General features: G+C 69.0%; 53 protein-coding genes and 2 pseudogenes (2 of these 55 cut by a window edge). 27 read left to right on the top strand and 28 right to left on the bottom strand.

Going from position 1 to position 55,455, the window contains the following annotated elements:
- The 3 genes in view from AB0H88_RS37385 to AB0H88_RS37375 are tightly spaced (at most 33 nt apart) and all read left to right on the top strand, a layout consistent with a single transcriptional unit that may run on beyond the window.
- Positions 1 to 385, top strand: the 3' portion of a protein-coding gene (locus tag AB0H88_RS37385; RefSeq protein WP_357652997.1) for a MarR family transcriptional regulator. Its footprint begins 74 nt before the window's first position; only the last 385 of its 459 coding nucleotides appear in the window; its start codon lies off the left edge, out of view; it ends in the stop codon at positions 383 to 385.
- Positions 382 to 1,815 carry an MFS transporter gene (locus AB0H88_RS37380; protein ID WP_357652996.1) on the top strand — a complete coding sequence of 478 codons (1,434 nt, stop codon included), beginning with the start codon at positions 382 to 384 and terminating at the stop codon, positions 1,813 to 1,815. Before AB0H88_RS37385 ends, AB0H88_RS37380 begins: the two co-directional genes overlap by 4 nt.
- A gap of 33 nt (positions 1,816 to 1,848) precedes the next feature.
- Positions 1,849 to 2,142 carry a DUF1330 domain-containing protein gene (locus tag AB0H88_RS37375; RefSeq protein WP_357652994.1) on the top strand — a complete coding sequence of 98 codons (294 nt, stop codon included), beginning with the start codon at positions 1,849 to 1,851 and terminating at the stop codon, positions 2,140 to 2,142.
- Positions 2,143 to 2,455: 313 nt separating this feature from the next.
- Here the strand turns inward: AB0H88_RS37375 and AB0H88_RS37370 are convergent, their stop codons facing one another.
- Together AB0H88_RS37370 and AB0H88_RS37365 are read right to left on the bottom strand one after the other, a co-directional pair.
- Entirely contained in the window at positions 2,456 to 3,619 is a 1,164-nt protein-coding gene (locus AB0H88_RS37370) for an FAD-dependent monooxygenase (RefSeq protein ID WP_357652992.1), read from the bottom strand.
- Positions 3,616 to 4,071 (bottom strand): transcriptional regulator, encoded by a 456-nt coding sequence (locus tag AB0H88_RS37365; RefSeq protein WP_357652990.1) that lies wholly within the window; start codon positions 4,069 to 4,071, stop codon positions 3,616 to 3,618. The genes AB0H88_RS37370 and AB0H88_RS37365 overlap by 4 nt, the downstream gene beginning before the upstream one ends.
- 152 nt (positions 4,072 to 4,223) lie before the next feature.
- Between AB0H88_RS37365 and AB0H88_RS37360 the strand changes: the two genes are divergently transcribed.
- Positions 4,224 to 4,934, top strand: coding sequence for a DUF998 domain-containing protein (locus AB0H88_RS37360; RefSeq protein ID WP_357652988.1), 711 nt, complete (start codon positions 4,224 to 4,226; stop codon positions 4,932 to 4,934).
- Here AB0H88_RS37360 and AB0H88_RS37355 read toward each other — a convergent pair.
- Positions 4,922 to 5,092: a hypothetical protein gene (locus AB0H88_RS37355; RefSeq protein ID WP_357652986.1), complete on the bottom strand. Its 171-nt coding sequence runs from the start codon at positions 5,090 to 5,092 to the stop codon at positions 4,922 to 4,924. The two genes, AB0H88_RS37360 and AB0H88_RS37355, sit on opposite strands and share 13 nt — an antisense overlap.
- A 363-nt stretch (positions 5,093 to 5,455) precedes the next feature.
- On the opposite strand from AB0H88_RS37355, the gene AB0H88_RS37350 reads away from it, so the two are divergent.
- From AB0H88_RS37350 to AB0H88_RS37330, 5 genes are all read left to right on the top strand, one after another.
- Positions 5,456 to 5,791, top strand: a complete 336-nt coding sequence (locus tag AB0H88_RS37350; protein ID WP_357652984.1) for a metalloregulator ArsR/SmtB family transcription factor — start codon at positions 5,456 to 5,458, stop codon at positions 5,789 to 5,791.
- A gap of 10 nt (positions 5,792 to 5,801) precedes the next feature.
- The gene (locus AB0H88_RS37345) at positions 5,802 to 7,031 is read left to right on the top strand and encodes a GNAT family N-acetyltransferase (protein ID WP_357652982.1); all 1,230 of its coding nucleotides are present in this window, start codon (positions 5,802 to 5,804) and stop codon (positions 7,029 to 7,031) included.
- A gap of 430 nt (positions 7,032 to 7,461) precedes the next feature.
- Positions 7,462 to 7,803, top strand: a complete 342-nt coding sequence (locus tag AB0H88_RS37340; protein WP_357652980.1) for a metalloregulator ArsR/SmtB family transcription factor — start codon at positions 7,462 to 7,464, stop codon at positions 7,801 to 7,803.
- A 10-nt stretch (positions 7,804 to 7,813) separates the two neighbouring features.
- Positions 7,814 to 8,896 carry an ACR3 family arsenite efflux transporter gene (arsB, locus tag AB0H88_RS37335; RefSeq protein ID WP_357652978.1) on the top strand — a complete coding sequence of 361 codons (1,083 nt, stop codon included), beginning with the start codon at positions 7,814 to 7,816 and terminating at the stop codon, positions 8,894 to 8,896.
- The gene (locus tag AB0H88_RS37330) at positions 8,889 to 9,362 is read left to right on the top strand and encodes an arsenate reductase ArsC (protein WP_357652976.1); all 474 of its coding nucleotides are present in this window, start codon (positions 8,889 to 8,891) and stop codon (positions 9,360 to 9,362) included. The genes arsB and AB0H88_RS37330 overlap by 8 nt, the downstream gene beginning before the upstream one ends.
- Here AB0H88_RS37330 and AB0H88_RS37325 read toward each other — a convergent pair.
- From AB0H88_RS37325 to AB0H88_RS37285, 9 genes and pseudogenes are all read right to left on the bottom strand, one after another.
- Positions 9,311 to 9,421: pseudogene (locus AB0H88_RS37325) on the bottom strand (hypothetical protein); the annotation flags it as partial. The gene AB0H88_RS37330 and the pseudogene AB0H88_RS37325 overlap by 52 nt on opposite strands.
- Before the next feature lies 1 nt (position 9,422).
- The gene (locus AB0H88_RS37320; protein ID WP_357652974.1) at positions 9,423 to 11,021 is read right to left on the bottom strand and encodes an ABC transporter permease; all 1,599 of its coding nucleotides are present in this window, start codon (positions 11,019 to 11,021) and stop codon (positions 9,423 to 9,425) included.
- A complete protein-coding gene (locus tag AB0H88_RS37315; protein ID WP_357652972.1) occupies positions 11,018 to 11,914 on the bottom strand; it encodes an ABC transporter ATP-binding protein in 897 nt (298 codons plus the stop codon). Before AB0H88_RS37315 ends, AB0H88_RS37320 begins: the two co-directional genes overlap by 4 nt.
- Positions 11,915 to 12,096: 182 nt before the next feature.
- The gene (locus tag AB0H88_RS37310) at positions 12,097 to 12,759 is read right to left on the bottom strand and encodes a TrkA family potassium uptake protein (protein WP_357652970.1); all 663 of its coding nucleotides are present in this window, start codon (positions 12,757 to 12,759) and stop codon (positions 12,097 to 12,099) included.
- Positions 12,752 to 14,101 carry a potassium transporter TrkG gene (locus AB0H88_RS37305; protein WP_357652968.1) on the bottom strand — a complete coding sequence of 450 codons (1,350 nt, stop codon included), beginning with the start codon at positions 14,099 to 14,101 and terminating at the stop codon, positions 12,752 to 12,754. Before AB0H88_RS37305 ends, AB0H88_RS37310 begins: the two co-directional genes overlap by 8 nt.
- Positions 14,098 to 15,309, bottom strand: a complete 1,212-nt coding sequence (locus tag AB0H88_RS37300) for a cation:proton antiporter (protein ID WP_357652966.1) — start codon at positions 15,307 to 15,309, stop codon at positions 14,098 to 14,100. Before AB0H88_RS37300 ends, AB0H88_RS37305 begins: the two co-directional genes overlap by 4 nt.
- 229 nt (positions 15,310 to 15,538) lie before the next feature.
- Positions 15,539 to 15,700, bottom strand: a pseudogene (locus AB0H88_RS37295) (FAD-dependent oxidoreductase); the annotation flags it as partial.
- Positions 15,697 to 16,074 (bottom strand): metalloregulator ArsR/SmtB family transcription factor, encoded by a 378-nt coding sequence (locus AB0H88_RS37290; RefSeq protein ID WP_357652964.1) that lies wholly within the window; start codon positions 16,072 to 16,074, stop codon positions 15,697 to 15,699. The gene AB0H88_RS37290 and the pseudogene AB0H88_RS37295, both read right to left, overlap by 4 nt.
- Before the next feature lie 293 nt (positions 16,075 to 16,367).
- Entirely contained in the window at positions 16,368 to 17,858 is a 1,491-nt protein-coding gene (locus AB0H88_RS37285) for an aromatic amino acid ammonia-lyase (RefSeq protein WP_357652962.1), read from the bottom strand.
- Positions 17,859 to 17,920: 62 nt separating this feature from the next.
- Between AB0H88_RS37285 and AB0H88_RS37280 the strand changes: the two genes are divergently transcribed.
- From AB0H88_RS37280 to AB0H88_RS37265, 4 genes are all read left to right on the top strand, one after another.
- Positions 17,921 to 19,474, top strand: coding sequence for an NAD(P)-binding domain-containing protein (locus AB0H88_RS37280; RefSeq protein ID WP_357652960.1), 1,554 nt, complete (start codon positions 17,921 to 17,923; stop codon positions 19,472 to 19,474).
- A complete protein-coding gene (locus AB0H88_RS37275) occupies positions 19,458 to 20,957 on the top strand; it encodes a fatty acid--CoA ligase family protein (protein ID WP_357652958.1) in 1,500 nt (499 codons plus the stop codon). Before AB0H88_RS37280 ends, AB0H88_RS37275 begins: the two co-directional genes overlap by 17 nt.
- 28 nt (positions 20,958 to 20,985) lie before the next feature.
- Entirely contained in the window at positions 20,986 to 22,581 is a 1,596-nt protein-coding gene (locus AB0H88_RS37270; RefSeq protein ID WP_357652956.1) for an MFS transporter, read from the top strand.
- Positions 22,582 to 22,864: 283 nt separating this feature from the next.
- Positions 22,865 to 23,467 carry a superoxide dismutase gene (locus AB0H88_RS37265; RefSeq protein WP_357652954.1) on the top strand — a complete coding sequence of 201 codons (603 nt, stop codon included), beginning with the start codon at positions 22,865 to 22,867 and terminating at the stop codon, positions 23,465 to 23,467.
- Between the two features lie 146 nt (positions 23,468 to 23,613).
- Here the strand turns inward: AB0H88_RS37265 and AB0H88_RS37260 are convergent, their stop codons facing one another.
- Positions 23,614 to 24,183 (bottom strand): hypothetical protein, encoded by a 570-nt coding sequence (locus AB0H88_RS37260; protein WP_357652953.1) that lies wholly within the window; start codon positions 24,181 to 24,183, stop codon positions 23,614 to 23,616.
- 457 nt (positions 24,184 to 24,640) lie between these two features.
- Between AB0H88_RS37260 and AB0H88_RS37255 the strand changes: the two genes are divergently transcribed.
- The 5 genes from AB0H88_RS37255 to AB0H88_RS37235 all read left to right on the top strand — a co-directional run bounded on the left by AB0H88_RS37255 (position 24,641) and on the right by AB0H88_RS37235 (position 31,067).
- Complete coding sequence (locus AB0H88_RS37255) at positions 24,641 to 25,714, top strand: hypothetical protein (protein WP_357652951.1); 1,074 nt, start codon at positions 24,641 to 24,643, stop codon at positions 25,712 to 25,714.
- 353 nt (positions 25,715 to 26,067) lie between these two features.
- Positions 26,068 to 27,621 (top strand): DUF11 domain-containing protein, encoded by a 1,554-nt coding sequence (locus AB0H88_RS37250; RefSeq protein WP_357652949.1) that lies wholly within the window; start codon positions 26,068 to 26,070, stop codon positions 27,619 to 27,621.
- Positions 27,622 to 28,018: 397 nt separating this feature from the next.
- Positions 28,019 to 28,975, top strand: a complete 957-nt coding sequence (locus tag AB0H88_RS37245) for a D-alanine--D-alanine ligase family protein (RefSeq protein ID WP_357652947.1) — start codon at positions 28,019 to 28,021, stop codon at positions 28,973 to 28,975.
- Complete coding sequence (gene murF / locus AB0H88_RS37240) at positions 28,972 to 30,348, top strand: UDP-N-acetylmuramoyl-tripeptide--D-alanyl-D-alanine ligase (RefSeq protein WP_357652945.1); 1,377 nt, start codon at positions 28,972 to 28,974, stop codon at positions 30,346 to 30,348. Before AB0H88_RS37245 ends, murF begins: the two co-directional genes overlap by 4 nt.
- A 23-nt stretch (positions 30,349 to 30,371) precedes the next feature.
- Complete coding sequence (locus AB0H88_RS37235; protein ID WP_357652943.1) at positions 30,372 to 31,067, top strand: aspartate/glutamate racemase family protein; 696 nt, start codon at positions 30,372 to 30,374, stop codon at positions 31,065 to 31,067.
- Here the strand turns inward: AB0H88_RS37235 and AB0H88_RS37230 are convergent.
- Positions 31,064 to 33,103, bottom strand: a complete 2,040-nt coding sequence (locus AB0H88_RS37230; protein WP_357652941.1) for an ATP-binding protein — start codon at positions 33,101 to 33,103, stop codon at positions 31,064 to 31,066. The two genes, AB0H88_RS37235 and AB0H88_RS37230, sit on opposite strands and share 4 nt — an antisense overlap.
- A gap of 532 nt (positions 33,104 to 33,635) precedes the next feature.
- Here AB0H88_RS37230 and AB0H88_RS37225 point away from each other — a divergent pair.
- Both AB0H88_RS37225 and AB0H88_RS37220 read left to right on the top strand, forming a co-directional pair.
- Positions 33,636 to 34,310: a DUF4142 domain-containing protein gene (locus AB0H88_RS37225; protein WP_357652939.1), complete on the top strand. Its 675-nt coding sequence runs from the start codon at positions 33,636 to 33,638 to the stop codon at positions 34,308 to 34,310.
- Between the two features lie 144 nt (positions 34,311 to 34,454).
- On the top strand, positions 34,455 to 35,477 hold the full coding sequence (locus AB0H88_RS37220; protein WP_357652938.1) for a hypothetical protein: 1,023 nt from the start codon (positions 34,455 to 34,457) through the stop codon (positions 35,475 to 35,477).
- A gap of 12 nt (positions 35,478 to 35,489) precedes the next feature.
- Here AB0H88_RS37220 and AB0H88_RS37215 read toward each other — a convergent pair whose 3' ends face one another.
- The 6 genes from AB0H88_RS37215 to AB0H88_RS37190 all read right to left on the bottom strand — a co-directional run bounded on the left by AB0H88_RS37215 (position 35,490) and on the right by AB0H88_RS37190 (position 41,682).
- Positions 35,490 to 35,705 (bottom strand): hypothetical protein, encoded by a 216-nt coding sequence (locus AB0H88_RS37215; protein ID WP_357652936.1) that lies wholly within the window; start codon positions 35,703 to 35,705, stop codon positions 35,490 to 35,492.
- A 211-nt stretch (positions 35,706 to 35,916) separates the two neighbouring features.
- Positions 35,917 to 37,338: an MFS transporter gene (locus AB0H88_RS37210; RefSeq protein WP_357652934.1), complete on the bottom strand. Its 1,422-nt coding sequence runs from the start codon at positions 37,336 to 37,338 to the stop codon at positions 35,917 to 35,919.
- Positions 37,339 to 37,447: 109 nt separating this feature from the next.
- On the bottom strand, positions 37,448 to 38,044 hold the full coding sequence (locus AB0H88_RS37205; RefSeq protein ID WP_357652932.1) for a TetR family transcriptional regulator: 597 nt from the start codon (positions 38,042 to 38,044) through the stop codon (positions 37,448 to 37,450).
- Positions 38,045 to 38,266: 222 nt separating this feature from the next.
- Complete coding sequence (locus tag AB0H88_RS37200; RefSeq protein WP_357652931.1) at positions 38,267 to 40,477, bottom strand: heavy metal translocating P-type ATPase; 2,211 nt, start codon at positions 40,475 to 40,477, stop codon at positions 38,267 to 38,269.
- A 16-nt stretch (positions 40,478 to 40,493) separates the two neighbouring features.
- Positions 40,494 to 41,408, bottom strand: a complete 915-nt coding sequence (locus AB0H88_RS37195; protein WP_357652930.1) for a hypothetical protein — start codon at positions 41,406 to 41,408, stop codon at positions 40,494 to 40,496.
- 79 nt (positions 41,409 to 41,487) lie between these two features.
- Positions 41,488 to 41,682, bottom strand: coding sequence for a hypothetical protein (locus AB0H88_RS37190; protein ID WP_357652928.1), 195 nt, complete (start codon positions 41,680 to 41,682; stop codon positions 41,488 to 41,490).
- Between the two features lie 329 nt (positions 41,683 to 42,011).
- Here AB0H88_RS37190 and cseB point away from each other — a divergent pair, with 329 nt between their 5' ends.
- Together cseB and AB0H88_RS37180 are read left to right on the top strand one after the other, a co-directional pair.
- Positions 42,012 to 42,725, top strand: coding sequence for a two-component system response regulator CseB (gene cseB, locus AB0H88_RS37185; RefSeq protein ID WP_357652926.1), 714 nt, complete (start codon positions 42,012 to 42,014; stop codon positions 42,723 to 42,725).
- Position 42,726: 1 nt separating this feature from the next.
- The gene (locus AB0H88_RS37180; protein WP_357652925.1) at positions 42,727 to 44,034 is read left to right on the top strand and encodes a HAMP domain-containing sensor histidine kinase; all 1,308 of its coding nucleotides are present in this window, start codon (positions 42,727 to 42,729) and stop codon (positions 44,032 to 44,034) included.
- Here AB0H88_RS37180 and AB0H88_RS37175 read toward each other — a convergent pair.
- Positions 44,002 to 44,355, bottom strand: a complete 354-nt coding sequence (locus AB0H88_RS37175) for a DoxX family protein (RefSeq protein ID WP_357652923.1) — start codon at positions 44,353 to 44,355, stop codon at positions 44,002 to 44,004. The genes AB0H88_RS37180 and AB0H88_RS37175 overlap by 33 nt on opposite strands.
- 260 nt (positions 44,356 to 44,615) lie before the next feature.
- Here AB0H88_RS37175 and sigJ point away from each other — a divergent pair, with 260 nt between their 5' ends.
- A complete protein-coding gene (gene sigJ, locus AB0H88_RS37170) occupies positions 44,616 to 45,563 on the top strand; it encodes an RNA polymerase sigma factor SigJ (RefSeq protein WP_357652921.1) in 948 nt (315 codons plus the stop codon).
- 32 nt (positions 45,564 to 45,595) lie between these two features.
- A complete protein-coding gene (locus AB0H88_RS37165; RefSeq protein ID WP_357652919.1) occupies positions 45,596 to 45,829 on the top strand; it encodes a DUF4177 domain-containing protein in 234 nt (77 codons plus the stop codon).
- Between the two features lie 73 nt (positions 45,830 to 45,902).
- On the opposite strand, the gene AB0H88_RS37160 is transcribed toward AB0H88_RS37165, so the two are convergent.
- The 3 genes from AB0H88_RS37160 to AB0H88_RS37150 form a co-directional block, all read right to left on the bottom strand.
- Positions 45,903 to 46,520, bottom strand: a complete 618-nt coding sequence (locus tag AB0H88_RS37160) for a hypothetical protein (protein WP_357652917.1) — start codon at positions 46,518 to 46,520, stop codon at positions 45,903 to 45,905.
- A gap of 217 nt (positions 46,521 to 46,737) precedes the next feature.
- Complete coding sequence (locus tag AB0H88_RS37155; protein WP_357652915.1) at positions 46,738 to 49,593, bottom strand: AAA family ATPase; 2,856 nt, start codon at positions 49,591 to 49,593, stop codon at positions 46,738 to 46,740.
- Between the two features lie 148 nt (positions 49,594 to 49,741).
- Positions 49,742 to 50,566, bottom strand: a complete 825-nt coding sequence (locus AB0H88_RS37150; RefSeq protein ID WP_357652913.1) for an NAD(P)H-binding protein — start codon at positions 50,564 to 50,566, stop codon at positions 49,742 to 49,744.
- A gap of 100 nt (positions 50,567 to 50,666) precedes the next feature.
- On the opposite strand from AB0H88_RS37150, the gene AB0H88_RS37145 reads away from it, so the two are divergent.
- A complete protein-coding gene (locus AB0H88_RS37145; protein ID WP_357652911.1) occupies positions 50,667 to 51,131 on the top strand; it encodes a helix-turn-helix domain-containing protein in 465 nt (154 codons plus the stop codon).
- A gap of 7 nt (positions 51,132 to 51,138) precedes the next feature.
- Here AB0H88_RS37145 and AB0H88_RS37140 read toward each other — a convergent pair whose 3' ends face one another.
- Positions 51,139 to 51,705, bottom strand: a complete 567-nt coding sequence (locus AB0H88_RS37140) for a nucleoside deaminase (RefSeq protein ID WP_357653009.1) — start codon at positions 51,703 to 51,705, stop codon at positions 51,139 to 51,141.
- A gap of 122 nt (positions 51,706 to 51,827) precedes the next feature.
- Here AB0H88_RS37140 and AB0H88_RS37135 point away from each other — a divergent pair, with 122 nt between their 5' ends.
- The gene (locus AB0H88_RS37135) at positions 51,828 to 52,796 is read left to right on the top strand and encodes an antibiotic biosynthesis monooxygenase (protein ID WP_357652909.1); all 969 of its coding nucleotides are present in this window, start codon (positions 51,828 to 51,830) and stop codon (positions 52,794 to 52,796) included.
- A gap of 161 nt (positions 52,797 to 52,957) precedes the next feature.
- A complete protein-coding gene (locus tag AB0H88_RS37130; protein ID WP_357652907.1) occupies positions 52,958 to 53,758 on the top strand; it encodes an IclR family transcriptional regulator C-terminal domain-containing protein in 801 nt (266 codons plus the stop codon).
- Between the two features lie 4 nt (positions 53,759 to 53,762).
- Here AB0H88_RS37130 and AB0H88_RS37125 read toward each other — a convergent pair whose 3' ends face one another.
- The 3 genes in view from AB0H88_RS37125 to AB0H88_RS37115 are tightly spaced (each overlapping or abutting the next) and all read right to left on the bottom strand, a layout consistent with a single transcriptional unit that may run on beyond the window.
- The gene (locus tag AB0H88_RS37125) at positions 53,763 to 54,122 is read right to left on the bottom strand and encodes a hypothetical protein (RefSeq protein WP_357652905.1); all 360 of its coding nucleotides are present in this window, start codon (positions 54,120 to 54,122) and stop codon (positions 53,763 to 53,765) included.
- Complete coding sequence (locus tag AB0H88_RS37120) at positions 54,119 to 54,982, bottom strand: extradiol ring-cleavage dioxygenase (RefSeq protein WP_357652903.1); 864 nt, start codon at positions 54,980 to 54,982, stop codon at positions 54,119 to 54,121. The genes AB0H88_RS37125 and AB0H88_RS37120 overlap by 4 nt, the downstream gene beginning before the upstream one ends.
- A protein-coding gene (locus AB0H88_RS37115; protein WP_357652901.1) for a citryl-CoA lyase crosses the window boundary here: on the bottom strand, positions 54,975 to 55,455 show its 3' portion. It continues 314 nt past the right edge of the window; 481 of the gene's 795 nt are visible here — the last part of the coding sequence; its start codon lies off the right edge, out of view; its stop codon occupies positions 54,975 to 54,977. The genes AB0H88_RS37120 and AB0H88_RS37115 overlap by 8 nt, the downstream gene beginning before the upstream one ends.

Genomic DNA, 55,455 nt, shown 5'->3' with positions numbered 1-55,455 from the left:
CGCGAGACGCCTGCCCCGGGACATGAGCCTGACGTCCGCCGCCACCCTGGCCACCCTGGACCGGACCGGCCCGCGGCGCATCACCGATCTGGCCGCGGTCGAGGGCGTCACCCAGCCCGCGATGACCGCCCTGGTCCGGGTGATGGAGGAGTCCGGCCTGGTCGAGCGGCGGGGCGACGCGTCCGACAAGCGGGTCACGCTGGTGTGCCTGACCGAGGCAGGCGCCTCCTATGTCCGGACGCGGCGCCAGGCGGGCGTCCACGCGTTCGAGCGGTTGATCGGCGAGCTCACCGGCGACGAGGTCGAGGCGCTGGTGGCGGCCCTTCCGGCGCTGAAGCATCTGGCAGAGCTCGAAAGCCAGGACCGCGAAGGGCCGAGGCAGTGACCGGGCAGCCGGTCGGCGGGGACGCGGTGAAGGCGTTCCCGGTGGCGCGTTCCGAGGCGCGGCTGCTGGTCCCCTCCCTGATGTTCATCGCTCTGGTCGTGGCGGTGGTCGCCAGCCTTGGGACGCCGCTCATCACCAGCGTGGCGACCTCGTTCCGCGTCTCGCTCGGCAGCGCGCAGTGGACGCTGACCGTCGCGCTGCTGAGCGGCGCCGTCGCCACGCCGGTCCTGGGCCGGCTCGGAGCCGGCCCGCACCGGCGGGCCACGATTCTCGCCACGCTGGCGGTCGTCGTCGCCGGCAGTGCGCTCACCGTGCTGCCGCTGCCGTTCGCGTGGCTGCTGGCCGGCAGGGCGGCCCAGGGCGTCGGGCTCGGTCTGACGGCGCTGATGATGGGCGTGGCCCGTGACCACCTCCCCGAGGAGCGCAGCGCGGCCACGATCGCCCTGATCTCGGTCGTATCGATCATCGGGGCCGGCGCCGGCTACCCGCTGGCCGCACTGCTCGCCGAGCTCGGCGGGGTACGGGCCGCCTACGGCCTCGGCCTGGTCGTCACCGCCGCCGCTCTCCTGACCGCGTGGCGCTCCATGCCCGAAGCCCCCGAAGGCCGCTCCGCCCCCGTGGACGTGGCAGGCGCGGTCGTCCTGGCCGCTGCGCTGCTCCTGGTGCTGTTTCTCGCCGGCGAACGGAATCTATGGAGCCGGCACCTCGCCGTGGCGGCGGGCCTCGCCGTCGTCGCAGTGGTGCTGCTCTGCGTCTGGGCCGTCATCGAGCTGCGCAGTAAGACGCCCCTGGTCGATGTGCGGGCGGTGCGGCACCCGGCGGTCGCCGGGGCGAATATCGCCATGTTCGTCGGCGGGATCGGCATGTACCTCCTGCTCACGCTCATCACCCGGTACGCGCAGACGCCGCACGGCGCCGGCTACGGCTTCGGGCTGACCACCTTCGTCGCCGGGCTGGTCCTTATCCCGTTCTCGGTGCTGGGGTTCGTCGCCGGCAAGCTCACGCCGCGGATCCGGACGCGGATCGCCGACCCCCTGCTCCTGGCCGGCAGCGCCGTCGTGGTCGGCGGCGGGTTCGCCCTGTTCGCGGCGTCCCGGTCGGACCTGGCCGAACTGTTCGCGGCGATGGGCGTGCTCGGCTTCGGTGTCGGCGGCTTCTCGGCCGCGATGCCCGGCATCATCCTGGCCGTCACCCCCAAGAGCGAGACGTCGAGCGCCATGAGCTTCAACTACGTCGTCCGCAGCGTCGGGTACTCCCTGGGCAGCGCCATCGGCGGCCTGATCCTCGCCGCGGGCACCGGCCCCGACCACCTCTTCCCCGACGACAGCGCCTACACCACCGCGGCGCTGGTCGGCATCGGCGCCATGGCGATCACAACGCTGACAAGCCTCGCTCTCGCCCGCCGACGCTCGTCCGAGACCAACCCGTAAGTCAGATGCACTCATCCCAACACTGGAGGTTCCATGCCCAAGGGCTACTGGGTCAGCGTCTACCGCACCATTTCAGACCCTGAGAAGCTGGCTGCCTACAACAAGCTGGCCCGTCCGGCCGTCGCGGCCGGGGGCGGTCGGGTCCTCGTCCGTGGCGGTCGGGTCGTGGCGCATGACGCCGGAATCGCCGAGCGCACCGTCCTGATCGAGTTCGACAGCTTCGAGCAGGCCGTCGCGGCGCACGAGAGTGCGGCCTATCAGGAGGCGCTGGTCGCCCTCTCCGACGGCGTCGAGCGCGACTTCCGCATCGTCGAAGGCATCGACTGACCGAGGTCCAGTCGGATCTTCACTGAAGATCCACCATCTTGGTTTTCGCTGGTGCGGCTGCTGGTGTGGCGGGACCGGCCCCACAACAAGGGGGCGGATGACGAGATCGTGATGTGCATCGGTGAATAGGGCGTGGCGCTGACATTAAGTCGGCGCTGTCACTGACATCTTCTCCGCGCCCAACATTCGCCGCGGCCGCCGCGCTGCTGGCCATGGTGATCTTGCGGCTGCGCGCCCGCCTCTACCGGCGCATCCACGAGGCTGAGATCGCCGATTCCGACGCTGACGGCATCCCTGACCTGTACCAGAACCCCTAGCTTCTCAAGAGCCCTCGGCCGGGTGCCGGCAAGTGGGGCGGCTGCCAGCGCCAGGTGGCGTTGCCGTCGGCGGCGATGCCCTTGCGCCACAACGCAGCGGGCACCAGGCGCAGCATGGTCACCATCGCCCGGTGGGCGGCCTCGGAGGTGAGCCGTCGCCCATCCTTGGCGGCGCCGTGGGCGGTGGCTTGGGTACGCGGGCGGCGTTCGGCGTCGTAGCGGCCCAGCGCGTCCTCGATCGTGGGCTCGCCGGCGAGCGCGGCGGCGAGCACGACCGCGTCTTCGATCGACTGGCCCGCGCCCTGGCCGCGATCGGGGCTCATCGCGTGCGCGGCATCGCCGAGCAGCGCCATCCGCCCGCGGACGTAGGTGGGCAGCGCCCGCACCTGGTGGATATCGATGTGGATGACGGCGTCATTCGGGGTGGCCTCGACCAGCGCTGGGATCGGGTCGTGCCAGTCGCCGATCCGGCCTGCCACCTCGGCCTTCTCACGCTCGTAGCGGACGCCCGGCGCGTCGGCGGTGGTCACGTAGGCCCAGTACGCGCGGCCGCGGGTGATCGGGTGGATGAGGACGTAACCGCCCGGGCCGAGCGTGACACTGCCGGGCAGGCCGGGCACCTCGGCGATGCCCAGCCAGGCGGTACGACCGAGGAAGCGCGGCAGCGGAGCATCCGGCCACATCTGGCGTCGTACGGTGCTGTGGAGGCCGTCGGCGGCCACGACCAGGTCCGCGCTGACCTGCGTGCCGTCGCAGGAGACCGTCGCCGATGTCGCGTCCTGCCGCACCTCGGTGACCCCCGCGTCGGTGCGCACCCATCCGGCGGGCAGCGCCTCCAGCAGCACCCGGTGCAAGTCGGCGCGGTGGAAGGCGAGCAGCGGACGCGGATCGCCCGGCCGGGCGCGCTGCAGGTACCGGCCGTCCCAGGCACGTAGGTTGCCCGAGGCGTCGGTGGGCACGCCGGCCACGCGGGCCTGTTCGGCGACGCCGAGCTCGGCGAGCGCGCGCAGCGCATTGGGCGCTTGCGACATGCCCGCCCCGATCTCGCCCAGCTCGGCCGCCCGCTCCAGCACGAGCGCCTGCCAGCCGATCCGGTGCAGGGCCAAGGCGGCGGCCAGCCCGCCGATGCCCGCGCCCACCACGACGGCCCGTCCGGTCATGTCGCCTCCTCCTCATCGATGCGCAGCGAGGGCGCATCGTCGAACACCTTGGCCATCCACTCGAACGTGGCGTGCGCCTGCCGGATCCGTTCGTCACCGGGCTCGGCCAAGCTCAGGCCGTCACGTGTGATGTCCAGGAACGAGGCGATCGAGGCGATCTGACGGCGCACCACGACCTCCCACGCGTCCTCGGCCATCCGGTAATAGACGGTCCGCTCGCCGGGCCGGGTCCGCCACGTCAAAAAGCCCATGCTGGACAGCAGCCGCAGATTCGACGTCAGCGAGGCTCGGCTGGCACCGATGGCCTCGCTGATCTGTCCGGCGGACTGCTCAGGCGGATCACAGACCATCAGCCAGCCCAGCACCCGTCCGGCGATGGGCGGCACCCCGTCGCGCGCCAGGTACATGGCGACCCGTTCCACCCACTCCAGCAATGATCCCTGTTCGGTCACACCCGATCCTCATCTCTTGCAGTTATTTCAGTATGCGCTAAAATGCCTGTATTGATCAAGCACGCGTCCCCGCCGGGGCGTGCCAATGGTGAGCCGGGAAGTCTGGTCGGCCCGCGACCCGCTGCGGTCACGGAGAACAGGAGGACGTCCCGATGACCCCCCGTACCCTCAAGCCGCTGCTCGGCAGCGGCATCGCCGTCGGCGTGCTGATGCCGATGCTGCTGTGGGCCGACGGCGCCACACGCCCCGGGTACAGCCTGTGGCACCACGGCGCCAGCCAGCTCGGCACCGGCGAGCGCGCGTGGCTGCAGACGATCAACTTCGTGGCCGGCGGGCTGCTGCTGCTGGCCTTCGCCGCCGGGCTGCGCCAGGCCTTGCACGGCGGCCGTGGCGCCACCTGGGGGCCGATCCTGCTCGGAACCGCCGCGGCCGGCCTGGTCGTGGCCGGGTTGGTGCCCACCGACCCCGCGCTGGGCTACCCGCCCGGGCAGCCGGCCGGCGTCACCACTAGCGGCCTCATCCACCAGGTGGCCGGCTTCGCGCTATTCGCCGGGCTCAGCGCCGCCGCGTTCGTCCTGGCCCGGCGGCTGGGAGCGGCAAGCCGCGGCTGGGCCGTCTCTTCCCGCCTGTCCGGCACCCTGATCATCGTCTTCGCGTTCGCCGCCGGCATCGCCTACCGCCTCGACACCCTCGGCCTCTGGCGACCGGCCCCCGCCGGTCTGCTCGAACACCTGTCCCTGCTGACCGGCTTCTGCTGGATCATCGCGGTAGGCGTACGTCTGCTGCGCGGGCACGTCCCGGAGGACTTGAGCACGGCGGCGGGTGGCCAAGATTCCGGATCTGCCGCTCCTCAGGCGAGATAGCACGACACTGTGCCCCGGGGGACCCGCATCACAGGGGTGGGCGCCACGGGCCGGGCCTCCACCCGTCCCCGGTCACTGGTGTTCCAGGGTGGCGCCGCGTCAAGACCTTCCTGGGCGGCCACGCCCATGGTGGCGAGCATCGCATTCTGCTGTGACATCAGATTCGCCCAAGCGCCCTGACGAAAGTAGTTACGGCAGCGCGGCCGCCATGGCACCGGAACGGTCGACAAGCAGTCCTCCGCGCCCAGCCTCCACTCCTCGACCGCTGAGCAGCCGCCCCAGCGCCTCCGCGCTACGCCCGATCCGCGTCAGATCAACATCGCGTCAGACGACAGCCTGACGTCGAGCCGGGTGTTCATGTGAGAAGGACGGTCGCATCTAAGGCAACGATCAACCAGGTGCCGAAGGCCCACGGGACCGCTCGGGCGAGGAGGCGGTCTTCGCAGTCCACGCCTCCTCGCCGAACCTTCCCGAGACGGGAGATTCCCTTCCCAGGATTTATCGTTTATCGTCGATAATCGATGGAAGATGACAAGGGACCTCTGGCACGCGCCGAGGCCGAGGAGTACGCGAGCTGGTTCAGGGCGTTGGCCGATGCCACACGCATCCAAATCGTGTCGCTGCTGGCCAGGCGGCGTGAGCCCATGAGTGTTGGTGAGATCGTCGCAGCCTCCGGGGTGGGCCAGTCGACGGTCTCCCACCACCTGAAGATCCTGGCCGACGTGGGCTTCGTACTGGTCGAAAAGCATCGCACGTCCAGCCTGTACCGGATCAACGAGAACTGTGTGAGCTGTTTCCCCACCGCCGCCGACGTGGTGATGGGCAACCCGGTCCCGGCCACTCCCACCTGCGATTGAGGAGCACGCCATGGCGCACGATGAGGTCGTTGACCGCTATTCCGGCTTGGCCCGTGCGGTGCTGGCCGGCGAGAGCGTCATTGACTGCACGACCGAGGAGTTCGACCGGGGCCGTTTCGGCACCGCCGGCTACGACGACACCGCCGAGCTGCCCGACGGCGCCTTGCGGGCCAGCCTCGGCTGCGGCAACCCGGTCGCCGTCGCCGAGTTGCGCGCTGGGCAGATCGTGCTGGATCTGGGCTCGGGTGGCGGTATCGACGTGCTGCTGTCAGCGCGCAGGGTCGGCCCGTACGGCAAGGCCTACGGGCTGGACGCCAGCGGTGACATGGTGGAACTCGCCCGGCACAACGCCGAGCAGGCGGGCGCGACCAACGTGGAGTTCCTGCACGGCACGATCGAAGCGATCCCGCTGCCGCCTCACGCGGTCGACGTGGTGATCTCCAATTGTGTGATCAACCTGTCCAGCGACAAGGCCGCCGTACTCGCCGAGGCTTTCCGGGTGCTCAAGCCCGGCGGCCGGTTCGGCGTCAGCGACGTCGTCACCGACCGCGTCCTGAACCCGGAGCGGACTGCGGCGGCCGAGCAACGAATCGGCTGTGTCGCCGGATCCCTTACCATCGCCGACTATCGCGACCTGCTACTGACCACCGGCTTTGTTGACGCCTCGATCACGCTGACCGCCGACCACGGCGACGGCGTCCATTCCGCGATCATCCAGGCGACCAAGCCGGCGATCTCGCCCGGCCTGGAGATCCGTCCGATGCGCGACGCCGACGCCCAGCAGGTCCTGGCCATCTACCAGGCGGGGCTCGACACCGGTCAGGCCAGCTTCGAGAGCATTGCCCCGAACTGGGCGGGCTTCACCGCCGCCAAGCTGCCGCACCTGCGCTACGTGGCCACCAACACCGAGACCGGCCAGGTCGTCGGCTGGGTGGCCGCCTCAGCGGTGTCGGCCCGGCCGGTGTACGCCGGGGTCGTGGAGCACAGCCTCTACGTCCATCCCGGCTGCCAGGCACACGGCATCGGCCGCGCGCTGCTCACCGCGTTCATCACCGCCGCCGAGGACGCAGGTGTCTGGACCATCCAGTCGGGCGTCTTCCCCGAGAACCACGCCAGCCTCTCACTGCACCAGGCGCTTGGCTTCCGCGTGGTCGGCACCCGCGAGCGCATCGGCCGCCACCAAGGCGTCTGGCGCGACGTCATCTTCATCGAACGCCGCAGCGTTGCCGCTGGGAACTAGAGGATGTGATCCCGAGAAGAGGCTGCGGGCAGACCCATCGACCGGGACGCCGCTCAGCTAGCCGCCGACCTCTGCGGCTACTCAGCAATCCCACCGACGTTTGCGACCACGACGGCAGACCCTCCCACTGCGTAACTGCGCTCGCCCGCGCCATCGCCCGGCTCGTCGCCCGTGAGATGTTTGCCCGTTGTTCATTCTGCGCCACTGGCTGCGAAGATAGATGCTTGTCAATATTGACGGAGTTGAATGCCGTCGACAGGACTCTCCGCGTCAGGGGCGGGTCCACGTGCGCACGGCGGGCTCGCACCCTGCGGCCCGCATCGAACCCGCGGTCGTGAAGGCGCTGGTCGACACCCGGGTGCGCGACCTCCTGGGCGAGCTGACATAGACTACTGTCGATATAGACATGCATCGATTTCATGGAGGGGCGATGGAGCCATTGCAGATCCTGGAGTGCAGCCCCCCGCTGGCACGCGAGCCGCTGGACGCCGAGCAGGCTGCGGGTGTGGCCCGGGTGTTCAAGGCGTTGGGTGATCCGGTGCGGCTGCGCATCTTGTCGATCGTGGCCAGCCACGCGGGCGGCGAGGTGTGCGTGTGCGACATCAACGATGCTTTCGAGTTGTCCCAGCCGACGATCAGTCACCACCTCAAGGTGCTCAAGGACGTCGGCCTGCTCACCGCCGAGCGGCGCGCCTCTTGGGTCTACTACCGCCTCGTCCCGGAGGCGCTCGCCGAGCTGTCCGGGCTGCTCAACACGCCTGTCACCGTCTGAAAGAACATCCATGACGTCAAGTACCACCACGACCGACCGTGGCGTGATCGGCGGCCTGTCCACTCTGGATCGGTTCCTGCCGGTCTGGATTGGGCTGGCTATGGGCGCCGGGCTGCTGCTCGGCCGCCTGGTACCCGGTTTGAACAGCGCCCTGGAAGCGGTCAAGATCGGCGAGATCTCGCTGCCGATCGCGCTAGGGCTGCTGCTGATGATGTACCCGGTGCTGGCCAAGGTCCGCTACGACCGCCTCGACACCGTCACCGGTGACCGCCGCCTGCTCATCTCCTCCCTAGCGCTGAACTGGATCGTCGGTCCCGCGCTGATGTTCGCGCTCGCCTGGACCTTCCTGCCCGACCTGCCCGAATATCGCACCGGCCTGATCATCGTCGGCCTCGCCCGGTGCATCGCCATGGTGCTCATCTGGAACGACCTGGCCTGCGGCAACCGCGAGGCCGCCGCGGTCCTGGTGGCGATCAACTCCGTCTTCCAGGTGGTCGCATTCGGCGCCCTCGGCTGGTTCTACCTGCAAGTCCTGCCCGGCTGGCTCGGCCTCTCACAGGCCACGCTCGACGTGTCCGCCTGGGACATCGCCCAATACGTACTGATCTTCCTCGGCATCCCGCTGGTCGCCGGGTACCTGTCCCGCAAACTGGGCGAGCGAACCAAGGGACGCGAGTGGTATGAGACCCGCTTCCTGCCGCGCATCGGCCCGATCGCCCTGTACGGGCTGCTGTTCACGATCGTCATCCTGTTCGCCCTGCAAGGGCACACCATCAGCGAGCGGCCGGGCGACGTGGCCAGGATCGCCCTGCCCCTGCTGGCCTACTTCTTCCTGATCTGGGGCGGCTCGTTCCTGCTCGGCAGAGCGATCGGCCTGCCCTACGACCGGACCACCACCCTCGCCTTCACCGCCGCTGGTAACAACTTCGAGCTCGCCATCGCTGTGGCGGTCGGCGTCTTCGGCGTCACCTCCGGTCAGGCCCTGGCCGGGGTCGTCGGTCCGCTCATCGAGGTGCCCGTCCTGGTCGCCCTGGTCTACGTCGGCCTGTGGGGCCGCCGTCTGTTCCCCTCGAAGGAGATCACCCATGCCTAGCGTGCTGTTCGTCTGCGTCCACAACGCCGGACGCTCCCAGATGGCCGCCGGATGGCTCACCCACCTGGCCGGCGACCGCATCGAGGTCCGCTCGGCCGGATCCGCTCCCGCCGACCAGATCAACCCGGTCGCGATCGAGGCCATGCGTGAAGTCGGCATCGACATCACCGCCGCCCAGCCGAAGACCCTCACCCTCGAGGCGGTGCAGTCTTCCGATGTGGTCATCACGATGGGCTGCGGCGACGCCTGCCCCATCTTCCCCGGTAAGCGTTATGAGGACTGGAAGCTCGACGACCCCGCCGGGCAGGGCATCGAGGCCGTGCGGCCGATCCGCGATGAGATCCGAGCCCGCATCGAGAAGCTCATTGCCAGGGCACTGGTGCCGAAACCGATGACCACGACGCCCACCACGACAGGCGGCACTCCGAACCGTTCGGCCAGCCACCCGGAGCCGAGCACCAGGTGATCGGCGGCCACCGCGAGCACGATCAGCCCGAGCACGCTCAGCAGCGCGAGGATGACCATGTCAGTCGCTGCTCAGGTCACGCCGGTAGAAGGCGCCGACTCCGGCTACAACGAGCGCCGCGGTGATGGCCGCAAGCCAGAGTAGAGGCGCGGCCGTGACCGTTTCACCGGGGAGTCGCGGCACGTGAGCGAAGGGCGACAGGTTCCGGATGCGCTCATCGATCTGGAGCAGCTGCCCCAACTGGCCCAGGAGCGCGAACATCACCAGCGCCGCCCAGGCAAACGCGGTCAGCCTCGGCAACAGCCCGAACAACAACACCGCCAGCCCCGCCAGCACCCAAACCGCCGGCACCTGCACCAGCGCCGCGCCAAGAATGCGGAGGGACTGCGCGAGCGGGTCACCAATGCGCAATCCGTGGGCGAGTCCCGCCGCCAGGCCCGCAAGGATGAGGATCCACGCGCTCCCGGCCAGAGCCAGCACCAGGTGACCGGCCAGCCATCTCCATCGGGGCACCCCTCTGGCCAGGACCGGTTCCGCGCGCATCGCGGCCTCTTCGCCGCGCAGGCGCAGCGTCGCCTGTACGGCGTAGCCTCCGGCGACTACCCCGAGGAGGCCCAGCTCGGTGGCGAAGAAGGTGTCGACCAGCGCGTTACCACCGCCGACCCGCGCGATGAGCTCGCCGAGCCGCGGGTTGCCGCTCACCATGTCGCGCACGTTCTCGGCCAGGGTCCCGAACACGGCCCCCGCGACGGCGAAGCCGATCGTCCACCCGAGGAGAACGCCTCGATGCAGCCGCCAGGCCAGCGCGACGGGACTGCGCAGATATCCGGTGGCGGTAGCGGGACCGGGCCTCCGCGGGAGCACCCCGGACCCGATGTCGCGCCGCCGTACCAGTCCCTCGGACAGCCCCACCATGACCAAGCCCGCCACGGCGATCAGCGCGAGAACCCACCAGTTCTCCCCAGCGAACGGACGCACCCGCAGCGCCCAGCCCAGTGGAGACAGCCAGACCAGGCCGTCGGCACCTGCCGCATCGCCCGCTGCGCGCACCAGGAGGGCCGCGCCGAGAACCGAGGCGGCGATGGCGTTGGTGGTGCGCGCACTCTCGGCGACCTGCGCGGCTACCGCGGCGACACCGGTGAACACCCAGCCCGCCCCCGCTATGGCAAGGCCGAGAGCGAACGAGCCCGCAGCCGGCAAGCCCTGCCCGCACAGGCCCAGGGCGATAGCCAGGCCGATGACCAGGTTCGCCGTGCCGGCGACGATGACGGCGGCGACGGGAAGCGCATGGCGACCCACCGCGCCGGCGCCGACCAGTTCGGCGCGGCCGGCCTCTTCCTCGGCCCGAGAATGCCTGGTCACCAGCAAGATGCTCATCAGCCCGGTCAGGACGGCGGCGATCGGAGTCACCCGCCAGGCCGTCAGCCCGCCCACAGAGGTGGGGTCGAGCACAGGACCGGCCAGGGCCCGCAGGGCGGGATTGCCGCTGATCATGGCGCCCAACGCGACACGCTGCGACAGATCCGGGTACACCTCGGCGATGGCCGAGGCGGTGGCGAAGACCACGCCCGCGACGACCACGATCCAGACGGGCAGCAACACGCGGTCGCGGCGGAGGGCGAGCCGGACCAGCACGCCGGTTCCGGCGAAGGCGTTCATGAGGCCACGCTCTGGTAGTGGCGCAGGAACAGCTCTTCCAGCGTGGGCGGCTGGCAGGTCAGGCTGGAGACTCCGGCGTCGGTCAGCGCTCGGACGGCGTCGTTGAGCTGGCCGGCGTCCACCTCGAAGCGCACGTGGGGGCCGCTGATGGCCAGATCGTGCACGCCGGGCATGGAGGCGAGCGTGGCTGCCGGGCGGATCAGCTCGGCGGCGACGGTGGTGCGGGTCAGGTGGCGGAGCTCGGCGAGCGTCCCGCTCTCCACGGCCCTGCCGTCGCGGATGATGGTCACCCGGTCACAGAGGGCTTCGACCTCGGACAGGATGTTGCTGGACAGCAACACGGTACGGCCGTCGCGTCGCTCCTCGGTGATGCACTCGCGGAAGACCGCCTCCATGAGCGGATCCAGTCCTGCCGTGGGTTCGTCCAGCAAGAGCAGTTCCACGTCGGAGGCCAGGGCAGCGATGAGGGCGACCTTCTGCCGGTTGCCCTTGGAGTAGGCGCGGCCCTTCTTGGTGGGGTCGAGCTCGAAACGCTCCAGCAGCGTCGCACGGCGCCCGGCGTCAAGCCCGCCGCGCAGCCGTCCGAGCAGGTCGATGGTCTCCCCGCCGGACAGTGTCGGCCAGAGCGTGACGTCGCCGGGCACGTAGGCGAGCCGTTTGTGCAGTTCGACGGCGTCGCGCCACGGGTGACCGCCGAGGAGCTCGGCGTGGCCGGAGTCGGCTCGCAGCAGACCCAGCAGGATGCGCAGGGTCGTGGTCTTCCCGGCCCCGTTGGGGCCGAGAAAGCCGTGAATCTCTCCCGTTCGCACGGTGAGATTGAAGCCGTCCAGCGCGCGGACGTGACCGAATCGCTTGGACAGGCCGCTGATGAGCACCGCAGGATAGCCCGCCATGGGCACCTCCCTGAGCCGGTCGGATATGACGTTGCCGACCAGACTTCCCGGCGCTCCGAGATTGACGGTAACAGCGCCCATCGGGCGGCGCTAGAGCTCCCCTACGGATTTCCTACGCGGCATGGGGACACTGCGACGGAAGAATCCCCATGTTTTCTTGACCCCGGCTTCTGCCCACGTCGTCACGGTTGTTCCGCGAAGCGCTCGACCTGTTCGGTCCGGCCGGAGACGATGATGACATCGCCGTAGCCGAGCTCGGTCTCGGCGGTGGCGTAGGTGAATTCCTCGCCCTCGCTCTTGACCGCGACGACGGTGACCCCGTACTTGCGGCGCAGATTCGACTCGCCCAGCGGCACCCCGATGTACTCCCGGGGTGGCCGGGTCTTGACCAGAGCGAAGTTCTCATCGACCTGCATGTAGTCGAGCATCCGGCCACTGACCAGGTGAGCGACTCGCTCTCCCATGTCGTGCTCGGGCAGGACCACGTGGTGGACCCCGATGCGGCGCAGAATCTGGCCGTGCTGCCGGCTGATCGCCTTGGCCCAGATGTCGTCGATCTCCAGCTCTACCAGCAAGGAGGCGGTCAGGATGCTCGCTTCCAGATCGCTCCCGATCGCGACCACGGCTCGGTAGAAGTCGGGTACGCCGAGCTGGCGCAGTGCCTCCATGTCGGTGGAGTCGGCGGTGGCGATGTGCGTGATCTGCCCGGACAGGCGCTGCGCCATCGAGGCTCGGTTGTCGATGGCCAGCACTTGGGCGCCTCGACGGGTCAGTTCGAGAGCGAGTGCGGCACCGAACCGGCCGAGGCCGATGACGACGACGGGATCGCTGTTCCTGTCAGCCAACGATGATCCTTTCCTCGGGAAGCTGGTAGCGGCGTGTGCGGTCCTTGAGTGCGAGGGCCGAACCCAGCGTGAGCGGGCCGATCCGGCCGATGAACATGAGCAGCACCAGCAGCAGATGACCGGCCGTACCTGTGTCCGCGGTGATGCCGGTCGACAGCCCGACTGTTCCGAAGGCCGAGACGATCTCGAACGCCACCTGGTCCAGGCTGTGCGGGGTCAGCGCCAGCAGCGCATAGGTGGACACCGCGACCAAGGCGACGCTGATCAGGCCGATCGAGACGGCTTGGCGCTGGACGGTCTCGGGCAGACGGCGGTGGCCGATGTTCACCTCGTTCTCACCGCGCATCTCGGCCCAGATGACGAAGGCCAGCAGCCCGAACGTGGTGACCTTGATGCCGCCCGCCGTACCCGCGCTCCCTCCGCCGATGAACATCAGCAGATCGGTGGCAAGCCAGCTTGTGGGATACATGGCAGCGATGTCGAGGCTGTTGAAGCCCGCTGTGCGTGGCATGACGGCGGTGAAGAAGGCCGCCAGCAGCTTGCCCGGATCATCGAGCCTGCCCAGGGTCCCGGGATTGCGCCACTCGGCGATCAGGAAGACCAGCGTGCCGGCGGCCAGCAGGATCACGGTGATGCTCACGGTGATCCGGGTGAGCACGGACCAGCGGCTGGGGTGGCGCCACGTGCGAAACAGCTCGAACACCACCGGGAAGCCCAGCCCGCCCACAATGACCGCGGTGGCGATGGTCAGGCAGATCCACGGGTCTGTCACGAACCGCATCAGGTTGTCGGGCCAGAGCGCGAAACCGGCATTGTTGAAGGCCGAGATCGCGTGGAAGACACCCAGGTAGACAGCCCGTCCGAACGGTTCGCCGTACCCGAGTAAGAACCGCGCGGTGAGAATCACCGCGGCGATGGCTTCGCAGGCCAGGCTGAACAGCACGACCCGCCGCACGACGTGCCGGACATCACTCATGCTGAGCGTCTTGGTCTCGGCCTGCGCGAAGAGCCTGGCTCGCAGCCCGAGGCGACCGGCAACCAGGACGGTGAACAAGGTGGCCAGCGTCATGATGCCGAGCCCGCCGATCTGGATCAATCCGGCGACCACCACCTCGCCGAAGACCGACCAATGGGTCTCGGTGTCCACCACCACCAGACCGGTGACGCACACGGCGGATGTGGCGGTGAACAGTGCGGCCAGCCAACCCGCGGACTCGCCCGACGCGGTGGCGATCGGCAAGGCGAGCAGCACCGTACCGAGCAGGATCGCGCCCCCGAACCCGGTGACGATCACCTGCGCAGGGTGCCGGAAGCGCTCGAGCAGGGCTGATGTCCGCCTCATGACTCGCTCGCACGCCTGCGCAGCCGCCCGAACCAGGCGGGCACGTCGTGCTCGTCGTCGAAGCCGCGGGCCACCACGATGTCGGTGGAGGAGTGCAGCAGGATCGACAGCACGATCGTGACCGCGACCAGCTGGAACACCTGTTGTGCCGCAGCGATGCCGGAGCCCAGGACCAGCAGGCCGTACACGACCGAGGCGAAGCCCTTGGGCCCGAACCAGGCGACCGCGGCCTGCTCGCGTACGGACAATCCGGAGCGCAGGAAGGACAGCCAGATCGCCAAGGGGCGGGCCAGCACCAGCGCCCCGATCGCGAACAGCCACCCTGTCCAGCCGACCGACCCGAGCAGCGCCGGGGTGATGAGCGCGCCGAACACCAGCAGCGCCGCGAGCTTGAACAGCTCGGCGATGAGCTCGCCGAAGTGCTCGAACGACTCCCGCTGCCGCTGGCCGAAGGTCGCCACCGTGATCCCGGCGGAGAAGGCGGCCAGGAACAGGTTGCCGTGCGTGGCCTTACCGACGGCCAGGACCAGCAGGCCGATGGCCAGGGCGTTGAGCGGCTCGTACTGGGTGGAGGCGGAAAACCAACGCGTCTGCTCCAGTTTGATCGCTACCCACGGGACAGCCACCCCGATCACGATTCCGAGACCCAGTTCCAGACCCAACTCACCGAGGTGCAGGTCGCCCGAGCCGACGGCGATGGCCAGGAAGAGGATGACGAACGGCAGAGCCAGCCCGTCGTTGACGCCCGATTCCACGTTGAGCAGTTGTCGCAGCCGCGGCGGCACCTTCTCATTGCCTACGAGAGCGGCGGCGAACACCGGGTCGGTGGGCGCCAGGATCGCACCGATCAGCAGCGACTCGATCCAGCCCAGCCCGAGCAGATAGTGCGCTCCCACCGCGGTGATGGCCAGGGTGAGCGGCAGCCCCCAGCCGAGCGCCCGCCCCGGCAGCCGCCAGGCACTGCGCAGCTCGGCCCAGCCCACCCGCATGCCGTCGCTGAACAGCACCGCGAACAGGGCAAGCTCGGCCAGCGAGCCGACCAGCGGGTCATCGGCCGTCAGCGAGACCACACCCAGCACGCCGTCGCCCAGGACGAACCCGGCCACCAGGAACAGCGCCGCAGTCGACAGGATCGTGCGATGAGCCAAGCTGGACAGCAGCACGGCCAGCAGGAGCAGGCCGGCGAACGCCGTCAACAAGGTCGCCATCAGGGGTCACCAACGCTTTCGTGAAGCTCCACGAGCAAGACATTGCCGACCAGACTTCCCGGCGCACCGCGCCCTACCGTAACAGCAGCGGCGCGACTAGCGCATTGACGGGTTCACAACCCCGTTCACGGCCTGGGAAGAGCTCGAGGCGTGAACCAGCCGATCCTCACCGCAGTCCTGCCGGCCATCGGCCTTGCGCTGAGCCGCTTCCAATACCCCTGCTGTCCTCTCGCAACGACGGCCAGGCGTGCCGCCACACACCACCCGGTCGGTCCTGGGCGTCGAGGATGACGAAGTCGGCCTTCGCCCGGCGCAGGTAGTAGCCCGCCGCCAGACCCGCCTGTCCGCCGCCGATGACCAGGAAATCGACCGCGCGCGGATGTTCGGTCATACGGGAGGGAGCTCCAGCTCAACCGGCCTGTGGGGCGCGGGCTCGGTGAGCGGCGCAAAGAGAGCACCCAGCTTGTTCACCGTCTCGGGGAGGATCCGGTAGTAGACCCAGGTGCCCCGGCGTTCGCCGTCGATCAGGCCGGCACTGCGCAGCACTTTGAGGTGGTGGGAGATGGTGGGGGCGGTCAGGTCGAAGGCGTCGGTCAGGTCGCACACGCACGCCTCGCCGCCGACGTGCGAGCCGATCATGGACAGCAGGCGCAGCCGTACGGGGTCGGCGACGGCCTTGAGCAGCGTCGCGAGCTCGACGGCGTCACTCTCCGACAGCGACTCGCGCGCGATCGGCGCGCAGCACTGGATCGTGGCGGCGGTCATGCAGAACCCCTTACTTCGAAATCTATCGAAATTCTATGCGATGGTAGGCGACCAAGGCCAACGCGGCGATTGCGCAGGCGGTGGCGACCGCGCTCATCACCCAGACGTAGTCAACCGCTTGGGCGAGCGCGACCGCTCCCAACGGAGCAAGGGCCTTATCGGCAACGGAGAAGGAAGGTTTCGCGTGTGGATCTCCAGCAAGAGTGCCGCCAGGCCGGGCTGTACCAACCGTGAATGCGAGACGAGGCGCCGTCCGCCATCCCCGGGGCTCTGCCGCACAGGATGGCGGGTCCTCAAGGGAGTATCGCGGTGAGCAACTCACCGGCCTTGCGGACATCGGCGTCCAGCGGGCGGTCGGGATCGACGGGAGGGATCGCCTCGACCAGAGCGTCGAGGAGTGCCGCGCAGCCTGGGGCCGTGGGGCGGCGAGCGCCAACGTACGCTGCCTGCCGCAGTCCCACCGCCAGCGAGCCGCAGAGCAGGTGCAGCAGGGCGGCCATGTCATAGGCGCGAAGGGCGGCCTGGGTACCGAACGGCACGACATCCTGGTTATGCAGGTTGGTCGGCAGGCTCTGCATGCTGGCCGGAACGGCAGCGCGGCGGATCTCGGCGACGAACGCGGTCGTGGCGAGCTGTACGCCTTGCATCCCGTGTTGGCGGCCGGGTCCGGCGGCGAGCATCGGGGGTAGCCCGCCATTGCGGGCCGGGTCGACGAGGAGGTCGAGCTGCCGCTCGGTGAGGTTGCCGAGCTGAGCGGTGACCATCGCCAGGACATCGGCGGCGAACGCGGCCGGCTGTCCGAAGAAGTTGCCGCCGTGCACTACCAGGTCGTCGTCGGGGAAGAACAGCGGGTTGTCGCTGACGCTGGACAGGTCGGCCTCGACGACACCGTTGACGTACCGCAGGGCGTCCTCGGCGGCGCCCAGCAGTTGTGGGGAGCAGCGGATGCTGTACGGCTCCTGCAGCGCACGTGTGCGGGCCGGGCTGATCCCGGAAAGGGTCTTGCGCATGCCGTCGGCGACGTCGATCGCGCCGGGATGGCCATAGGCGTCGAGCAGACGCGGGTTGAGGAAGCCCGGGTCGCAGCCGAGCAGATCGACCAGCAGACAGGTGAGCGCCTGTATCGCGCGGTGGGAGGACCGGATGCTGTCCAGGGCCAGGGCGGTCGCGGCGGTGGTGAGGGAGGTGCCGTTGACGAGCGCGAGGGCATCCCGGCCGTCGAGCGTCAACGGGGTCAGCCCAGCATGGCGCAACGCCTCGGCCGCAGGCATCCGCCGACCGTCGACAGACGCCTGTCCCCGGCCACGCAATGCCTGGGCGGCGTAGGCGAGCGGGATCAGATCTCCGCTCGCGCCGACCGAACCGTAGCGTGGGATCACCGGAACGAACGTCGTGGCGAACATCGCGGCCAGCCCGTCGACCACGTGAGCCGACACCCCGGACAGTCCCTGGGCGAGAGACCACACGCGCACGAGAATCGCGGCGCGGCTCACATCATGGGCCAGATCCGGTCCCTGGCCGGCACCGAGGTGGGCCAGGGTGTTGTCACACTGGTCCGCCTGCTCGTCCCGGCCGGCGAACCCGACCAGGGCGCCGAAGCCGGTGGTCGCGCCGTAGACCGGGCGTTCCTCCTCCCTCAGCACGCCGCGCAGGTGGTCACGACCGCGCTCGACGCGGCCGCGGACGGCCTCGTCGACCACGACGGACACCGGTGTCGCGGCGCGGTGCAGGTCGGCGGAGCGCAGCGGGGCGCTGAGGTTGATGGAGCCTTCGACAGCGGGCATGCCCGGACCATAGACGGTGGATTCTCAGAATCCTCTGAGAATCCGTCCGTAGCTTCCGGATCATGGCGCATGACTACCTGATCATCGGGGCCGGACCGGCCGGGCTGCAGCTCGCCGCGCTGCTGGAACTGGGCGGTCACGACTATGTCGTCCTGGAACGCGGAGCCGGGCCGGGTACCTTCTTCACCCGGTTCCCACGGCACCGCCAGCTGATCTCCATCAACAAGGTGCACACCGGGTACGAGGACCCGGAGTTGCGGCTGCGAATGGACTGGAACTCGTTGCTCAGCGACGATCCGGAGCTGCTGTTCACCCGGTACACCGAACTGTACTTCCCGCAGGCCGACGATCTCGTGCGCTACCTGTCCGACTTCGCGTCGGCGACCGGCGTCCGGGTGCACTACGACACCCACGTCTCCCGGATCAGCCGGGACGACGATGGGTTCACCGCCGTCGACCGCGGTGGACGTTCATGGCGGGGCCGGCGGCTGGTCGTGGCCACTGGCGTCTCCCAGCCGTACGTCCCGCCGATCCCCGGCATCGAGGCCACAGAACGCTACGACACGTTCGACACCGACCCGGCGTCCTTCGTCGACCAGCGGGTCCTGGTGATCGGCAAGGGCAACTCGGGGTTCGAGACCGCCGAGGCACTCATGGACAAGGCGGCGGTCATCCACGTCGCCGGGCCGCACTCCATCAAGATGGCCTGGCAGTCGCACTTCGTCGGGCATCTACGCGCGGTCAACAACAACTTCCTCGACAGCTACCAGCTGAAGTCCCAGAACACGGTCCTCGATGGCACGGTGGAAAGCATCGAACGCCGTGATGACGGTCGCTACCGGGTGATGTTCCGCTACGCCCGTACCGTGGAAGCACTGCGCGAGCTGTTCTACGACCGGGTGATCGTGTGCACCGGTTTCCGGTTCGACGCCTCGGCGTTCGACGACAGTTGCCGGCCGGCGCTGGTCATCAACGACCGTTTCCCCGAGCAGACGTCAGCGTATGAATCGACCACCGTGCCCGGTCTGTACTTCGCCGGCACGCTCACCCAGCAGCGCGATTTCAAGAAGTCCACGAGCGGGTTCATCCACGGCTTCCGCTATGGGGTGCGTGCGCTCCACCGGATCCTGGCCACCCGCTACCACGGTGGGACCTGGCCTGCCAGGAAGATCGAGCCGACCCCGGACGCGATCAGCGACGCGATCACCGCCCGGGTCAACCGCTCTTCCGCGCTGTGGCAGCAGTTCGGCGTGCTCGGCGACGTGGTCACCGTGGATGGCGACACCGCGCTGTACCAGGAGGAGGTCCCGGTGGCGTACGCCGCCGACGGCGGCCTCGGCCGTGGCCGGCACAGGTTCGTCATCACCCTGGAGTACGGAAAGGATCACGACGCCGTCGACCCGTTCGACATCTCGATCCGGAGGGTCGTCGAGAACGACGTCGCCAACGCTCACGACGCGAACTACCTGCACCCGGTGGTGCGGCACTACCGAGAGGGGACGCCGACCGGCGTCCACCACCTCGCCGAGAACCTGGACAACCAGTGGAACCTGCCGGCGGTGCACCAGCAGCCCCTGGCCGTCTTCGTCAAGGAGTGCCTTGCCGACGCCGGCTGAGCCCTACCCGCGTTCCATTCTGGACCTTCTTGGCGCGGCCGGGGACCGATCCGTCTTCGAGCACGGTGCCCGTACCGTCACCGGCGCGCAGATGCTCGACCTCGTCCGGCGGATGGCCACCGGACTGCGCGCGGCGGCCATCGGGCCAGGGGATGGCCTCGCCATGCTGCTGGGCGTCACTGCCGAAGCGTTCGCCGCGATGATCGCCGGCTACGTCGTGGGGGCTCGGGTCGTCGGTGTGCGGCCCGGGCTGTCCGACGACCAGCTGCGCCACGTGCTCCACCAGGACGTCGCCGCGGTCGTGACCGACGCGGCCACCGGGCCGGAGCACGCTCCGCGCACGCTGACCGTCTCCGAGCTGCTGGCCGCACCCGACGAGGACGGTCCGCTGCACCTGTCCGGCCACCCGCAAGACGTCGCCCGGCTCGTCTACACCAGCGGCAGCACCGGCACACCGAAGGCATGCGCACAGACCTACGCCGCGCTGAACGCGGCGTGGACGGCCCGCCCGGCGGCGTGGCCGCCGGCGATCCGAGAACTGGCCTCCCGCCTGCGGCGCTACCTCGTATTCGGGTCGCTGAGCAGCCAAGTGATGATGGAGTACGGTGTCCTCACCCTTGCCGCGGGCGGGACCATGGTCGTCGCCGACCCGCCCATGTTTCCCGACGCGATCACCAGACATCGGGCGTCCGCCAGCGTCATCACCGTGCCCCGCCTGTACGAACTCGTCGCCGCGCAGCGTAGCGCCCCGGCCGACCTGAGCAGCCTGCGGGCGCTCATGGTGTCCGGGTCGCCGCTGGAGGCGTCCCGGCTCCGCGAAGCACTCGATGTGCTCGGCCCGATCGTGTTCCAGGGCTACGGGCAGAGCGAGACCGGCACGATCTCCATGGCCAGGCCGTCAGATGTCGCCCCTTCGGTCGGGTTCCCGCCCGACGTCATCGACGTCGTGATCCGGGACGCGGACGGCAGGCCCGTCCCGCCCGGTGTCGACGGCGAGCTGTACGTCCGCACGCCCTCCCAGGCCATCGGGTACTGGGCCGAACCGACGCAGACCGCGGAGGTGTTCATCGACGGGTGGGTGCGCACCCGGGACCTGGGCCACTTCGATCGGGACGGGCGACTGTACCTGGTCGGGCGGACGCGGGACGTCATCATCGTCAACGCGAACCTCTACTACGCCGGTCCGATCGAGCGGGTCCTGGCCGCTTCCTCTGACATCGCGGAGGCGTACGTGCTCGGCGCCCCGGACGAGGACACCGGCGAGGCGGTGCACGCCTTCGTGGTCCCTGTGGCGGGCCGGGCTCTCGACCTTGCCTCGCTGCGGACACTGGTCAGCGAGCGACTCGGTGACGCGTGCGTACCGGCGACCATCACCGTCATCGACGAGGCGCCGACGGCGCCGAACGGCAAACCGGACAAGCGCCTCCTGATGACCGCGATCCCCCGGACCGAGCCCTGCCGGAAACCGCCAGAAGGAAACTGACGTGAGATCTGCCTCGTACGAACATCCAATGGCGTTCTGGTCCGGCGTGACGACCACCACGGTCGGCGTGCTGTTACAGCTGCCGAGCTACTTCATGGCCCATGACATGCGCTATCACCTTGCCGGCATGCCCGTGACGACCGAGATGGCCGTCGGCATGGTCCTGCTGTTCATCGGCGTCGGCATCACCACCTACAGCCTGTTCCCGAAGTCCCGAGGCAGCCGGCCCGAGCTGAGCAAGGTGAGCATCACGCCTCTCGACGACGCGCCGATCAGGCCCGCCCACATCGGGCTGCTCCTGGTCATGGCGGCCGCCATCACGATCGACGTGATGAAACCGACCGCCTTCGCGTTCCTCGCGCCCGGCGCCGCGGCGGAGTACGGGCTACGCGGACCGCTGAACCCGACGGCGGACGCGCTGCCGATCGGCCTCTACCCGCTGGCCGGCATCACCGGCACCATGATCGGCTCGTTCATCTGGGGCTGGCTGGGCGATCGCATCGGCCGACGGGCGTCCATCCTGCTGGCGGCGATCATCTTCATCGCGACATCGACGTGCGGCACCATGCCCGAGTTCTGGATGAACCTGATCACATGCTTCGTCATGGGGCTCGGCGTCGGCGGCATGCTGCCACTCACCTTCGTGCTGCTCTCGGAGACGGTGCCGAGAAGACATCGCGGCTGGATGATCGTGCTCATCGGCAGCGACATCGCCGGCGCCTACATCATCGTGAGCTGGCTGGCCTCCACCTGGGCCGCGCCGGACCAGTTCGGCTGGCGCCTGCTGTGGCTGGTCGGCCTTCCCACCGGTCTCATCCTGCTGCTGCTGAACCGCTGGATCCCGGAGTCGCCGCGCTTCCTGATCAAGCAGGGCCGCGATGAGGAGGCCCAGACCGTCATGCGCAAATACGGCGCCACCATCGTCGAGACGCCGTCCGAGCTCGCCATCGAGGAGGACCTGGGGCGCGGCTCTCGGCTGGCGTTCAGCAAACCGTTCCTCGGCCTGACCGTCGTCGTCGTCCTGCTGGCCCTGAGCATCGGCACCACCCAGTACGGCTTCCAGCAGTGGATGCCGTCCAACCTCCAGCGGCTCGGTTTCTCCGAGGTGAACGCGAGCGAGATCCTCCGTAACGCCGCGATCATCGGATTCCCGTTCAGCCTGCCGATCGCGCTGCTGTACGGATTCTGGAGCAGCAAGAAGACCATCATCCTCGTGACCGCGGTGATGGGCGGCTCCCTCGCCACCTTCGCGTTGCTGGGCGATCAGGTGGCCGCCAACCGCACTCTGCTGTACGTCCTGCTCGTCGTGCCGGTATGGGGGATCAGCATCCTGAACGCCGTGCTCGCCGCCTACACCGCGGAGATCTATCCGACCGTGATCCGCGCCCGCACCAGTGGTCTGTCCGCGGGAGCGACCAAGGCCGGTGGTGTGCTGATCCTGGCCCTGGTGGTCACCGCCGTCGCGATCCCTTCCGTACGAGTGACCGCCGCTGTCGGCGTCATCCCGATGGCCCTGGCCATGATCGCCCTCATCGCCTTCGGCCCGGAGACTCGGCACAAGCAACTCGAGCGCATCACGGCCGAGGAGCTCATGTCGTCCTCCCGACGATCCGGCGAATTGTAGGCAGCTCCGGGCTGGGCGATCTTCTTCGCCGGGCACGAAGCGTTATCCCCGCGCTCCGATCAGCGCGGCACTACGGCCTGCTCATCGAGGTGCTCGCCGACCGGTTGGACCCGGCGGTGTCCCAGGTCATGGTGGACGGCGGCCTCGAGATGGAGCCCACCGGCCAACTACCGCGGGGCCGCTGTCGGCGCTGTCGGCATGCCGTTCACGATGCCAGCTAGTTGCACAGCTATTGTTGTTGCGAGATATGTGCAACTAGGACCAGTCGAGGAGAGAGACGCCCATGGGCGATTACACCCTTCCGGACATGCCCTATGACTACGCGGCCCTGGAGCCCGCGATCACCGGGGAGATCCTGGAGCTGCACCACGCCAAGCATCACGCCGCCTACGTCAAGGGTGCCAACGACACGCTGGAGAAGCTGGCGGACGCGCGGGACAAGGGCGAGTTCGGCGGCTTGGTCGGGCTGGAGAAGACGTTCGCGTTCAACCTGTCCGGGCACGTGCTGCACACGATCTTCTGGCAGAACCTGTCCCCGGACGGCGGCGACCGCCCCGACGGCGAGCTGGGCGATGCGATCACCGAGCACTTCGGCTCCTTCGACGCCTTCGCCAAGCAGCTCACCACGGCCACCGCGACCGTGCAGGGCTCGGGCTGGGGCGTGCTGGCCTGGGAGCCGCTCGGCCGCCGCCTGGTCATCGAGCAGGTCTACGACCACCACGGCAACATCGGCATGAACACCACCCCGCTGCTGGTCTTCGACGCCTGGGAGCACGCCTACTACCTGCAGTATCGCAACGTGCGCCCGGACTATGTCGAGAAGCTCTGGGGCCTGATCAACTGGAACGACGTCATCGCCCGCTACGACGCCGCTCGCGGCGCCTGACCCCATGATCACGGCGCCCGCCGGCCTCAGCTTGGTCCGCGAAAGCCGGCGGGCGCCGCTCCTTTCGCCATCCGCTCCATCGCGGCGACCGAAGTGGACCGCTTCCTGGCCGCCGTGGCCGACACGGCAGGCGAGGCCGAATGAGGTCACAGTGATCCGATGCTCAGGACGACCGGGCCGGAGGCGGTGGCAAGACCTTGCGCGGTGAGACAGTCTTGAGGCTTCGTGCTGAACATGACGAACGTGCCGGCCCACTGCGCTCCCTTGAACTCCCCGTCGACGACCATGCCCTTGATCGAAACGAGGCTCTCGGCACCGTTGACGGAGACGGCGGTGGTGGAGGACAGCGTGCTGGTATTGCCGTTGTTCCACATGATCCTCCGGGTCCCGACCCTCCTGCCGGAGGTGCAGGAGAACGTCCCCGTGGCGGAGAAGGTCGACGTGGCCTGGGAAATGGTGGGATCACTGCTGGAGACGCACCCGGTCAAGACAGCCTTCCCGTTGACCGTGACCTCGCGGGGCTGGTCAGTGAGGCCGGGGGCGTAGGTCACCGTCTGGGAACCAGTGCACTCGGTGGACCCGACCGCGGCACGTGCCCCGGTCGCGGCCGAGACGAGCGTGGTGACGAGCAGCGCAAGACCGCCGATGGCGATGCCGGCGAACCGGAGCCCGCGTGAGGTGAATGAGACCGGCGGAACGAGCCTGAGGGTTGACATGTCTTCTCCTGACTACGCGCACTGTCGCCGCAGCTGTCGGACCTCGCTTGTCCCGGGCTGGAGAAGCCCACGGCTTGCTACTCACCGTTACATTTCACATACATGAAGTCAACGCTCGGCCCTGGACGTCGACGGCGCCGCAATTGATCAGGCGATCCGAGGTCAGGCAGCGGCCGCCTGATGGTCACCAGTGTCGCGGTGGATCTGGGCGGCTTCGTGGAAGGCGGGGATGGCATCCTCGAACCGCCCCATGACCGTGGTGAAGATGGAGCGGGCGATCGCGGTTCTGGCTTACCTTTGGGCATGCATCTGATCAGCCGGCGGGAGCGTTCGCCGAGGAAGGTAGCGGTTTGGCGGCGCTGGTGACGGCTTGGCCGAGCGGGGGCTGAACGTAAGAGGTTGCCCTTGCTGGTCTTGCCTCGTGAGGTGCGGCGGCTTTCGAGAGGAAGGTCAGAAAGTGGTCACACGCAGAGCATTCCTCGGCACCGCCACCGCAGCCGGTGCTACGACGCTCCTTGGCGGCAATGTCCGGACCGTCGCATGTGCCGACGCATCTCCGTCGGATGCGGCCCGAGAATTGCAGGCACGCGACGCGATCCGTGCGGTCAACGCCGACACGCGGCGGAACTACGCTGCGCTGAAAGCTGACCTCACCAACCACCTGAGCCCGGTCATCGTCGTCCAGAACGACTATCGGGGTGGTCTGTACAGCCTCGTCGCAAACGGGCATGTGCTGGAGTCGCTTCACCCTGTCGACGAGATCTTCGAGCTGGCGAAGTCGATCGCCCACCTCCCACTGGGCATCTTCACGATCATTGCCCAATACCTGCCCAACCAGGTCCCGGTGTCCCAGGGCGCCAGAATCGATCCGCACGACCTGGACATGGTCGCGCTCAAGGGACCGGGAGACGGCTGGATCCAGCCGCTCCAGGACACCTCCACCACGATCAACACGGCCCGGCGGCAACTCGACGAGGCGAAGCTGCCGGACACCCTGCAAAAGTCATGCGCAAACATTCTCGACAGAGCGCGCGAATTCATCGCGGACGCAACGCGAAGCCGCTCCTTCGACATGAAGTCCTTCGAGGACTTCTCGGGCAGCGTGTACCCGAACATCCGCACCAACATGTACTGGGCGTCCAAGGTGCAGATCGAAGGCGTCACGGACATCATGACCCGCTGGCGCAAACAACTCGGTGATGACGCTTGGAGGGGCCTGTACGTCGTCGTCTTCACGATCTGGACCACGTCCGCCCTGAACCAGAACTCCATTATCATTAAGAAGTTCATGGACCCGGCACAGGTCGGCAGCCACCTGATCGATATATCCACGGCCGAGATTCCCGCCAAGCCCATCCCCGTCGCGCTGGACAACATCGCCCGGATCGTGCAGGACAACATCGCCGCGGAGATGGTCTTCTGCGCCGACACGAAACTCGCCGACGCTCTCAAGGGCCCGAAGGAGCTTCTGTCCGAGGAGATCCTGCAACTGCTCGGCGGCGCGCCAGGTACGAAGGGTCGGGCGCGCTGATGCTCTGGACAAACGCCGGGAGGCCAAAGAAGCTGCCCCGCACGGGGCAGCGATCATGGACGCCGTCGCACGTCGCACGGGGGTCGCGGTAAGGCGAGCCCGCATCCTCTCGCCGAAGTCGACCACGTCATCCCGGGCGAGCTGTTGGGCCATCCCACCTCGTTCGTGCTAATACGCCCTGCGATGCCGCGGGTCGTGTACGCGCTGAACAAGATCAAGCCAACTGTTGGTGCGACCACACGTGTCGCGTGTCGCCGCGTGCGCTCCTCGGGCGAGGCTGCCGTCCGGCGCCGGTGCCGGTTTCCCCGGCCCGGTGGATGAAGGCAGTTCTCTGCGACGAGAGGAACACCACGATGAGGCACATCCGAGGGATGTGTTACCCGGTCGCCGCCCTCGCGGCGGTGGCCCTTCCGCTGACGCTGTTCGGCTCCGTCCCGGCCGACGCAGCGCCTGCCGTCACCGCCCCGGCGGTTGCGCGGATCGCGCCGGATCCCGCCTCCTGTCCCGACCAGGTGTCGCTGGTCAACGGCGGTTTCGAGCAGTCGGTCGTCAGCCGCGGGACGTGGGCCTCGTTCCCCGATGCCTCGCAGACCGGCGCACCGAACCACGTGCCCGGCTGGCTCACCACCGCCACCGACCACATGATCGAGCTGTGGGCCAGCCCGCCGAACCCGGCCAACACTCCGCCCAAGGAGGGCAGGCAACTCGCCGAACTGAACGCCAACCAGGTCTCGACCCTGTACCAGGATCGCGCGACCACCCCGGGGGCGAAGCTGTACTGGCGGCTGTCCCACCGCGGCCGGCTGGGGGTCGACACGATGGCCTTGGACATCGGCGATCCGGCGTCTCCGGTGCAACAGCGGGTCATGTCGGACGGCACCGGGAGCTGGGGCACCTACTCCGGCACCTACATGGTGCCCGCGGGCCAGACGACCACCAGGTTCGCCTTCCGTTCCATCTCGGCGGCCGGAGGGAACAGCACCTTCGGCAACCTGCTCGATGCCATCTCCTTCGCGACCGCGCCGTGCGTTGTCCTCACCAAATCCGCGAGCCCGCAGGGGCCGGTCGACGTCGGCGATGTGGTCACCTACCGGGTCACCGCGGTCAACAGGGGCGGCGCCACTGCGGAGAACGTGCGCCTCACCGACACCGTCCCGGCGGGGACCACGTACGTACCCGGCTCGCTCCGGGTGGTCGACGGTCCTGGCAGCGGGGGCAAGACCGATCAGGCGGGCGACGACCAGGGCGAGTTCGGCGCCGCGACCGGCAAGGTCTCCTTCACTCTGGGCGACGGCGCCACCCCCGCGGCCGGCGGCTCGCTGCCCAACGCCGCGAGCTTGCCCGGCGGCACCACCGTGGAGTTCAAGGTCAAGGTTGGCCGGGACGCCGCGGGCGGGGAGGTGACCAACCAGGCGACGGTCGGCTACGAGAACCGGCTCGGCCCGGAGCCGGAGCGACTGACCTCTACCAGCGGCGACGCCGTGACCAAGGTCAACCCGGCCGTGGACCTGAGCGTGGTCAAGTCCGCCGATTCGACCAAGGTGACCGTGGGCCAGACCGTCACCTACCGCGTCACCGTACGCAACGCCGGCCCGAACAACGCGACGGGGGTGACGGTCAAGGACATGCTGCCGTCCAACCTCACCTTCGTGTCAGCCACGGCCTCCAACGGGACCTACGCGCCGGCGAGCGGGATGTGGACGGTCGGCGCGCTGGCCAGTGGCGCCTCGGCCACGTTGACCGTCCATGCCAAGGCCACAGCGATCGGAGAGACGACCAACGCGGCCACCGCCGACGCCAAGGAGCTGGATCTCGATCCCGCCAACGACTCCGACAGCGTCAAGATCTGCGTCGACCCTGAACCCTTCTGCCCGTACTGCATCAAGGAAACCAGGCAGAAGGCGTAGAGCTAGCGACAGGACACTGTCGACGCATTCGACCGGAAAGCGCCCCTGCCACCGATTGCCTCGTGGCAGGGGCGCCGTCGTCCAGGCCGGGAGCCGGGCGACACGGAGATCACCATCCATCACCATGGCCGGGCGCGCATCGCTTCGGAGCGTCCAGAAGCGACCCGGTCGCGGCACACCGCGGGTGCGCTTTGGTCAGGAACTGGACAGCAAATGGCCTGGGAACTGGTCAGGCGCAGAGCCGACACTCGGCGAACTGGTCCTGCAACGGCGAACACCGTGCCGCCGGCGGTGCTGTCTCCGTACCGCTAGCGGTGCTGTCTCCGTACCGCTGACGGTGCGGACTTCGCGTCCCTGGCGGTGCTGTCTCCGTGCCACCGAGGAAGGCTGATCGATCGTGACTGAACGTGTGCGCGTGGCTGTGCTGGCGGGTGGGCCGTCCGCCGAGCATGAAGTGTCGCTGCAGTCGGCGCAGGCGGTGCTCGACGCCCTGCCGAAAGATCTGTACGAGCCCGTCGCCGTCATCATCGACCGGCAGGGCAGATGGCCGGTGGAGCTGGGACACGATCTGGCCGACGTGGTCTTCCCCGTGCTGCACGGGCCGTTCGGGGAGGACGGCGTCGTCCAGGGTCATCTGGAGACTTTGGGCATCCCGTACGTGGGCTGCGGCGTCTTAGCCTCGGCCGTGGGCATGGACAAGGTCGCGATGCGGCGCGCGTTCCTGGCGGAGGACATTCCCGTCACCCCGTACGTGTGGTTCACCGGGCAGGAATGGCGCACCACCACCGACCACTGGGGTCTGGTGAAGTCGCTCGACTGGCCCATGTACGTCAAACCGGCCAACATGGGCTCCTCCATCGGCATCTCACGTGTCACCTCCATGGAGGAGCTGCGCGCCGGAGTGGATCTGGCGCTCGCCCATGACCGGGTGGTCGTCGTCGAGCAGGGTGTGAGCGCGCGCGAGGTCATCTGCGGCGTGCTCGGCGACCATGACACGCAGGACGCCTCGGTGCCCGGCGAGCTCATCGTGCCCGGCGACTGGCTCGACTATGAGGCCAAGTACCTCAGCCGGGCCGAGATCGCCACCATCCCCGCCGTGCTGCCGGAATGGGTGGTCGAGGACGTACGCGAGCTGTCCCTGCGCGCCTTCCGGGCGATCGGCGGCTATGGCCTGTCCCGCGTCGACTTCCTCTATGAGGAGGACACGGGACGCCTGTACGTACTGGAGATCAACACCATGCCCGGTTTCACCCCTCGTTCCGTGTACGCCAGGGCATGGGCCGCATGCGGTGTCCCGTACCCTGACCTGCTGCGCCGCCTGATCGACCTGGCATTCGCCAGGAGCGGCTCATGATCCCCATGACGCTGAACGACATCGCGCAAGTCGTCGGGGCAAGCTTGCATGACGTGCGCGACCCCGAGGCGCCGGTGACGGCGCCCGCGGCGGTCGACTCCCGCGAGGTGGTGCCCGGCGGCCTGTTCGCCGCGACGGTCGGAGCCAACGTCGACGGTCACGACTACGCGGCGGGCGCCGTCGCGAGCGGCGCCGTCGCCGTACTGGCCTCAAGGCCCGTCGGCGTGCCCGCCCTCGTGGTCGAGGACGTTCAGCTCGCGCTCGGCCTGCTGGCCAGGCACCTGCTCGAACACATCAGCCCGACCGTAATCGGCCTGACCGGCTCCGTGGGCAAGACCACGACCAAGGACCTGCTGGCCCAGGTGCTCGAACGGGACGCGGCGACGGTCGCCACCGACAGGTCGTTCAACAACGAGCTCGGCCTGCCGCTGACCGTGCTGCGTGCCGATGCCACCACCCGCTACCTGGTGCTGGAGATGGGCGCGGGCCGAAAGGGCGACCTGACGTATCTGACGGGGCTCGCGCCTCCCTCGGTCGGGCTGGTGCTCAATGTCGGCACCGCGCACGTGGAGCGTATGGGGGGCGAGTTGGCCGACGTGGCCGAGGCCAAGGGCGAGCTGGTCGAGGCGCTCCCGCCGGACGGGTTCGCCCTGCTCAACGCCGATGACCCGTACGTCATGGGCATGGCCGGCCGCACCAAGGCCCAGGTCCTGTTGTACGGCAGGTCGGCGCGGACGCGGGTGCGAGCAGAAGACGTACGGATGGACGAGCGGGCGCGAACCGCGTTCGAGCTGGTGACGCCCTCCGGCCGCGCCCCGGTCGAGCTCGACCTCATAGGCGAGCACCAGGTGAGCAACGCCCTGGCCGCCGCCGCCGTCGCCACCGTAGTCGGCCTGGGCGTCGCCGAGATCGCCGATGGGCTGAACGCCGCGCGGCGGCGCTCCGCGGGCCGGCTGGAGATCGTCGAACGACCTGACGGCATCACCATCGTCAACGACGCCTACAACGCCAACCCCGAATCCATGCGGGCCGGGCTGCGGGCGGTGAAGGCCCTGGCCGGCACTCGTCGTACCGTCGCCGTGCTCGGCGCGATGGGGCAGCAGGCGGACGCCTCGCGCGCCCGGCACGCGGAGATGGGCCGGCTCGTCGCCGACCTCCGCTTCGACGTGCTGATCACGGTCGGAGCAGGGGATCCGCTCGCGATGGCGTGGGCAGCGGCGTCTTCGAACCAGGGCGTGGCCGTCCATACCGTCGAGGACGTGGCCGGGGCCATCACGCTGGCCGCCGCGCTCCTCGAACCGGGAGACGTGGTGCTCGTCAAGGCTTCCAGCGAGATCGGGCTCAGCGTCTGCGCCCGTGCGCTGGCCCGCTAACTGTCCAGGGGAAATGGAGTTTCATGCGTACTATCGGGCTCATCGGCGGGTTGAGCTGGGAATCGACGGTGATCTACTACCAGATCATCAACCAGCGGGTACGCGAGCGACTCGGCGGCAGCCATTCCGCCGAGAGCCTCATCTGGTCGGTCGACTACACGACCGTCGAGGATCTCATCTTCGCCGACCGCTGGGACGAGGTGAGTACGCTGCTGGCCGGTGCGGGCCGGAAACTGGAGGATCTCGGCGCCGAGGTCCTGCTCGTCTGCAGCAACACCTTCAGCCGGGTGAGTGATGATGTGGCGCGGGCCGCGAGCGTTCCCGTGCTGCACATCGCCGACGTCGTGGGCGCCGAGGCCCGTGCCAGGGGAATGCGCAAGGTCGGCCTGCTGGGCACCCGGTTCACCATGGAGCAGGCCTTCTATCGGGACCGGCTGGCCGCCCACGGCCTCGACGTGATCGTTCCGCGGCGCGAGCAGCGGGAACTGGTTCATCGGGTGATATTCGACGAACTGATACGCGGAGTACTCCGGGAATCGTCCAGGGACGCCTACGCCCAGATCATCGCCGATCTCGCGGACGACGGCGCGGAATGCGTCATCCTCGGCTGCACGGAGATCGAGCTGCTGATCAGTGAGAAGGACACCGCCATCCCGGCGCTGCCGAGCGCTCGGCTGCACGCGGAGAGCGCGGCCGGCTTCGCGCTGGCCGACTTTTAGCTGGATCCGTGCGTGCCGTACAGCTCCCGGTGCCACAGGTCGGAGCAGAGGCGTTCGATGCCGGCCATCAAGTGGCGGCGGTAGGTGGTGAAGGGCAGGCCGAGTCGTTCCGCGGCCAGTTCCCGGGTGGGCGTGCCGCAGAGGAACGTGACGGACAGCGCCCGATGAGACTTGACCGAGCGCGGATCCTCGCGCAGGCCGTCGATCGCCTGGCGCAGCAGGTCACCCAGCGCCGCGGCCGGATCCTGCCCGGCCCGCTCGGCGACCAGCCTGGTGCGCCTCAGCGGCGAAGCGGCCAGCGCGTCCGGCCTCGAAAGTCGGCGCAACGCCTCGCGGACCGCCTCGGCGAACTCCGCCCGGGACAGCACCGCCAGCTCCGCCGTCGCGGCGCCCGGAGCTTCGGTGGAACCCGCGACGAGCAACCTGTTCATCCGTTCCAGCCACGCCCGTGCCGGCACCGCGCGCCAATCATGAACGAACAGGGTGTACGCGTCATCCCCCAGCCGCGGCTGCTCGGAGATGTCACGCATCCCGTAATGCCGTAAATGGTCGGCCCACGCCTGGCTCGGACGCCGTGCCGCGACATATGACCAGGCCATCCGCTCGGTCCGCAAACAATTGCCGATCACTCGCCACTTGATCAACTCCATCACCGGCGAAATTCCCTGATACGGCGGCAGCATCCATATCCGGCCGACCGCCACATGCTCACCGGCCCGCATCGGCGCGGTAGCCCGCGCATGCGCCCACGCCCCGGCCACGATGGGATCGGCCGCCAGCTCCTCCTCATCGAGCCGCGCCAACCGCAACCACGCGGAAAAGGCCACGGGCTCGCCGCTTTCGGCCCGTCGATACACCCGGAACGCCTCCGGCTGACGTTCTGCCCAAAAGGCGGCCCCGCGCGCGGACGCCGCGCCCTCCGCCGTCGCCGCCACCCGGAGTAACACGCCGATGTCCTCCTCCCGCAACACCTCTTCCTGGAACTCACCCTCATGGAAATTCGCCGGTGCCCCGTTGTCACGATGCGGGTACAGCAGTGCCGCCACCGCGCCGGGCACGTCCGCATCGCTCGCCGCGCGTACCCTCTCGGTCAGATGCGTATGGATGCGCTCGTGCATGACCGCGTACCCCTCGGGATCCCGCCATCGCAGGTCCGCCTCCAGCACCTCCCGGACCACGTCATGCGGAAACAGCCCGAGACTGCTCGACGCCACGAACGGCAACCGCCGCAACCACTGGAACAACGTCCCGGCGTCCTGCGGCTGGGCCGCCCGCAGCAGGTCCTCCGTCGTCATGTACGCATGCGCGCAGATCTCCAGAGCATGCCGATGCGCCGCCGAAGGCAGCTCGCCCACCAGCTGATCCAGCAGCGTGGCCACCACGTCCTGACCCGGCGTCCACCGCCGGCCGGCCCCGCCGTCCTTCACCGCCACGGCCGCCCCCAGCAGCAGCGCCAGCGGATGACCACCGGCGAAGGCCAACAGCGGCTCGCGCGAGTCCTCCGGCACCCCGGAGGAGACCATCAGGGCCCGCGCATCTTCGGCTCGCAGGTCGCGCAGCGGCAGCACCTCCAGCGCCCCCGCCCATCCCGGATCCGCCCGCCACCGCATGTCCGGCGGGTTTCGCCCCGCGATCACCACCAGGGCACCCATGGGCACCCGCGGCAAGAACCGCTCGCGCAGCCATCCCTCCAAGCCCTGAATTCGATCGAAGTCGTCGATCAGCAGTACCGCGTCCGCATCGTGGAACACCAGCTCGGCCTCCGCCTCGAACGTCACCGGCGACGACTCCAGCGAACGCCCGTCCACCATGGACACCGGCCGCCCCGCCGCCGCGCCCTCGTGAGCGAACCGCCGTAACAAGGCCGACTTCCCGATGCCGCCGGGCCCGTGCACGTACAGAACGCTGCAGCCGCCGCCGTACAACGCCGCGCCGAAAACCGCGAGCTCTTCCTCCCGGCCCACGAACGCCGTCTCGCGCGCTGTTCGCAGGCGCCATCCCAGCAATCCGGACTTGTCGGTACTCCCTGATGACATGCCCCTCATCCCTCTCCGAAGGCCCGGTCAATGGGCCGAACTCTTGGGCGCGCCGGCCGGATCACCGGTTCGGTTCGATGGCGGAGCCCACGCCGCTCGTTCATGACGAACCACGATTGGGGCTGAATGTGCGCGCGTTGTCCGCCGCATGTCACCGTTTGTCGACGGCGGTCACCGTGGGCGCCTACGTCGTTCGATGCGGCGAGAGGTTGGTCGCACTCCGGAAGGGGCCTGTGCCCAGTACGGAGTGACGAGGTGGATCTCGTCGGGCGCGGAGGTCGCCGTTCTGGCCGGCCATCGAGCCGAGCTCGATCGACTTCTACGGGATGTCGAACTCGTTGGGCCAGGCTCGCGTACCTCTGAAAGAAGCACAAGCATCAAGTGGAGGTACGCCGATGATGACGGACATCACCGTCCTCGCGCATCCGCAAGCCCAAGGCAGGGAGCAGAAGCGGCATAGGCGGCGCTCGCGAGCGAGGGAGACGGCCCCCGTCGAGTTGCCGGCCGCCGTGCGATCGCTGGGCAACTGAGCATGGCGGAAAAATCCAGCGCGCCTTCGACCGGTCGTAGGCTTGCGCGCGCCGAACTCCTCCTGCTCGGTGGCTTCCTCGTGGCGGCCGCGGTGACGATCTTGTTGGTCATCCCTCCGTCAGTCGACCCCGCCGCCGCTCAATGGAAGCAGACGTCCTCGGGTCCGCTCTCGGCTGCCGATCGCGATCTGCTGATCAAGGTACGGCAGGCCGGCCTGTGGGAGATGCCCGCAGGCGAATACGCCGCGACCCGCGCTGCATCCCCGACTGTCAAGCAAGTCGGCAAACAGATCATGAACGAACACGCAAAGCTGGACGTGCTGACCCGCCAGACCGCCACGAAGCTGGGCGTGGCCCTACCCAACGAACCCAATGGCGACCAGCAAAGCTGGATGGCGCAGCTCGCGGCGGAGAGCGGCCCCGCCTTCGACCAGGACTACGCCAACCTGCTGCGCGCCGCCCACGGCAAGGTCTTCAGCACCCTGGCCGCAGTGCGGGCCGGCACCCGTAACTCCGAGATCAGGAAGTTCGCAGGAGAAGGCATCAACTTCGTCATGCGTCACATGACGTACCTGGAATCCACCGGTCTGGTCGAGCACACTGACTTGCCCGAGGCCCCGACGCCCTCCCCTATTCCTCCCACCGCGTTCGTGGAACAAAAGGGAAGGCTCCCGTGAGATCTTGGTCATAGGTTTTGATCATCCTGCGGTGCAGGCTGACCGGGTGAGCGCACCCATGTCGGATCAACGTAGTCGACGCTCGACTACACCTCAAAGATTTGCGTGTAGCTCGCTCTCAGCGCCGGTCGTTACCCTGCGATCATGTCGTACATTTATCGATCATCAGGCGCGATCGCGCTCGCGGCCGCCGCCGCGCTGGCCACCACCACGACCTCGATCGCGCAGGCGCAAGCAGCGCCCACGGCCGCGGCGGACCGGGTCCTTCGTGTCTACAACAACAACATCGAGAACCTGGTGAGGAACAACGCCGACGGGTCCTGCACCCGGGTCTCCGGACCTGATCACCTCACGTCGATGCTGGTCGACGACAACGGCAAGACGGGCACCTCCGGCGTGCAGGCTCCCGATCTCCTGATCGTGCAGCAGGTGCGCGGCACCGGACAGGCCACGGCCTACGCCGACCAGCTCTCGGCCAAGTTCGGATATCCGGCGGGCACCTACAAGGCGATCGTGGCCTGGGACGACCCCGAGGAGTGGGGTTCCTCGCACAAGTGCGCCCAGCAGGCGCTGGGCGACCTGAAGAAGAAGCAGACCAACGGCATCGTCTACAACACCAGAACGCTGAGCCTGGCGTCGGGCGATATTTCAGCGTATTGGAGTGCGGGCTGGTTAAAGCCCGGCACATCGTACGGCGGCGGGGCCGGATGCACGCTGTACAAGCCGCCGAGCAATGACGACGGCACCACCAACGCATACAAATGGAAGCGCACGAGCGCCATCGCGGCGAGGTTCACGATCAGGGAAACGGGGACCACGGTCTTCGCCGCGACCATGCACCTTCCGGAACAGAACGGAGGGAACGCCTGCGCGGGCGCTGGCGACACGGGCATCGCGAACTCCGGCATCCACGTCGGCGCGGACGCCACCAGTCTGATGAACGCGTCGACGATCCGGGTGATCGGGATCGACGCGAATCGCACGAACATCGCCTCCGCGACGCTCGGCGGCTTCGGCATGACCGGCTATGGCGCGAAGGTGACGTCCGGCTCCAGAAAGATCGACTATCTGTTCGTCAAGGGCGCCGTGCGGCCGTCGAGCATCGATCACACGGTGAGCAGCACGAAGTCGAACCATATGGCGCTGTATGGATTCATCACCTACTGACAGAGATGTAGGTCAGCGCCAGTCGCCGATGACGCGCTGGAGGTCGGCGGCGGCCTGCTCCAGGTCGTACCCGGGAAGGGCGTCGCGCAGGAGGGCGTCGGCCCGGCATTGGGCGTCGGCGCCCGCCAGGTCGAGGGCCGCCATGACCTCCTCGGCCAGGTCCTGGCTGCCCATGCGCAGAGCGCGGGGGTCGAAGGAGACGTTCAGCACGCGGCCTTCGGGGTTCACGGATGCCTCGATGTGGCCCGACTGGCTCGCCTCGATCGAGCAGCTTGAGGCAGGGGCGTCATGTCTGCCCCCGGGTCAGCTCAAGGAGCTGGTGGAGTGGCTGATCCTCCAGGACGAAGAGGAGCCTGACCGGACCGGCATCGTCATCCGGATGGAAGAAGGCGACCCGCTGACACGGGCCCGGCCGCCCGGCACACGCGCGTCGTACCCGTCAGTGCCCGTGGCCGTGGCCGACGAACGCCGCCGCGGGCTTGCCCGGTGGCACCAGCCACAGCGCGACGGCTGCCGCGGCAGCCGCGGCGACGGCGCACAGCGTGAGCCCCGACACGAAGCCGCCGATGCCCGCCGCCGAGCCGGGAACCAGGCTGGACGCGGCGACCGTGGAGACGACGGCCACCCCGATCGAGCCGCCGAGTTCGTGGAAGGTGTTGATGACGCCGGAGGCGACACCGTTCTCGCCGGGCGGGATGTTCGCCATGGTCGTGGTGGTGGCCGTCACGAACGCCGGCCCGATCCCCAGGGCAGCCAGCACGAAGCCGGGCAGCAGCGTGGTGTACGCGCTGGCGTCGGGCGAGATGCGGGTCATCAGCGCCGCCCCGGCCGCGGTCACCACGAAGGACACCACCGCCACCGGCCGTCCGCCGATCCGGCCGATGAGATGGCCGCCGAGCTGCGCGCCGATCGTGATCGCGATGGCCACGGGCAGGAACAGCAGCCCGGTCTCCAGCGCGCTGAACCGCAGCACGTTCTGAAGGTAGAGCGAGCTGAGGAAGAACAACCCCAGCATCAGCCCAGTAGCCATCAGCATGACGAACGTCCCCGAGATCACCGGCCGTCTGGCCAGGGTCTCGGCGCGCATGAGCGGGGAGCGTACCGACCGCTCGACGACCACGAACAGCGCGTACAGCAGCACGGCCCCCACCAGCGGCAGCACCGTGCCCGCCGCGCCCCAGCCGGCGTCGCCCGCCGTTACCAGTCCGTAGATCAGCAGGGCCGTCGCCAGGGTGACGACCAGGGCGCCGGGTACGTCGACCCGCTCGCTCCGCCCGGGCATGGCCGGTACGACGGCGGGCACGGCGGCGAGCACCACCAGCCCGATCGGGACGTTGACGATGAACACCCACGTCCAGCCCGGCCCGGCGGTCAGCACGCCGCCGAGCAGCACGCCCAGGGCCGCCCCCGTACCGCCGATGGCCGCCCAGACGCCGAGCGCCCGGCCGCGCCGTTCGCCCTGGTAGGTGGTGGTGATGACGGCCAGGGCCGCCGGGGAGAGCAGCGCCGCTCCGACGCCCTGGAGCGCTCGCCCGGCGATGAGCATCACGCCGCTCCCGGCCAGCCCGCACACCAGCGAGGCCGCCGTGAACAGTCCCAGCCCCATCATGAGCGTGCGGCGGGCGCCCCACGCGTCGGCGAGCCGGCCGCCGAGCACCATGAGGCCGCCGAAGCAGAGCGTGTACGTGGTCACCACCCAGGTCAGCGACTCGCGGTCGAGCGCGAGGTCCGTACCGATGGTCGGCAGCGCCACCTGCACCACCGTGATGTCGACGATCAACATGAACTGGGCCAGGCACAGCAGCACGAGCAGGCCCCACCCGCCCGAGCGTGTGTGGGCGGGAGGCATGTCAGGACTCATCCGAAGTCTCCTTAACTTGAACACTGATGTTCAAGTTAGCACCCATGAACCATACTCAGGTAGGGTTCATTCGGGATGAGCCGCTGGATGGAGCCTGCGGAGGCCGTGGTCAGGCGGGCTCGGACAGCAGCGACAGCATCGTCTTGACCAGCACCGGCTCGACCTCCTCGGCCGCCAGACGCCCGGCCTCGCGCTCCTGCGCCGCGCTGTGGATGATCGAGAAGAACGTCGTCACCAGCCAGGCCAGGGGCAGGTCGGTACGGAAGTCACCGGCGCGCTGACCGCGCGCGATGAGCCGCTCCACCCGCTGCAATGGCCGGTCGTGGTGCTTCCTGATCCGCTCCGTGGCCAGTGTCCGGTCGGCGGCCAGGAACAGGCGGCGATGCCGGTCGAGGATCTCCCAGGACGACCGCAGCAGCTTGGCCATGGCCTCGGGCGCGGGTGCCGTGTCGATCGAATCGTCCGCCAGCACCGCCTCCGCCACGCCGACCGCGTGGTCGAGCACCGCGTCCACCAGTGCCTCCCGCGACGGGAAGTGACCGTAAAGGGTGACCCTGCCCACCCCGGCGGCCTTGGCGATGTCGGCCACGCTGGCCGTTGGGTCGGCGCTGAGCAGCCGGGTCCCCGCCTGGAGGATCGCGGCGATGTTGCGCTCGGCGTCCGCACGCCGGGCGGGTGCCGGCTGCCGTGCCGCGGTCTTCACCATACGGCCACCCTACGACCCGCCGTTCGACGACTGCACGCACTCCTGAGGCCAGGCCGCGTCCAGGATCGCGTCATGCACGGTACGGCGGTGCGTCTCGTTCGTCTCGTTCCAGCGCCATCGGCGAGGTGCTGGGCATGGTCATCGGCACCGCCGCAGGCCTGTCCAACTTCACCACCAGCGGGGCTGACCAGAGGCGGTGAGCGCCTTCGGCCACGCGAGCGGTTACTTGAAGCGGCGCAGGCGCAGGCTGTTGCTCACCACGAACACGCTGGAGAACGCCATCGCCGCCCCCGCGATCATCGGGTTGAGCAGGCCGAGCGCGGCCAGTGGCAGGGCGGCCACGTTGTAGGCGAACGCCCAGAACAGGTTGCCCTTGATGGTCGACAGCGTGCGGCGGGACAGGCGCAGCGCGTCGGCCGCCACCCGCAGATCGCCCCTGACCAGAGTGAGGTCGGAGGCCTCGATGGCGGCGTCGGTGCCGGTGCCCATCGCCAGCCCCAGGTCGGCCTGGGCGAGGGCGGCGGCGTCGTTGACCCCGTCACCCACCATGGCCACGACCTTGCCCTCGGCCTGCAGCTTCTTGACGGCATCGACCTTGTCGGCGGGCAGCACCTCGGCGATCACGTCGTCGATGCCCACCTCGGCCGCCACCGTACGGGCCACCGCCTCGTTGTCGCCGGTCAGCAGCACCGGCGTCAGGCCGAGCGCCCGCAGGTCGGCGATGGCCTGCTTGCTGGTCGGCTTGACCACGTCGGCCACCACCAGCACCGCGCGGGCCTGGCCGTCCCAGCCGACCGCGACCGCGGTGCGGCCCTTGGCCTGCTCGTCGGCGAGCTCGCGTTCCAGATCGACGGGCAGGTGCTGGGACCACTCCGCCAGCAGCCGGGGACGGCCGACCAGCACCGCGTGGCCGTCGACGATGCCCTGTACGCCGAGCCCTTCGACGTTGGCGAAGTCCTCCACCGTGGCGTCGGATCGGGCCTCGCGGGCGATGGCCTGGGCGATCGGGTGCTCGGAGGCGTGCTCCAGCGCGCCCGCCAGCCTGAGAACCTCTTCGCGGTTCTCCCCCTCGGCCAGGTGGACGGCGACCAGGGTCATCTTGCCCTCGGTGACCGTGCCGGTCTTGTCCAGCACGATCGTGTCGACCTTGCGGGTCGACTCCAGCACTTCCGGACCCTTGATCAGGATGCCCAGCTGTGCGCCCCGCCCGGTGCCGACCAGCAGCGCGGTCGGCGTGGCCAGGCCCAGCGCGCAGGGGCAGGCGATGATCAGCACGGCGACCGCCGCGGTGAACGCCGCCGCCACCCCGTTGCCCGTGCCGAGCCAGTATCCGAGCGTCCCGACCGCCAACGCGATCACGATCGGTACGAAGATCCCCGAGATGCGGTCGGCCAGCCGCTGCACCTGTGCCTTGCCGGTCTGCGCCTCCTCGACCAGCCTGGCCATCTGCGCCAGCTGGGTGTCCGCGCCCACTCGGGTGGCCTTGACGATCAGGCGGCCGCCCGCGTTCACCGTCGCGCCGGTGACCGCGTCGCCGGGCTTCACCTCGACGGGTACGGATTCGCCGGTCAGCATCGAGGCGTCCACGGCGGAGCTGCCCTCGGCGATCACGCCGTCCGTGGCGATCTTCTCGCCCGGCCGGACGACGAAGGTGTCGCCGACCTGCAGCTGCTCGGTGGGGATGCGGCGGCCGTCGGCCAGTTCGACCTCTTTGGCGCCCAGTTCCAGCAGCGCCTTCAGGGCCGCGCCGGCGCGGCGTTTGGCGCGGGCCTCGAAGTAGCGACCGGCCAGGATGAACGCGGTCACCGCCGCCGCCGTCTCGAGGTAGATGTTGCCCGACCCGTCGGAGCGCTCGATGGTGAACGAGAAGGGATGCGTCATGCCGGGCGTGCCCGCGGTGCCGAAGAACAAGGCCCACAGCGACCACCCGAGCGCGGCCAGCGTGCCCAGCGAGATCAGCGTGTCCATGGTGGCGGCGCCGTGCCGGAGGTTGGTCCAGGCGGCCTTGTGGAACGGCCAGCCCGCGTACACCACCACCGGCGCGGCCAGCACCAGCGACAGCCACTGCCAGTTGGTGAACTGCAGCGCCGGGATCATCGCCATCGCCACCACCGGCACGCTCAGCACCAACGCGGTGCGCAGGCGCTGACGCAGCGGCCGCAGCTCGTCCTCCGGCTCCTCCTGCCGCTGCGCTTCCGTCTTGGGCGGGGCGGGCAGAGCGGCTGTGTAACCCACCTTCTCCACCTCAGTGATCAACTGCTGCGGATCAATGTCCTCGGGGAAGGTGATTTTCGCCTTCTCCGTCGCGTAGTTGACGGTCGCGGTCACACCGTCGAGCTTGTTCAGCTTGCGCTCGATGCGGTTGGCGCAGGAGGCGCACGTCATGCCGCCGATGGTGAGTTCGACAGCTCTGCCTTCGGTGAGGGAAGACATCACTCCCCCTTTCTGCTCAGTGCTTGTGGTCGTCGTGGGACGGGCTGACGCTCGGCTCCGCCGCTGGCTTGGGCTGTCCGGCCCCTGCCTGGGCGGTGAAGTCCGCGGTGCGTACCTTGCCGGCGTGCTGGAAATCCAGGAACAGCCGGTAGTCGCCGCCGCTGGGCACTTCGGCGTAGAAGGTGATCTCGGGGCCGGCGGTGTCGCTCTCTTCCGGGTGTACGTGCAGGTAGGCCAGGTCACCGGCGCGCAGCGCCACCAGATGGCCGTACGTCCCCAGGTATGGCTGCAGATCCGTCACCGGCCTGCCGTCCTTGCTCACGCTCAGCGTGAGCTTGCTCGCCTGGCCGGGAACCAGGTCGCCCGTCATGGAAACCGTGTACCCGTCCACCTGCGCCGTACGAGTGACCGCAGGCAGGACCCGCGGCTCGTAGTCGCCCGCGACCGGCACATCCATACCGAGGGTCAGGCCGCTCCCGCCCACGGGAGCGAAGTCGGCGAAGGCCCGGTAGGCGCCAGGGGCGGCCAGCGTCAGCTTCACCGACCACACCCCGTCGCCGGACTGTTCGGGGTGCAGGTGCTGGAACGTCGCCAGGTCACGCGAGACCACGATGAAATGGAGCTTCTTGTCGTGCTGAACCTGATAGTCGGTCACCGGCTTGCCATCGGGACCTGTCACGGTGAACCGGAAATCGGTGGGCTCGCCGGCCTTGACGGTGGTCAACGGATTGAGGGTGTAGCCGTTCTGGGACACCTGCAGCCCCCCGGGGGTATCGTCCTGCGATTTTGCGACCTCAGCGTGGGTGCCCCCATGGCTCGGTCGCGCCGGTGCGGGGGCGCCTTCCCCGACCGCGTTCCCGACGCCCAGGGCGCCGCCGAAGACAACGGCCAGCCCCACGGCGTAGGCACCTAGTTTGCTCGCGGTGTTCATCTCATACCGCCTCCTCGGTCGTCACGAACGCTTTCGACCCCTTCAACTTACTATACCCCCCTACCGTATTCCACTCTGGCTACATGAGTTTGTCCGGGGTGATGGGGAGGGAGCGGACGCGTTCGCCGGTCGCGTGATAGACGGCGTTCGCGACAGCGGCCGCCACGCCCACGATGCCGAGCTCGCCGATGCCCTTGGCGCCCAGCGGGGTCTGCGGATCGGGCTGGTCGACGAAGTGGATGTCGATGCCGGGCACGTCGGCGTGGGTGGGCACGTGGCACTCGGCCGCGTACCGGACGGCGCCGGTGACCTTGGCGCGGCCGTCCAGCCGGTCGGCAGGCTGCCCAGCTCGGCGCGCCGGTGCGCCAGGGGATCGGGGACCCGGGTGTCCAGCTCCAGCTCGTGCTTGCGGCCGTTCACCGAGAGCCGCACTTGAATGGATGGCATCCACGCTCCCCGCTATCTCGTACACCTATGTACGGGTTGTAGAGTGGGGGCTATACCCCTCCTCTGTATGAGAGTTGATTCGTGGCTGATACATGGCTGAGGCATCGCGGATGTCGGCGGCTTGTATCGTCTGTGGCGTCAGAGCTTTAGGGAGAAATGTCGGTTTCGGAGGTCGATGACAGGGTGTCGGCTCCGGTGACCGTGCTGCTCGTCGAGGACGACGAGGTGATCCGCAAGACCGTCGGGATGGTGCTGGAGCGCTACGGCTATCACGTGAGCACCGCCGGCGACGGCCTGACCGGCCTCGAACTGTTCAGGGAGGAGCGGCATGACGTGCTCCTGCTGGACGTGATGCTGCCGGGGCTGGACGGCATCGGGCTGTGCCGGCAGGTCAGGGAGTGGAGCCTGGTGCCGATCCTGATGATGTCCGCGCGTGGCGACGCCCTGGACGTGGTGTCGGGGCTGGAGGCGGGGGCCGACGACTACGTGGTCAAGCCGGTCGACACCTCCGTACTGGTGGCCAGGATCCGTTCCCTGCTGCGCCGGGCCTCCTTCGCTCCGGGTCCCGAACACCTCCAGGAGGCCGCCGGCCTGGTCTTCGGGGACCTGGCCATCGATACGCAAGGGCTGGAAGTGCGCCGCGCCGGTGAGCCGGTCGAGCTCGCTCCCACCGAGTTGCGGCTGCTGCTGGAGTTCGCCGCGAATCCGGGGATCGTGCTGGACCGGCAGACGCTGCTGCGCAACGTCTGGGACTACGGCTGGGACGGGGACAGCCGCGTCGTCGACCTGTGCGTGCAGCGGCTGCGCAAGAAGATCGGTGCCGACCGGATCGAGACGGTGCGCGGCTTCGGCTACAAGCTGCGGCGCTGACATGGGACAGGCCATCGCCCGGGCGGTACGTGGGCCGCTGAACTGGCGGTCGCTGCGCTGGAAGATCGCCGCGCTGGTGGCCGTGACGTCCTGCGCGGTCGCGCTGGCCGTCGGGGCGCTGGTCCACCGGAGCGCCTTCGACCGGTCCATGAGCCTGGGCAGGGACCGGGCTTTCAGCGCGCTGCTGGCCGAGGTCGACACCTACCGGCGTACGGGCGATGCGCCGCAGCCCGCTCAAGTCCCGCCCGCGCTGCTCCAGCAGGCCAGGAGCACAGGCGATTTCTGCACCTGGTACGACGACCGCCGGCCGGACATTCCCTGGATGTGGGCGGCGCAGCGGCTCGACGGCCAGGTGCTGGCCGTGCAGATCGACATGGGCTCGGAGATCCGCGGTCTGTGGGCCCTTGATCGGAACATCGTGAAGGCGTCCCTGGTCGCGCTCGCGATCGTCGTACCTCTGGCCGCGTTGGCCGCCGAGCCGTCCAACCGGCGGCTGCGGCGGGTGGCCCGCACCGCGCGGCGGATCGCGGACGGCGACCTGGAGGCCAGAAGCATGATGGGCCGCCGGGGCGGCGACGAGATCACCGAGATCTCGGCCACCATCGATTCGATGGCCGACAGTCTGCGGGATCGGCTGCTGAGCGAGCAGCGCTTCACCGCCGACGTGGCCCACGAGCTGCGTACGCCGCTGATGGGACTGGTCGTCTCGGCCGAACTGCTCCCGGAGAGCGAGGCCACCGACCTGGTACGTGACCGGGTGCGGGTGCTGCGGGCGCTGGTGGAGGACCTGCTGGAGATCTCCCGGCTGGACGCGGGCGCGGAGTGGGCCGATCACCGTCCGGTGCCGCTGGGCCGGGTCGTCGCGGAGTGCGTGGCCCGGACGAAGCTTGAGGTCCGGCTGACGGTGACCGGTGAGCCGGTCGTCGACACCGATCCGCGACGCATCGACCGGATCATCACGAACCTGGTCACCAACGCCCACCGCCACGGGCGCTCTCCTGTCGAGGTCGCCGTGAACGACACGACGATCGTCGTACGCGACCACGGCCCCGGATTCCCGGACGGGTTGCTGGCGGAGGGGCCGCAGCGTTTCCGTACGGGCGGGGCCGAGCGTGGCCACGGCCATGGCCTGGGCCTGGCCATCGCCGCCGGACAGGCCCGGGTGATCGGCGCCGATCTCACCTTCGCCAACGCCCCGGACGGCGGCGCGACGGCCACGCTTCGCCTTCATCGATTTCAGCGGTGGTTCGAGGATGTGCTGGATGGTGTCTCGGCATCACGACCAGTGGTAGATCAGGTTCACGGCTAGTGCGGCCACCGCGGTGAGGAAGAATCCGCCCCAGTTCACGAGCTTGCGGGAACCCACTCGCAGGTGCGCGAGGAGCGCGCCGACGAAGTACAGCACGAGGCTGAAGGCGGCGAGTGTCCCCAGCATCGGCACGGCGAACCCGCCCAGCAGCCCCAAAGAGCCCGCCGCCAGCATCATGCCCAGCACCGGTACCCACGACCGTGGCAGGCGCTTCATGTCCGCCTGCGCCTTGGGAAATTCGTGGCCGATCAGGTAGACGACGGCGGCGCTGCCGAACAAGAGCGCGGCGAAGATGGTGACCGCGGCATAAGCGGTGAACATAAGCTCTCCTTTGTGGTTGTTTGCTGGAAGAACGTCCGTTGTGGAAGCCGGCCACCGCATCGTTGATCGCTGCGATCCGGGTCCCAGTGGCCCGACGAAACAACCGCGGAAAATGTCAGGCGACGCGCCGAACTCACAGTCCCGTGCGCTGTCTCGTCGAACAGGTGAGGGCAACTGCGAGCAAGGTCGAACGGGTGAGGACAGCTGCGCGCAAGGTCGAACGGGTGAGGGCAGCTGCGAGCAAGGGAGCCATCGATACCATGACCACCCCATCCGAGCCGACGCCCGACGGGCCCGATCCCGGCCTGAGCGCGATCATGAGTGAGCGGCGTCAGCTGATCAATCTCGCGTACCGGCTCCTGGGCTCCCTGGCCGACGCGGAGGATGTCGTACAAGAGACCTACACCCGCTGGTACGCCATGACCCGGCAGCAGCAGGACGCCATCGAGGTCCCCGGCGCCTGGCTGACCACGGTCGCCAGTCGCATCTGCCTGGACCTGCTCGGCTCGGCACGGACCCGCCGCGAGAGCTACGTCGGCGAATGGATCCCCGAGCCGCTGCCCGACCCCACCGAGTGGATCACCGGGCGGTCGGGCGACCCGGTCGACCGCGTCACTCTCGACGAGTCGATCACCATGGCCTTCCTGGTCGTGCTCGACTCGATGACCCCCGCCGAGCGCGTCGCGCTCGTCCTGCACGATGTCTTCCGCTACTCCTTCGCCGAAGTGGCCGAGATCGTCGGCCGTACGCCGGGGGCATGCCGCCAGCTGGCCTCCTCGGCCCGCCGTCGCATCCGCGCCTCGCAGGCGCCCGCGACTCCGGCTTCGACGGCGCGGCAGTCCGGCATCGTCAGGGACTTCAAGCAGGCGTGGGAAGCCAAGGACATCGACGCCCTCATCGGTCTTCTCGACCCCGACGCCACGGCGATCATCGACGGCGGCGGCCTCGTCAGCGCCGGGCGCCACCCGATCGAAGGCAGCGAACAGATCGCCCGCTACATCCTCGCCCTCGCCGGCCGGGCACCCGACCTGACCATCCTGGAGCGTACGGTCAACGGTCAGCCCGGTCTGGTGGCTCAGCAGAACGCCGTCACCGTGACGGTGACGGCGTTCGACGTCGAAGATGGCCGGATCAAGCGCATCTGGGCGGTACGCAACCCCGAGAAGCTCCGGCCTTGGACGGCGGCCGCGACGCCCACCTCACGGTAGCGTGACGCGGCGATCCGGGGTTACCTGGACAGGTGATCGCGCGGGAGGCAGGCAGCATGGTGTGGGAGTACAAGATGAAGCGACTCGGCGGCAAAGTCAGCAGCAGCGAGTTGCAGCGGCAGTGCGACGAACTCGGCGCGGAGGGGTGGGAACTGGTGGGGTTCACCCCGGTGGTGGAGTTGAAGGATGAATCGGTGTCGTTCGATCGGCATTCTCCGGGGTGCTTGATGGTGTTCAAGAAGGCGTCGGCGCGGGACCTGGGCTGACCTGGCTGGAGCGCAACGTGACGCCCGGAGGGGTGGCGCGAGCGTGTCGTCGCGCCACCCCAGGGGGTTCCGGTCAGGGATCGTTCGGCTTGGGGTTGTGCGGGCTGCCGCCGCCACCACCGCTGCTGCCGTTGTTGCCGGCGAACTCGATGGGCTGGTACCGGGGCAGGACCACGGTGTTGGCCGAGGCGTCGGAGCCGTCGGTGCTGAGCGTCTTGTACACGGTCCAGATGAACTTGGCGAAGCCGAGGACCTGGCCCCAGTCGATGCCGTTGTTCCAGTGCACGATCGACACCGCGTACGTCTGCTCGGCGACGTCCGGTGAGACCTGCCCGGACCAGTTCTCCGTACGCTTGGAGTAGCCCAAGGCGGTGCCGTTGACGCCCCAGCAGTCGCCGCCGACCTCGCCGATGACCATGCCGTCGACGTTGAGGAGCAGGGCCTTGGCGCACAGGCGGACGCCGGTGAGGTAGACGCCCGACTCGACCGTCGAAACCCCGTAGACGTTGCCGCTGGCGTAGACCTTGACCGTGGTGTCGATGGTCTTGTTCTGGTTGTTGGCGTGCCAGGAGTGCAGCGACGCCTCGGCGACCAATCTGTCGGCGCTGGCCGGCGGTGACGCGACGACGAAGCCGGTCAGGACGATGAGGGCGCTGAATAATCCGGTGAGCAATCTTCTGGGGGTGCCCATGGAGGCCTTTCCGTTCGTGGTGCTCGGTTGATCCGTCCGAATTCTCACCACGGTGCCATTCACCGGCGAAGAGCCATCGACCCGTAATCGGGAAGGTCCGTCATTTCCCGGATGCCGCCTCGTCAGGGGGTACGTCGTTCAACGGATCCCGCGGCCGGTCCCGCCGATTCACCATGTCCGGGTGACCTCACGCCCGGCCCACCACGTCCGGGTGAGCTCACCAGCGGCCCGCCGACCGGCGGGCCAGGGCCGCGCGGGTGTTGACGCCGAGCTTGCGGAAGACGTGGGCCAGGTGCGTCTCGACCGTGCGCGGGCTCAGGTACAGCCGCTCGCCGATCTGCCGGTTCGTCAGGCCCTCGCCGACCAGCTCGACGATCTCTCGTTCACGCTCCGACAGCCGCCCACCCGCCCCATGGGCCACGGTGCCGCGCTGCCTGCGCCCGGCCTGCGCCGCCGGCCACGCAGCGCCGACCCGCGCGAACAGGGCCTTGGCCTGGCCGAGCTGCTCCTGCGCCGTGCGGATGTCGCCCGCGTCCGCGCTCACCTCCGCCAGCAGCATCCGGGCGAAGCCTTCGCCGACGGGCAGTCTTGCCGTGACGAGACACTCCACGGCCTCGCGAGCCGCCGCTTCCGCCTCATGCGGGCGGTCCGCGGCCATCGCCAGCGCCGCGCGGGCCGCCTCGACGTCGGCGGAGCGGGCCGGCGGCGCCCCCGACGCCACGACCGCGACGGCCCGCTCGTACCACTGCCCGGCCGCCGTCATGTCACCGCGGGCCGCCTCCGCCCGCGCGCGGCGGGCGAAGACACTCGCCGCGCCGGGCCCGACCCCCGACGGATCGCCGCCGACGCGAGCGGCCAGGAAGCGCCGGCAGTCCTCCGTACGACCGACCGACATCAGCACCTCCGACACCACGTCGTCGGCGATGGTCCGCCACCACGCCGAGCGCATTCCCGGACCGTGCAGCACCTCCTCCACCAGCGGCGCGGCGGCCTCGGGGCCCGCCTGCCACAGCAGCGGCCGGGACTTGACCACGTGCGCGAACGCGAGCATCTCGGCGCTGCCGAGATGACGCGCGATCTCCTCCGCCTCCTCGGCGTCGGCCAGCGCCGCCTCGATCTCGCCCAGCGCGGAACGGACCATGGCCCGCGCCGCGTGCAGCAGGGGGACGACGTTGTCGCGGCCGTGGTCACGGGCGACCTGCAAACCGCGGGCCAGGTGCCGCAGCGCGTCGTCGTGGTGGTCGACGATGAACTCGCCCCACGCCAGAGGTGCCACGACGCCGAGATCGTCGCACAGCTCGCGGTCGGTCAGGGCGTCCATGAACGTCTTGGCGCGGGCGAGGAGGCGATATCCGTCGGGGAAGCGGCAGCGGTACAGCTCGGCGACCGCGAGCAGCGTGACGGCCGACGCCGATGTCCCCGGCCGGGCAGCGCTCGTGTGCTCTCTTTGAGGGCTCGCTTGGTCCGGCTGGTCCAGGGCCTGTGAGGCGTTGTCCGCGGCCGAGTCCCACTGGCCCTGTAAGAGATCGATCGCCGCCAGCTCCACCAGGAGGGACGGCCTGCCCGCGGAGTCGTCCACCCGGGCCAGCTCGCCGGTCAGCAGCGCCCTGGCCTCTTCCAGCCGTCCCAGCGACCGTTGCATCGCGGACAGCAGCCCCACCGCCTGGTCCCTGTTGGCGCCGCCTTCCCGTACGAGCTCGTGCAGCAGCCCCCGAGCCTCCTCCAACCGCCCGGACACGCCGAGCGCCGCCGCGAGCGACACCCGCAGCTCCGGCGTCGCGTCAGCGGGCGACGCCTCCAGCGCGGCGCGGAACCAGCGCGCCGCCGTCGCGGGCGCGTTGACCGACACCGCTCCCGCCGCCGAGACGAGCAGCGCGGCCCCGTCCGCGTCGCCCACGCCTATCGCGTGCTCCATGTGCACGGCCCGGCGGACGTCCGAGGCGCCCCGCGCGAGCAGGTGCTCCGCCGCCCGGCGATGCGCCGCCCTCCTCCAGGAGGGCCCGGCCAGCTGGTACGCGGCCGCGCGGACCAGCGGGTGCCTGAACACCAGTGCCCGCCCGGCCGTGCCGAGCACCCTGCGGCGTACCAGTTCGTCCAGCGCCGCCTCGACGGTAGGGAGGTCCAGCCCGGACACGGCCGCCACGAACGCCGCAGCCAAGTCGTCACCGGCGACGGCCGCCGCCTGAGCCACCAGCTGCCGGTCCGGGTCCAGCCCGGCGAGTTCGGCCACGATCAGCCGGTCAAGGGCGTCGGTCCTGGTGACCTCCGTGAGAACACCGGACCCCTTGACCCCCGCGAGAGCGCCGGCACCGGTGACCTCCGCGAGGTCGGCGGCCGGGGTGTCCGGCAGCGTGGCCAGGATCTCCAGGAACAGCGGGTTGCCGCCGCTTCGCTCGTACAGCCGCCGCCTTCCCGGACGGGACAGCTGCCGCCTCCCCGGAGGGGCCGACTGTCCGGCGAGCATGGTGTCGGCCTCGGCGGCCGACAGCGGGCCGAGTGGCAGGTTGACGACGTTCGCCGAAGTCAGCGACCTGGCCAGCCCTCTGGGCAGCTCGCCGGTGCGGCAGGCGAGCACAATCACGGCGCTCGTGTTCGGCGGATGCCTGATGTGGTAGTCGATCACCTCCACCGAGGCGTCGTCGGCCCACTGCACGTCGTCCATCAGGACCAGCAGCCTGCTCGACGCGCCCATCCGCTCCACGCCCTGACGCATCTCGCGGAAGCGGCGGTGACGGTCCAGACCGGCCAGGTCACCCGTCCCGGTCTCCCGCGACAGCAGCGCGCGCAGCCCATCGAGATGTCCGGCGAGCTCAGGATGCTGGTGGGCGTCGGCGAGCGCGTCCTGCACGATCCCGTACGGCGCGCTGCGCTCGAACTCGGTGGCCCGTCCGGCGATGGCCATGATGCCCCGTTCACGCGCGAGATCGGCGAACGCGCCCAGCAGCCGGGTCTTGCCGATGCCCGGCTCACCGGTCAGCGACACGAAGACCCACTGCCTCCGCGCATCCAGGAGACCCGACAGGTGGGCCAGTTCGGCAGTTCTGCCGACCAGTGGACGCCGGGTCTCGAACACCTGCTACCTCCCACGGACACGCCGCTCTCGGCCGGGAGGATCGCCCGGACATGACCATGTGTATCCCCCGCAAATCTCCGCCAAAGCAACGGACGGCGGCTGCGTCATGGTGGCGGGCTAGCTCGGCCGTACGAGGACCGAGAACGTGCTATTTGAAGGCCGCGATGTTGCGCTCCGCCCACTCGGCGAAGGTACGAGGCGGGCGCCCGAGGAGCCGCCCGACGTCCGGGCTGACGCGCTGCTCGGCGGCGGACGGGGCGCCGAGGGCGCCGAGGGTGGCCTCCACGACCGGCTCGGGCATGTACTCCAGCATCTGGGCCCGAGCCTCCGCGCGGCTCTGCTCAACGAACCGCACCGACTCGCCGAGGGCGTCCCCGATCGCCGCGGCCTGCTGCCGGGGTGAGATCGGTGCCGGTCCGGTCAGCGTGTAGACCTTGCCCTCGTGGCCTGGCCCGCGCAGTGTGACAGCGGCGACCTCGGCGATGTCGGCCGGGTCGATGGCCGGCACCGCGACGTCGCCGAACGGCGCCGTGACCACCCGTCGCGTGCGGACCGAGTCGGCCCATTGGACCGTGTTGGAGGCGAAGTTGCCCGGCCGCAGCATCGTCCATGCCAGGCCCGACTGCTTGACGGCGTCTTCCAGATGCGACGGGTGGCGTCGCGTACCCACGCCGTGGGAGGACAGCAACACGACCCGCTGGACGTCGGCCGCTCGTACGACGTTCATGACATCACTGAGATCGCCGTTCGCCATGAAGTCGGGGGAGGTCAGCAGGAACAGCGCTGCGGCTCCATGGAGGGCGGGCTTGAGGCTCCGCGGTTCGGCCAGGTCGGCTCGCTGGTGCCTTACTCCCTCCGGCGCGTCCAGCTCTGAGATCCCGCGCGACACTGCCGTCACCTGCTCGCCGGCCGCGACGAGCGCCCGCACGAGCGGCTGCCCGACATTGCCCGTGGCCCCAGTCACCACAATCATGTTCACTCCCGGTGGTCGATGTCCTCTGTGGACTCGATGGAAGCTACTAGCCTTGTGATAGTAGGTACCTAGACGAAAGTATTGGCGTGGAGGCTGCATTGTGACCAACGGCACACCTTGGCCGGCTCCTGCCGACATCCCTCCGGAGCTGGCATGCCCGATCACCCCGGTGGTCGACATCGTCTTCAGTCGCTGGACCACTCCGATCCTGTGGGTGCTCAATGAATTCGGGCGGCATCGGTTCGTGGAGCTGCAACGCCGCATCACCACCATCACGCCCAAGGTGCTGACCGAACGGCTGCGGCAACTGGAACGTGACGGGCTCGTGGTGCGCACCTACCACCCCGAGGTTCCGCCTCGGGTGGAGTACGAGATCAGCGAACTGGGACGCAGCCTGGCACCGCTGTTCGAGACACTCGCCGACTGGTCGGTCAACCTGGACAAGGTCGAGCAGGCCCGGCTGGACTACGACGCCAGGAAGTCACCGTCAAGCTCGACCCGAGGACCGCGACCGCGACCTGGACCGGCCGCATCACCTGAACACCCTGACCGGCACCCGTACTGACAGCCTCTCAGTACGGGTGCCGGCCGGGCTTGTTCATCCATGCCGCGCAGGCCTTGGTGCCGAGATCGGGCTGAGCCTGCTGGATCAGGATCCTTCGCTCGTCGAGAGGCCGGGTGAAGTCCTGGTACTGGAACTCGTCGTCGAAGCCGATCTTCTTCGTCGCTGCCAGGTCGAAGGCGAAGTAGACCCTGTCGATACGTGACCAGTAGATGGCGCTCATGCACATGGGGCAGGGGGCGCCACTGCTGTAGAGCGTGTATCCCATGAGCATCCGGGCTCGCTCCGGCATGAGATCGGGGGATCCCTCAGGGCGCGGCACGAGCTCCAGGGTCGATTCGTTCTGCCTGCTCTCCGGTATGGAGGGGGCCCGGGAATTCAAGATCTGAATCGCCTTGCGGATGGTCTCCACTTCGGCATGGGCCGTGGGGTCGCCGGTGAGAAGGACGCGATTCTGCCCTCGGGCGATGATTTCTCCGTCGTTGGTGAGGACCGCACCGAAAGGGCCGCCCCAACCGTTCTCTACGGACTCGATAGCCAGTCGTACCGCTTCCGCCATGAAATCCTTGGAGTCCATTCCGAAACCTCTGATCCGTAAAAGGCGGTTGAAGTTTCGGCCCTTCGCCGAGCTGGTCAACCGCTGCCTCCGATGTGCCGGTTTGCTCCTTCCCCGGGCGCTGCTGCACTACACTCGGCCCCATGAAGCCTGGTGGTGGCCACGGTCCCGACGGTCAGGGCGCGACCGTGGTTATTTCCTCGAAAGTTCGCGAAGGCCGCGACAATGATTATGAGCGATGGCAGGACAAGACGACTGAGATCGCTCGCGGTTTTCCCGGATTCGAAGGAACCCAGATTTATCCGCCGACCGGCGGCGAGCAGAATTCGTGGGTCGTCGTATTTCGCTTCTCCAGCATCGGGCAATTGACCGCGTGGCTTGATTCAGAGGTGCGGCGGAAACTGCTCGACGAGGTTGGCCCGATGTTGGAGGAGCCCGCGTCGCAGGAGGTTCTCGCCGGGGGGACGGCGGTCCGGGAGGCCATCACGGCAGTGATCTCGCACAATGTGCGGCCGGGGCGCGAAGCTGACTTCGCGCGCTGGCAGGAGAAGGTCCGCAAAGCGCAGGATAGGTTCGCGGGCTTCATGGGGACCGAGGAGTTCGAGCCCGTGAGTGGCGTCCAGGATCGCTGGGTCGTGCTGCTTCGCTACGACACCCGTGAGCATCTGGACGAATGGCTCGGGTCCGACAGCCGCAGGAAACTGCTGGAGGAGGGTCGCGACTACTTCGTCGACTACGACGTGCGGAAGGTCCAGTCGGCGTTCAGCGGCTGGTTCCAGTTCGGCCGTGAAGCAGGAGAGGGTGCCCCACCGAGCTGGAAACAGGCCATGACCGTGCTGCTCGTTCTCTATCCCACGGTGATGATCCTCAACCTGACAGTGGGCCGTGGGTTCGCGACGGCGCACCTGCCCGGATATCTCGCCATGTTCCTCAGCAACGTGTTGAGCGTCACCGTCCTCACGTGGCTGGCCATGCCGCTGGTGAACAGGGTCTTCGCGGCATGGCTGGCACCCGGCCGGACGGCTTCCGCCCGCACGAACGTGGTGGGCGCCGTCATGATCGTGCTCTGCTACGCGGTCTCCATCGCCGTCTTCGGGTTGATCGGCGGCTAGAGGCGACTAGAGGCGGCTTCTCCCGGTGACGGCGATCGACCAGCCTGCTCGGACAAGTGTCCGGCTGGCGGTCGCCCGCTGGTACAATCAGGCGATTCCCCGCAGGTGCCACGGCCGGGACGCCGCCGCCATGCGGACAACCGAGCAGAGGAAGACCTCCCATGGCGCGCGCCGAGACCGGACCCGATTTCATCGAGGCGCTGGCCCGTGGCCTCGATGTCATCAGAGTGTTCCAGCCGGGACGGGCGAGCATGTCGCTGACCGAGGTGGCCACCGCGGCCGGGCTGGCCCGTCCGACGGCCCGGCGGATCCTGCTGACCCTGCAGGAGCTGGGATACGCGCGGGCCGAGCAGGGCGGCTTCGCGCTCACCCCGCGCGTGCTGGAGCTCGGGATGTCGTACGTGCGCTCGATGGGTCTGTGGGAGGTCGCCCGGCCGCATCTGGAGCGGCTGGTCGAGCAGACCAACGAGTCCTCTTCGATCGCCCAGCTCGACGGGTCGGACATCGTCTACGTCGCCCGGGTGGCCGTGCCGAAGATCGTCGCCCTTCGGGTGCAGATCGGGACGCGGTTCCCGGCCCTGCAGACCTCGCTCGGCAAGGTGCTGCTCGCCGCGCTGCCGCCCGCCGAGGTGAGCCGGGTCCTGGCCGAGCCGAGCCGCTCGGGCATTCAGCCGCGCTGGGAGCCGGACGTGGAGGAGCGCGACGCGGCGCTGCGGGTGGTGCGGGCCAAGGGCTGGGCGCTCACGGACGAGGAGCTCTCGCTGGGCATCCGGTCGATCGCCGCGCCCCTGCGCAACGGGCTTGGCGAGGTCATCGCGTCCGTCAACGTCAACGTCCACGCCGCCGAGACCTCCGTACGGAAGCTGACCCAGGAATACCTGCCGCTGCTGCTCACCACGGCCGGCGCGATCAGCGCCGACTGGGCGCTGTATGAGACGGTGCCCGAGGTCACCGCCTCGTGATGACTCAGGTGGCGATGTCGGGATAGGGCAGGGCGAAGTGCGCGAGCCGCTGGGCGTACTGGAGCTGGAAGCCCAGAGGCTCGTGGTCCCGCTCGAACATCGCGATGAACAGCGTGAGTGTGAGGAAGGGGTGCGCCCCCAGCCCGAACAGCGCCGGATAGTCGTGCGTGGCCAGCGCCTCGCGCTCGACGTCGTCGAACCGCAGCCAGGTGGAGGACTCGCCGCCGTGGCAGTTGAGTATGCGGTTGGCGTAGTCGGCCTCCCACATCGCCACCGTGCCGCGCGGGTCCTCGCGGTAGCGCTCGACGAGCTCGGGATCGCGGTCGACGGTGAACAGGAACTTGTCGAGCAGGTACTTGCTCACGAGCGGCCTCCGTTGGGATACCAGGTGAAGTAGGCCTCCATGGTGTGGAACAGGTCGTACGTGTCGACGTAGTCGGCCTTCCTGCCCTCGCCCGCGACGCCCATCATCAGCATGAAGTCCATGAACCCGTGGGTGGCGTTGCCCGGCGTCCACAGGCTGTCCAGGGACACCTCGGCCAGGCAGCCCTCGATGTCCCCGGACGCGATCCAGCCGACGGCCTTCTGGTCGAACTCCGGGTCCGGCCCGTGCGGGCCGAACTGGCGGGGCCCGCCGAGCTCGAGCGACAGGTGCCCGGTGCCGATGACCGCGACCCTCTTGTCGGCCGGCCACGCTTCGACCAGCTGCCGGATCGTCCGCCCGAGCTGGACGAACCTGGCCGGGCGCGGTAACGGCGGCGCGAAGATGTTGGTGTAGATCGGCACGATCGGCAGGTCGTTCTGCGGCCGGAGCGTGATGATCGGACACGTGATCGAGTGGTCGATCCGCAGCTCGTTGGAGAACGCCAGGTCGAACCCGGCGTCCATGCCTTCCCGCAGCACGTACGCGGACAGGTCCTCCTGGCCCTTGAACAGCATCCTCGGCAGGCCGAACTCGCGCTCCTCGTTGTAGAAGTTCGCGTCGTAGAAGGGGGCCTTGCCGATCAGGAACTGTGGCATGTTGTCCAGCCACAGCTGGTGGAAGTGGTCCGAGCCGACCATCACCAGCACGTCCGGGCGGGCCCGGGTCAGCGTCTCCCGGAACGCCTCCACCTTGCGTACCCACTCGTCCGCGAACGGCGGGCGGTCCTCCCCGGTGGCGGTGCTGGCCCGGTAGAAGAAGGGATGGTGGGTGGACGCGATCACCGCGACCAGTTCAGCCATGCGAACCTCCTGGGGGATGCGGCTCGGGTACGACGGACCGGTGGTTCAGGTCGACCGACAGGAAGATCTCGTTGGCCACCGGGTGGCGCAGCTCCTCGGCCAGCTGCCCGATCAGCCCCGCCGTCCTGGCCAGCAACGCGAACCCGCGCAGCAGTTCCAGGGGCAGCCCCAGGTCGGCGAGCGCCGCACCGCAGACTCCGGCCCCGTTGAGCGGCAACGTACGGCCCAGCACCCGCGGATGGACGCGGCCGATCGCGGCGAACAGCGACAGGTGCGGCCCGTGGAGCCCCTCCTCTGCGGCGATCTGGAACAGCCGCGGCGTCCGGGGGTCGACCTCCTTGTGCACGTGGTGGCCGAGGCCGGGGATGCGCCGCGCCGCCGTACGCCGGCCCGACACGACGTCCAGCGCGACGGCGTCCCACCCGGCGTCGTCGTCCGGCGGCGGGCCGTCGAGCGATGTCAGCACGTCGTGC

The organism is Nonomuraea sp. NPDC050680 (assembly GCF_040654555.1).
In the GTDB taxonomy this organism is placed as follows: Bacteria; Actinomycetota; Actinomycetes; order Streptosporangiales; family Streptosporangiaceae; genus Nonomuraea.
This window is presented reverse-complemented; position numbering and strand designations above follow the sequence as displayed.

What these genes read in the sequence shown, in the direction of transcription:
- AB0H88_RS37375 (WP_357652994.1), top strand. Translation starts at nt 1,849, where the DNA reads ATGCCCAAGGGCTACTGGGTCAGCGTCTACCGCACCATTTCAGACCCT.
- AB0H88_RS37370 (WP_357652992.1), bottom strand. Translation starts at nt 3,619, where the DNA reads ATGACCGGACGGGCCGTCGTGGTGGGCGCGGGCATCGGCGGGCTGGCC.
- AB0H88_RS37360 (WP_357652988.1), top strand. Translation starts at nt 4,224, where the DNA reads ATGACCCCCCGTACCCTCAAGCCGCTGCTCGGCAGCGGCATCGCCGTC.
- AB0H88_RS37355 (WP_357652986.1), bottom strand. Translation starts at nt 5,092, where the DNA reads ATGTCACAGCAGAATGCGATGCTCGCCACCATGGGCGTGGCCGCCCAG.
- AB0H88_RS37350 (WP_357652984.1), top strand. Translation starts at nt 5,456, where the DNA reads ATGGAAGATGACAAGGGACCTCTGGCACGCGCCGAGGCCGAGGAGTAC.
- AB0H88_RS37345 (WP_357652982.1), top strand. Translation starts at nt 5,802, where the DNA reads ATGGCGCACGATGAGGTCGTTGACCGCTATTCCGGCTTGGCCCGTGCG.
- AB0H88_RS37340 (WP_357652980.1), top strand. Translation starts at nt 7,462, where the DNA reads ATGGAGCCATTGCAGATCCTGGAGTGCAGCCCCCCGCTGGCACGCGAG.
- arsB (WP_357652978.1), top strand. Translation starts at nt 7,814, where the DNA reads ATGACGTCAAGTACCACCACGACCGACCGTGGCGTGATCGGCGGCCTG.
- AB0H88_RS37330 (WP_357652976.1), top strand. Translation starts at nt 8,889, where the DNA reads ATGCCTAGCGTGCTGTTCGTCTGCGTCCACAACGCCGGACGCTCCCAG.
- AB0H88_RS37320 (WP_357652974.1), bottom strand. Translation starts at nt 11,021, where the DNA reads ATGAACGCCTTCGCCGGAACCGGCGTGCTGGTCCGGCTCGCCCTCCGC.
- AB0H88_RS37315 (WP_357652972.1), bottom strand. Translation starts at nt 11,914, where the DNA reads ATGGCGGGCTATCCTGCGGTGCTCATCAGCGGCCTGTCCAAGCGATTC.
- AB0H88_RS37305 (WP_357652968.1), bottom strand. Translation starts at nt 14,101, where the DNA reads ATGAGGCGGACATCAGCCCTGCTCGAGCGCTTCCGGCACCCTGCGCAG.
- AB0H88_RS37300 (WP_357652966.1), bottom strand. Translation starts at nt 15,309, where the DNA reads ATGGCGACCTTGTTGACGGCGTTCGCCGGCCTGCTCCTGCTGGCCGTG.
- AB0H88_RS37290 (WP_357652964.1), bottom strand. Translation starts at nt 16,074, where the DNA reads ATGACCGCCGCCACGATCCAGTGCTGCGCGCCGATCGCGCGCGAGTCG.
- AB0H88_RS37285 (WP_357652962.1), bottom strand. Translation starts at nt 17,858, where the DNA reads ATGCCCGCTGTCGAAGGCTCCATCAACCTCAGCGCCCCGCTGCGCTCC.
- AB0H88_RS37280 (WP_357652960.1), top strand. Translation starts at nt 17,921, where the DNA reads ATGGCGCATGACTACCTGATCATCGGGGCCGGACCGGCCGGGCTGCAG.
- AB0H88_RS37270 (WP_357652956.1), top strand. Translation starts at nt 20,986, where the DNA reads ATGGCGTTCTGGTCCGGCGTGACGACCACCACGGTCGGCGTGCTGTTA.
- AB0H88_RS37265 (WP_357652954.1), top strand. Translation starts at nt 22,865, where the DNA reads ATGGGCGATTACACCCTTCCGGACATGCCCTATGACTACGCGGCCCTG.
- AB0H88_RS37260 (WP_357652953.1), bottom strand. Translation starts at nt 24,183, where the DNA reads ATGTCAACCCTCAGGCTCGTTCCGCCGGTCTCATTCACCTCACGCGGG.
- AB0H88_RS37250 (WP_357652949.1), top strand. Translation starts at nt 26,068, where the DNA reads ATGAGGCACATCCGAGGGATGTGTTACCCGGTCGCCGCCCTCGCGGCG.
- murF (WP_357652945.1), top strand. Translation starts at nt 28,972, where the DNA reads ATGATCCCCATGACGCTGAACGACATCGCGCAAGTCGTCGGGGCAAGC.
- AB0H88_RS37235 (WP_357652943.1), top strand. Translation starts at nt 30,372, where the DNA reads ATGCGTACTATCGGGCTCATCGGCGGGTTGAGCTGGGAATCGACGGTG.
- AB0H88_RS37230 (WP_357652941.1), bottom strand. Translation starts at nt 33,103, where the DNA reads ATGTCATCAGGGAGTACCGACAAGTCCGGATTGCTGGGATGGCGCCTG.
- AB0H88_RS37225 (WP_357652939.1), top strand. Translation starts at nt 33,636, where the DNA reads ATGGCGGAAAAATCCAGCGCGCCTTCGACCGGTCGTAGGCTTGCGCGC.
- AB0H88_RS37220 (WP_357652938.1), top strand. Translation starts at nt 34,455, where the DNA reads ATGTCGTACATTTATCGATCATCAGGCGCGATCGCGCTCGCGGCCGCC.
- AB0H88_RS37210 (WP_357652934.1), bottom strand. Translation starts at nt 37,338, where the DNA reads ATGAGTCCTGACATGCCTCCCGCCCACACACGCTCGGGCGGGTGGGGC.
- AB0H88_RS37205 (WP_357652932.1), bottom strand. Translation starts at nt 38,044, where the DNA reads ATGGTGAAGACCGCGGCACGGCAGCCGGCACCCGCCCGGCGTGCGGAC.
- AB0H88_RS37200 (WP_357652931.1), bottom strand. Translation starts at nt 40,477, where the DNA reads ATGTCTTCCCTCACCGAAGGCAGAGCTGTCGAACTCACCATCGGCGGC.
- AB0H88_RS37195 (WP_357652930.1), bottom strand. Translation starts at nt 41,408, where the DNA reads ATGAACACCGCGAGCAAACTAGGTGCCTACGCCGTGGGGCTGGCCGTT.
- cseB (WP_357652926.1), top strand. Translation starts at nt 42,012, where the DNA reads ATGTCGGTTTCGGAGGTCGATGACAGGGTGTCGGCTCCGGTGACCGTG.
- AB0H88_RS37180 (WP_357652925.1), top strand. Translation starts at nt 42,727, where the DNA reads ATGGGACAGGCCATCGCCCGGGCGGTACGTGGGCCGCTGAACTGGCGG.
- AB0H88_RS37175 (WP_357652923.1), bottom strand. Translation starts at nt 44,355, where the DNA reads ATGTTCACCGCTTATGCCGCGGTCACCATCTTCGCCGCGCTCTTGTTC.
- sigJ (WP_357652921.1), top strand. Translation starts at nt 44,616, where the DNA reads ATGACCACCCCATCCGAGCCGACGCCCGACGGGCCCGATCCCGGCCTG.
- AB0H88_RS37160 (WP_357652917.1), bottom strand. Translation starts at nt 46,520, where the DNA reads ATGGGCACCCCCAGAAGATTGCTCACCGGATTATTCAGCGCCCTCATC.
- AB0H88_RS37150 (WP_357652913.1), bottom strand. Translation starts at nt 50,566, where the DNA reads ATGATTGTGGTGACTGGGGCCACGGGCAATGTCGGGCAGCCGCTCGTG.
- AB0H88_RS37140 (WP_357653009.1), bottom strand. Translation starts at nt 51,705, where the DNA reads ATGGACTCCAAGGATTTCATGGCGGAAGCGGTACGACTGGCTATCGAG.
- AB0H88_RS37135 (WP_357652909.1), top strand. Translation starts at nt 51,828, where the DNA reads ATGAAGCCTGGTGGTGGCCACGGTCCCGACGGTCAGGGCGCGACCGTG.
- AB0H88_RS37130 (WP_357652907.1), top strand. Translation starts at nt 52,958, where the DNA reads ATGGCGCGCGCCGAGACCGGACCCGATTTCATCGAGGCGCTGGCCCGT.
- AB0H88_RS37120 (WP_357652903.1), bottom strand. Translation starts at nt 54,982, where the DNA reads ATGGCTGAACTGGTCGCGGTGATCGCGTCCACCCACCATCCCTTCTTC.